Below are 54605 nucleotides of genomic sequence, written 5' to 3'. Positions count from 1 at the left end.
TCGTTCCTGATGCGCACTCCGGGCGAGTTGGTCTTCGTGTCGCTCTATCGCAAACGCAGCTGGCAGGACCGTACAGCCGCCGATCTGGATAGCGATCCTTTGTTTCGCCGGGTGAACGACCTAACCGGCAGCAATTTCAACTTTTCTGCCGAGGCTGAACGCACCGGACAGCCCGGGCGGGCGCAATTCGACTTTGAGCCCCTGCCGGAACTGGCCGAGCTCAAGGGGCGCCTGATAGTACGAGACCCCGGCTCTCGCGCCTATATGCGGCTCGCTGAAACGACGCCGCTTGAGATCCTCGAAATCGCCCGCACGCCAGACCTGTCGCCACCCATGCCCGATTGGCGCGAGCTGGTGTTGGACACGCCCACCCTGCGTACCCTGCCGATCCGCTGGGCCGAGCAATTGCGACACTGGCGCGGCATCTATCTGATCTTCGATTCCTACGACAAATCACGCTATGTCGGCGCGGCTTATGGCGAAGAGAACCTTCTCGGTCGGTGGCGTGCCCACGTGGCGGGGGAGATCGGTGTCACCCACGAACTGTCACGCCGCAGTACCACGAATTTTACGTTCTCGATCCTGGAGCTCCTGTCACCGGCCGCGCCGATCGAAGAGGTGACACGGGTCGAACAACAGTGGATGACGCGCCTGCACACGAGACAGTTTGGCCTGAACCGATGAACCCGAGGTTTGTCGGGGACGAGGCGGGAAGATCTGGCGGAAAGGGCCAGCCAACTGGGTAATGCCTGTGAAATGATTTACCCCTTCGAGTGCCCCGTGGCGCGACGCCCTCGTCCCTTGTCCCATCCAGCCTTTCGGAACACTCTCTCCCCATGAGCAATCCCGACCCCACCCTCCGCCCGGACCGTCAGCCCGAGGATACCGACCGCGCGCTCAGGCCGCAGATGCTGGACGAGTTCATCGGCCAGCACGAGGCGCGGGCCAATCTCAAGGTCTTCATCCAGTCGGCCAAGATGCGCGGCGAGGCGATGGACCATACGCTGTTCTACGGCCCGCCCGGTCTGGGCAAGACCACGCTGGCGCAGATCATGGCGCGGGAGCTTGGGGTCGGGTTCCGCATGACCTCGGGCCCGGTGCTGGCCAAGGCCGGCGATCTGGCGGCGATCCTGACCAATCTGGAGGCGCGCGACGTCCTCTTCATCGACGAGATCCACCGGCTGAACCCGGCGGTCGAGGAAGTGCTCTATCCGGCGATGGAGGATTTCCAGCTCGATCTGGTGATCGGCGAGGGGCCGGCGGCGCGGACCGTGCGGATCGAGTTGCAGCCCTTCACGCTGGTCGGCGCCACCACCCGGCTGGGGCTGCTGACCACGCCGCTGAGGGACCGGTTCGGCATCCCGACCCGGTTGCAGTTCTACACCGAGCCCGAGCTGTGCGAGATCGTCGCCCGGGGCGCGCGGCTGCTCGGCGTCGCCGCCGATGCCGAGGGCGTGCGTGAGATCGCGCGGCGGGCGCGGGGCACGCCGCGGATCGCCGGGCGGCTGCTGCGCCGGGTGGTCGATTTCGCGCTGGTCGAGGGCGATGGCACGCTGCACCGCGGGCTCGCCGACGATGCGCTGACCCGGCTGGGAGTGGATCATCTGGGTCTGGACGGCGCAGACCGCCGTTATCTGCGGCTGCTGGCGGACAGCTATGGCGGCGGGCCGGTGGGGGTGGAGACCATCGCCGCCGCGCTGAGCGAGAGCCGCGACGCCATCGAGGAGGTGATCGAGCCTTACCTTCTGCAGCAGGGGCTGATCGCCCGCACCCCGCGCGGCCGGATGCTGACGCAGGCGAGCTGGCGGCATCTGGGCCTGCCGCCGCCGCGTCCCGCGGGGCAGGCGGAGCTGTTCGATCCGGAGTGACCGGCGGTCACGTTTCCGTGAGGAAGGCCGCCGCGCAGGGCGCCCGGTTCGGGGCCCGGCGCGGTCGTGTCGCACCCTGTTGCGGATCGGATGGCGCAGAGCGCGGCCCCGGACAGCCGGACGGGCCTTGCGCGACGTCTTGCAGGGTGGTTGACGTAACGGGACCCCTGCCGGGCGCTCAGGGACGGCGCGGGAACGGCGGAAACCCCTGATCCGCATCGCACTTTTCGGCCATCAAACTCCGGTGTACGGTAGCCGAAAATTCGGGGCTCCGGGGGGCTCATGATTCTCGCAGATGCGCAGATTGCGCCCAGCACTCTGTCGGTCATCGTCGGCTATCTGGCCCAATACACCCGCGTCTGCGCGATGCTGGTCGATGCCGAGGGGCGCATCGCCGCGGTCAACCGCGCCGGTCTGGCGCTGATCGAGCAGGACGCGAGCGAGGTCTGCGGCAAGGACTGGCTGACGCTTTGCGAAGGCGGGGACCGCGCCCGCGCCGCCGCAGCGGTCGCCGCCTGTTTCGAAGGTCACGCCACCCGCTTCGCCGCCAGTCTGATCGCCACCGGCCGGCACGGCCCCTGGCAGGTCGAGGCGGTGCCCTGTGACTGGGTCGGCGGCAATGTCGCGCGCATCCTGTTGCTGTCGACGCCTGCGACCGGCCCCGCCGATGACGCCGAGGCGGCGCTGAAAAGCCGGGACGCCGCAGCGGCGCTGGCCCAGACACTGCACACGATCGCCAATCTCTCGACCGCGGCGATCTCGGCCGCGAACATCCTGCGGCGGGGCGTCACGCCCGAACGGGCCGAGGCCCTCGCCCAGTCGCTGGAAGAGAGCGGGCAGGCCGCGGCCCGGGCGATGGGCGACCTCAAGGCGCTGGTCGGGGCGGAGCCTCCGGCGGCCTGATCAGCCGCCTTCGCGCAGCCGGATCAGGGCCTTGGACAGCGTTTCGGCGGTATAGGGCTTTTGCACCACCGGCGCGGGCGGGAATTGGGCCAGCGCATCCGACTGGCTGCCATAGCCGCTGGCCAGCACGAAGGGGATCTCGCGCGCAGCCAGGTATTTGGCGACCGGCAGGCTGGTTTCCGACCCCAGGTTGATGTCCAGGATCGCCAGCGACAGGTTGCTGGCATCGGCGACGCGGAACGCCTCGGCCACGGACGAGGCGATATGCACCACCTCGGCCCCGAAATCGCTGAGGATGTCCGACGCATCCATGGCGATGATCAGATTGTCCTCGACCACCAGCGCCACGCCGGACAGCGCCAGTTTCTCGGCCGTCTCGATCTGGGCGGGCTTGCTGCTGGCGACCGGCCGCGCCGCGCCTTCGCGGACGAAGCGTTCGGGCAGCAGGAAGTCGGCGTGCAGGCCGGTCAGGCGGAAATCGACCTCGGCCGCGCCTTCCAGCTCGAAGGGGATCGACTTTTCGATGATCGTCGTGCCGAAGCCGCGGCGGCTGGGGGGCTGCACGGCCGGGCCGCCGCTTTCGGTCCAGGTGATCCGCACGAAGCCGTCGCCGAGGAAGGTGGTCTGCACCTCGACCCGGCCCGCCGCGGTCGAGAGGGCGCCGTACTTGACCGAATTGGTGACCAGTTCGTGAAAGACCAACGCCATGGTGGCGAAGGCCTCGGGCGAGAGGTCGATCTCGGGGCCGGACAGGATGAGGCGCCGTTCGTCGCCGCCCAGATAGGCCCGCAGCTCGGTCCTGAGCAGTTCGCGGAAGGCCACGGGCTTCCATTCCATCTCGGTCAGCTGGTCATGGGCCTGGGCGAGGGCGTGGATCCGTCCGTCGATGGCGGCGGTGAACTCCTCGATGGAGCCTGTGGTCTTGCGCGATTGCTTCACCAGCGAGCGGATCAGGCCAAGGATGTTGCGGACCCGGTGGTTCAGCTCGGCGATCAGCAATTCCTGCTGGTCTTGGGCGCGCTTGCGCTCGTTGTTGACCTCATCGGCCAGTTTCAGCACCACTTCCAGCAGGGTGATGCGGATCGCCTCGGCGGCGCGAAGCGCGGTGGGCGACCATTGCTCGGACCGGCTGCCGATCTCTTCCTTCCAGATCTCGAAGCTCTTGCGGGGCGTCAGCCGCGCGCCATAGGCGCCGACCTCGACGGGTTTGTGCGGATTGCCAGCCCAGGCGACCTGCCGCACGGCCTCGGTCCTGAAAAGGACGATGTAGTCGCGCGGCTTGCGGGAGATCGGAATGGCCAGGATCCCGGCGCAGCAGTCGATCACATGCTCCATCGAGGGCAGGCGGGCGACCAGGTGGTCGGTCGCATAGACCCGCGACACGGTCGAGGTGTTGAGGAACCGGGCGATGGTCTGGAAATCCTGGAAGCCCGGCGTCTTGCCATGGGTGACGTATTTGCCGTCGGAATAGAGCGCGATGCCGTCGAAGCGGATCACCTTGGCGATCTCGCGCACGATTCCCTGGAAGCCGTGCTCCAGATCCTCGTTCGAGCTGAGCTGCATCATCAGCCGGTCGTGCAGCTTCTGCGCCCGGCCCGCCGTTTCGCTGACCGCCCGGGCCTCGCGCCGTTCCAGCTCGTAGGCGTAGAATTGCGCCAGGAGTTCGATGGCGGTGCGACGCTCGTAATCGACATAGAGCGGTTCGCGGTGATGGCAGGCGAAGAGGCCCCAAAGCTCGCCCCGGATGACGATGGAGACCGACATCGAGGCCCGCACCCGCATGTTGCGCAGGTATTCCAGATGGATGGGCGAGACGGCGCGGGTCACGGCCAGCGACAGGTCCAAGGGCTGCCCCTCGGGGCTGTATTGCGGCACGATGGGCGAGACGGGATCGTCCACGTCCGAAATCAGCCGCAGCAGACTGCGCTTGTAGAGGTCGCGCGCCTGGCGGGGAATGTCCGAGGCCGGGAAATGCATGCCGAGATAGGTCTCGGCATCCTGGCTGTCCTTGGCCTCGGCAATGACGCTGCCGTCGCCTTCGGGGCCGAACTGATAGACCATCACCCGGTCGAACCCGGCAAGGCTACGCAATTGCTCGGCCGCGGTCTGCGACACGCCGAGGATGTCCTTCTCGACCGAGATGCGGCGCATCATCGGCGTGACGATGGCCAGTTCGTCGTGATCGGTGCCGCGCGACTTGGCCTCGAATTCGAAGACGAAGCTCAGGTTCGACTGATGGGCGCTGATGTCGAAAAGCCGCCCGTCGCCGAAGACGTCGAAACCGAAGAGCCGCGCCACCGAATTTTCATTGCTGGACCCGCCCAGCCGTTCGCGCAGCTTGGCGACGCTGGCGGCGGGCAGGAAGTCGCCCAAGGGGCAGCCGATCAGCGAATCGGCGGCGATCCCCAGCACATGCTCGCTGTTTTCCGAGGCGTGCTGCACGATCCAGTCGGCCGAAATGGCGATCAGCGCGCCGAAGCTCTGCACGTTGCCCAGAATGTGGATCGGCTCGCGGTCGCAATTCGTCAGATCGACGGGCGTGTCGGTCGAGATGAAAGGGTCGTTCATGGGGTCCGTTCCGCGGCGGGCGTGAGAAGGGTCGCGGCCTCTGCCTGAAAGATGCCGAAGATGCGGCAGGCATCGTCGACGATACGCTGGGCGGCCTCGGTCCCGGTGGCGCAGCGGGCGATGCGCTGGGAAAAGGCGGTCCAGGCGGCGGTATCGGGCGCCAGGGCCAGTGCGCCGGTGCGCTGCGCGGGCGCCAGACCCTGCCGGAGCAGCGAGAGGCCCATCTGCGAGCCGAGCATCACATAGGCGGCGGCATCGGCCTCGACCGGGACATCGTAGTGCGACGGATTGTCGTCGGGGAAGTCGGGGCCCAGCGCCTCGACCATCCGCGCCATGAGCGCCGTGGCCTCGGCCGCCTGCCACTGGCAGGCATGCCCGACCCGGAGCGTTCCACGGTACAGGATCCGGGAATAGACCGCGCGCGGGCCCGGTTCGCGCAGGTCGAGTTGCGAGATATGCGCGTCAAGGAGCGCATGGGCCTCGCTGGTCGCGGTTCGCAGCAGCACCCGCAAGGAAGTTCGCCCGGCGGTCGGGTCGTCAGTCGGTGGGTGCAACGATGGGGCCTATCTCTGTCGATTGCCCTCCCCCTTGGAGAACATCCTGCGACAACGCCGCAGGGTTCCGAAAGTTCCCGCAACTCTTAAAGATTTTGTTGCTTTCCGTGGCGCTGGCTGGCGATCCTGCGGCGGATGCGCCCGGTGGTTGCAGGCCCTCAGCCCGCCGCCCGCTTGAAGGTTCCGACGGCATGGGCGACCGGATTCCCCTCCCCGTCGCGGGCGGTGGCCTCGACAAAGACGGTCTTGTGCCCGCCGCCGGTGATGCGCCCGGTGGCGCTGACCCGGCCCCGGGGCGCGGGGGCCAGGAAGTTGACCGTCAGGCTGAGCGTCAGGAAGGGCACGCGCCCGCCATCGCCGCGCAGATGGCTGGCCGTCGCCCCCATCGCCGTGTCCAGGAGCGTGGCGATCAACCCGCCGTGCAGGTTGCCCTGCCGGTTGGTGTGATCTTCGGTCACGGCCATGCTGACCGTCGCCCCCTCAGGGGCGAGGTCGATGGTATAGCCCAACAGACGCGCGGTGCCGGTGACGCCATGGGCGCGGGCGTCATTCATGCCGAAAGCTTCATGAACCGGGCCAGGTGCCAATCCTCGTCGCCGAAACGGTGATCGACGGCGACCAGACGGCGCGCCACGTCCGAAAGCGCGTATTCCTCGGTCATGGCGATGCCGCCATGCATCTGGATCGCCTCTTCCGCCACCAGCTTGGCCACCCGGCCGATCAGGTTCTTCGCCGCGCTCACGTGCCGGTCGCGGGTCGGCGCCGGGGCGCCCAGGTGGCCCGCGAGGTTGATGAGCGCCGAGCGCGCCATCTCGATCTCGATCGCGACATCGGCCATGCGGTGCTGCAGTGCCTGGAACTTGCCGATCGGCACGCCGAATTGCTTGCGGGTGCGCAGGTAGTCGAGGGTCATCGCCTTCGCCGTCTCCATCGCCCCCAGCGCATCGGCGCAGACCGCGAGGGTGGCGGCGGCGACACGGGCCTCCAGCGTTCCGGCATCGCCCAGGCTTTCGGCCGGGGCGCGGTCGAAGGTGATCTCGCTGATCGTGCCGCCCATCAGCGCGGGCGTGGTGTGCAGCGTCACGCCCGGCGCTTTCGGATCGACGAGGAAGAGCGCGGTCTTGCCATGCGCGACGGCCGAAACGACCAGCAGGTCGGCGCCCTCGGCATTGGTGACGAAACTCTTGCGCCCGGACAGATGCCCGTCATGGACCGAGACCGAGACCGGCCCGAGGTCATAGCGCATCCCCGTCTCCCAATGGGCCAGTGCGACCTTCAGCTCCCCGCCGATGATCTGTTCCACCAGATCGGCGCGGCCTGCATCGGCCAGCAGACCGCCCGCCAGCCCTGCTTCCAGCACCGGGGCATCGGAACCTGCGCGGCCCAGTTCCTCGAACACCACGGCGATGTCGAAGCCCTGGCCGCCGAAGCCGCCCTCGTCCTCGGTGAAGAGCGCGCCCAGCACCCCCAGCTCGGCCAGCGCCGCCCAATCCGCGCCGCGCTCCAGCGAGCGGCGCAGGGAATCGGCCAGCATCCGGCGTTCTTCGGTATGGTTGAAATCCATGGTTCCGCCCCCCTCAGAGCCCCAGAATGGCTTTGGTGATGATCCCGCGCTGCACCTCGTTCGAGCCGCCATAGATCGAGATCTTGCGGTTGTTGAGATACACGTTCGACGCCTTGGCCGCGTATTCCGGCCCAGGGTGGTAGAGGTTGCCGGCCAGTTGCTCGGACACGAAAGGCATGGCCCAGGGCCCCACCGCGCGCCGGGCCAGATCGTTGATCTGCTGGCGCATGATCGAGCCCTTGATCTTCAGCATGGAGCTTTCGGCGCCGGGCGCCTTGCCCGCATCCGCCCCCGCCACGGTGCGCAGGTTGAAGGTGGCCATGGCCATCAGCTCGATCTCGAACCGGGCGAGACGCGCGGCGAAGAGCGGATCCTCGATCAGCGGGCGGCCGTGCTGCATCTCGCTATGCGCCAGCCGCTTCAGCGCCTGAAGCCCGGCATTGGTGCCGCCCACGCCAGCGATGCCGGTGCGTTCATGGGTCAGCAGGTATTTGGCATAGGTCCAGCCTTCGTTTTCCTTGCCGACCAGATTCTCGACCGGGACCTTCACATCGGTGAACCAGACCTCGTTCACCTCATGCTCGCCGTCGATCAGGATGATCGGCCGGACCTCGATCCCGGGCCTGTCCATGTCGATCAGCAGGAAGCTGATCCCCTCCTGCGGCTTGCCTTCGGTCGAGGTGCGGACCAGGCAGAAGATCTTGTTGGCGTATTGGCCGAGCGTGGTCCAGGTCTTCTGCCCGTTGACGATGTAATGATCGCCCTCCCGCACCGCGCGGGTCTTGAGCGAGGCCAGATCCGAGCCCGCGCCGGGTTCGGAATAGCCCTGGCACCACCAATCCTCGCCCGACAGGATGCGGGGCAGGTAATAGTCCTGCTGCTCCTTCGAGCCGAAGGCCTGCAGCACCGGGGCCAGCATCGCAACGCCGAAGGGGACGATGCGCGGGGCATGGGCCAGCGCGCATTCCTCCTCGAAGATGTGTTTCTGCACGGCCGACCATTCCTGCCCGCCGAATTTCTTCGGCCAGGGACCGGAGAGGTAGCCCTGCTCGGCAAGCGCCAGATGCCAGAGGTCGTAATCGGCCTTGCTCAGCTGCGTGGCCGAGGCGACCTTGGCGGCGATCTCGGGCGGGAGCTTGGCCTTGAGGAAGGCGCGGACTTCCTCGCGGAATTCCATTTCCTCGGCGGTGTAATTCAGGTCCATGTCTTTCTCCCTCAGAAGATCTCGAACAGGCCCGCGGCCCCGGCGCCACCGCCGATGCACATGGTGACGACGCCCCATTTCGCCTTGCGGCGGCGGCCTTCCAGCAGGATATGCCCCGCCATCCGCGCCCCCGACATGCCATAGGGGTGGCCGATGGCGATGGAGCCGCCGTTGACGTTGTACTTCTCGGGGTCGATGCCCAGATGGTCGCGGCAATAGAGGCACTGGCTGGCGAAGGCCTCGTTCAACTCCCACAGGTCGATGTCGTCGACCAGCAGGCCGGCGCGGTCCAGAAGGCGCGGCACGGCATAGATGGGCCCCACGCCCATCTCGTCGGGCTCGCAGCCCGCCACGGCGAAACCGCGGAAGGCGCCGAGGGGTTCAAGGCCCAGTTGCTCGGCCTCCTTGGCTTCCATCAGCACCAGCGAGGCGGCGCCGTCGGAGAGCTGGCTGGCGTTGCCCGCCGTGACGAAATTGCCGGGGCCGCGCACGGGGTCGAGCGAGGCGAGCCCTTCCAGCGTGGTCGAGGGGCGGTTGCATTCGTCCTGCGTCAGGGTGACGGCCTTTTCGCTGATTTCCTTGGTCACCTTGTCCTGAACGCCCATCATCACGTCCATCGGCACGATCTCGTCGGCGAAGATCCCGCCCGCCTGCGCCGCCGCGATCCGCTGCTGGCTGCGCAAGGCGTATTCGTCCTGCGCCTCGCGGCTGACGCCATAGCGCTGGGCGACGATATCGGCCGTGTCGATCATCGGCAGATAGAGTTCCGGCTTATGCTCCAGAATCCACGGCTCGGGCGCGTTGCGGGGGCTGGGCTGGTTGAGGCTGATGCTCTCCACCCCGCCCACCAGCATCGCCCGCGCGCTTTCCTGCGTAATCATGTGGGCGCCCATGGCGATGGCCTGCAAACCGCTGGCGCAGAAGCGGTTCACCGTGGTCCCCGCCACGCTGACCGGCAGACCCGCGCGGATCACCACCTGCCGGGCCATGTTGCCGCCGGTGACGTTCTCGGGCAGCGCGCAGCCCCAGATCGAATCCTCGATCAGTGCCGGGTCGATGCCCGCACGGTCCACGGCATGACGGGCGGCATGGGCGGCGATGGTCACGCCATGGGTCTTGTTGAAGGCCCCGCGATAGGCCTTGCCGATGGCGGTACGGGCGGTGGAAACGATGACGGCTTCACGCATGGGTTTGCTCCTCCCCGGGGGCAGGCGCGCCGCTTGGGGGCGCGCCCCGTTGGTCAGTTGAGGTCGGCGAAGGTCTTGCCCTCGGCCACCAGTTTCTTCAGCAGCGGCGCGGGTTCGAAGATCGCGTCCCCCGCCTGATAGGCCGCCTCGACGCTGGCCAGCACCTTCGCCAGCCCCAGGCTGTCGGCGTAATGCATCGGCCCGCCCCGGAAGCGCGGGAAGCCGTAGCCGAAGAGCTTGGTCACATCGACATCGAGCGGGCGCAGCGCGATCCCCTCGCCCACCACCTTGGCGCCTTCGTTGATCATCGCCGCCATGTAGCGTTCGACGATCTCGGCGTCGGTGAAGCTGCGCGGGGTGATCCCCTTGGCGTTGCGCTCGCGGGCGATGATCTCCTCGACCTCGGGGTCGGGGCGGCCTTTGGGGCTGGCTTCGTCGTAGATATAATGCCCGTGGCCAGTCTTGCGACCCAGGCGGCCCATTTCATAGAGCACATCGCCCCATTCGCCCCAGCGTTCGCCCGGCTTGCGGGTCGGCGCCAGACGCTTGCGGGTCAGATAGCCGATGTCGATCCCGGCAAGGTCGGCGACCGCATAGGGGCCCATGGCAAAGCCGAACTCCTCCAGCGCCTTGTCCACCTGGAAGGGCGAGGCGCCTTCCAGCACCATGATGTCGGCCGCGGTGCGATAGGTCTTGAGGATGCGGTTGCCGATGAAGCCGTCGCAGACGCCCGCCCGGACCGGCACCTTCTTCAGCGCCTTGGCCAGCGCAAAGCCCGTGGCGACCACATCCTTGGCGGTCTTGGCGGCGACGACGATCTCCAGCAGGCGCATGACATGCGCGGGGCTGAAGAAATGCAGGCCGATCACATCCTCGGGCCGCTTGGTCATGGCGGCGATCTCGTCCACGTCCAGATACGAGGTGTTCGAGGCCAGCACCGCGCCCGGCTTGCAGACGGCGTCGAGCTTGGTGAAGACGTCCTTCTTCACCTCCATCGATTCAAAGACCGCCTCGATGACCAGATCGGCATTCGACAGCTTGTTGTAATCGTCGGTGACCAGCAGCTTGTCGGCCAGCAGCATGTCGCGCGCATCGGCGCCCAGCTTGCCGCGCTTCACGCTGTCGGCCAGCGTGCGGGCGATGCCGTTATGGGCCTTCTCGACCGCCTCGGCGTCGCGCTCGATCAGCACCACCGACAGGCCGCTCAGCAGGCAGGACACCGCGATGCCGCCGCCCATCGTGCCGCCGCCGATCACACCGATCTGCGCCAGCTTGCGCGGCTCCACGCCCTTGAGTTCGGGCAGGCTGGCGACTTTGCGCTCGCTGAAGAAGGCGTGGATCATGGCGGCGCGCTGCGGGGTCTGCATCATGTCCCAGAAAGCCGCGCGTTCCAGCTTCATCCCCTCGGCGAAGGGCAGTTTGGTGCCCTCGACCGCGGTGTCGATGGCGCGCAGGTGACAGACATGGCCCGGATTGGCCTTCGCCACCTTCTTTTTCAGCGCGGCCAGCGCCTCGGCATCGGTCGGCGGCACCGCCATTTCGCTGACGCGGCGCACCGGCAGCCCCTCGGCCAGAACCTTGCGGGCAAAGGTCATCCCGGCCTCGAACGGATCGGCGGTCGAGAGTTCGTCGACGATCCCCAGCGCGAGGCAATCCTCGGCCTTGACCTGCGCGGCCGAGGTGAAGATCTCGGACGCGGGCACGATGCCGATTAGCCGGGGCAGGCGCTGCGTGCCGCCTGCGCCGGGCAGCAGGCCCAGATTGACCTCCGGCAGGCCGATCCGCGCGCCTTTCAGCATCACCCGGTAATGGCACCCCAGCGCCACTTCGAACCCGCCGCCCAGCGCGGTGCCGTGGATCACGCAGACCACGGGCTTTTCGCTGGCCTCGATCCGGTTGATCACATCGGGCAGATGCGGCTCGCGCGGGGCCTTGCCGAATTCGGTGATATCGGCCCCGGCGATGAAGGTGCGCCCCTCGGCCACCAGCACCGCGACCTTCTCGGGCGAGGCGGCGAATTGCGCGGCGGCAGCGACCAGCCCTTCACGCACCGCGTGGCTGGTGGCATTCACCGGCGGGTTGTCGATGCGGATCACGGCGATATCGCCGTGGGATTCATAGCGGACGGGACCTTCCATCACGGACTCCTCTCAGGTCGAAACGGGAAACGCGCCTTGGGGCGCGGCGAATAGCGCATGGCCGATGCGGCGGCAGGTCTGGACCAGATCCTCGCCGATGGCGCGGCGGGCGTCATCATCCATCTGCCCGGCCAACGAGATGCTGGACATACCATAGCGCGCCTGACCCGCGGCATCCACGATCAGCGCGCCGACCACATCGACGCCGACATAGAGCTGGCCCAGATCCTCGGCATAGCCGTCGCGGCCGGCGGCCTCGATGCTGGCGCGGTAGGCGGCGAAATCGGGGGGCGGGCTTTCCCAGCGCAGTGCGTCGTAATGGCGGCGGATCTCGGCCTCGGGCAGGTTCCGCTGGGCGGCCAGCACCCGGCCGACGCCGCCGGTATAGGCGGGCAGGCGCTTGCCCAGCGGCAGGTCCACGCGGGTGGCGGCGGGCTCGAAGGCACGTTCGATCAGCACGATCCGGTCGTCGCCGGTGATGTGCCACAGGCACATCAGCACGCGGTATTGCCGGGCCAGACGCTCCAGTTCCGGGCGGATCAGGTCGCCGGGGTTGGTGCCCAGCACGCCCACGGCCAGTTCCACCAGCCCCAGACCGGGGCGATAGGTCTTGTCCCCGGCGTCAAAGGTCACCAGCCCCTCGGCCGCCAGCGTCCGCAGGAGGTTGAAACAGGTGGAGGGGCTGACGCCCGTCGCCCGGGAAATGGCGTTGACCCCCGCGGGCCGACCCAGAGCCGAGAGGTGCCGCAGGATGCGCAGCGCATGCACCAGCGCCCCCACCGGACGCTGCAAGGCGGCCTCGTCGCTCAAGCGGCATTCCCCCCTTGGAATGGTATTCTCTATCCGGAATTTGGTAGCCGCCACTCCTGCCGCTGTCCAGCGGCAAATCCGCTGGACGTAACGTCGCCGGGCTCTAGCTGTGAGCCGGGCCATGCCCGGAACAGGGCGCCCGAGCCGAGGCCGCCAGAACGGAGGAAATGTGACGGTCGACCAGATCAGCCTTTTGCTGCAACGCGTCGCCGGGGGGGACCGTTCCGCCTTCGAGGCGCTTTATGCCGCCAGCGCCGCGAAACTATCCGGCGTGCTGACCCGTATCCTCGGCAACAGAGCCGAGGTGGATGACGCCATGCAGGAAGTTTTCATAAGGGTCTGGCAACGATCCGCCCAGTACCGCCCCGAACGGGGGGCGGGCATGAGCTGGCTCATTGCCGTGGCCCGCAATCATGCGCTGGACCGGCTGCGGGCCCGGCCCGAACGCGCCGGTTTCCGGCAGGAGGTCGCGCGCGACGAGGACGGGCAGGACCCGCTGGACCGCGTCGCCGACAAGGCCGCCGGGGCGGAGGCGGGGCTCATCGCCGAGGGCGAGGCGCGTCGCGTCGTCGATTGCTTCGACGAATTGGAGAATGACCGCGCCCTGGCGATCAAGGGGGCGTATCTGCAAGGCATCTCGTACCTCGACCTGGCCGAACGCCATGGCGTGCCGCTGAACACGATGCGGACATGGCTGCGCCGGGGCCTGCTGCGACTGAGGGAGTGCCTGGACAGATGAGCGATACCTTCCAATCCGACGCCTGGCCGCCCGAAGACCGCGACGACCTTCTGGCCGCGGAATACGTGCTGGGCGTGCTGCCCGCGCCCGAACGGCAGGCGGTGGCCAAGCGCGCCGAACTCGAAGGCGCATTGCAGGAGCGCATCGCCGCCTGGGAGAACCGGCTGGCGCTGCTGAATGCAGCCTACGAGGACGGCCCCGTCTCGCCCGAGGTCTTTCCCCGGGTCGAAGCCGCGCTCTTCGGTGGTGACGAGGCCCCGGCCCCGGCCGGACGCCGCCGCTTCGGCTGGCTGTGGCTGACCGGCACGCTGGTGGCGGCGGTGCTGGCGCTGGCCGTGGTGATCTGGCCGCAATTCCCGCCGCAACCGGCCGAGCTGGTCGCCCGGCTGGATGGCGGCGCGCTGGTCTTCGAGGCGCGCTTCGACGGCGCCCTGCTGCAGATCGACCGCAGCGGCCCGGGTGCGGCCGAAGGGCAGGACTATCAGCTCTGGGCGATCGGCGAGGACGGCGTGCCGCGCTCGCTGGGTCTGCTCAGGGGCGATCACGAGGCACTGGCCACCGATGCCATCGGTCCGGGCGTGACGCTGGCCGTGTCGCTGGAGCCCGAGGGCGGATCGCCCGGCGACCTGCCAACAGGCCCGGTTCTGGCCGCGGCACCGCTCACGAGCCTGTGACACAAAAAAGAGGCGCGACGGGAAACTGTCGCGCCTTTCGCTTCGTAACTGGGTCATGGGCAAGCAAGACGCCCCTGATCTGGTTCCAAGGGAGAAACCACATGAAAACCTTTATCGCTGCCGCCGTCTTCACCGCTGCCACCTCGACCTTCGCGCTGGCCAATCCGACCGTCGGCGGCGCGCCGATGATGGAATCGATGAACATCATCGAGAACGCCGTGAACTCGCCGATCCACACCACGCTGGTCGCCGCCGTTCAGGCCGCGGGTCTGGTCGACACGCTGCAGGGCGAAGGCCCCTTCACCGTGCTGGCGCCGACCGACGAGGCTTTCGCCATGCTGCCCGCGGGCACGGTCGAGGACCTGCTGAAGCCGGAAAACCTGCAGACCCTGCAAACCATCCTGACTTGCCACGTGATCCCGACCCGCGCGCTTTGGGGTGACATCAACGGCATGATCTCGGCCGATGGCGGCGCCCATACCTTCACCACCGTGGGCGGCTGCGAATTCACCGCCACCAACGTGAACGGCGTCATCACCATCGAGGACGGCCAGGGCAACATGGCCCATGTCACCACCGCCGACGTGATCCAGTCGAACGGCGTGATCCATGTGATCGACCACGTCCTGCTGCCGGCGATGTAAGTTCCGGCCCATCGGTTGCAGAAGGCCCCGGTCCCTTGTGGATCGGGGCTTTTTTCATGGCTGGTGATCGCGGGGATGGTGGGTGATGACGGACTCGAACCGCCGACATTCTCGGTGTAAACGAGACGCTCTACCAACTGAGCTAATCACCCGCGCCGCCCTGATAGCGCAAGCGAGCCCCCGGTCGCAAGGGTGGCTGGTATTAAGCCCGTGTTAACCACGGGGCGCGACACTCGCGGGATGCGCCCGCTCCTCGCCCTTCTGCTGCTTGCTGCCTGTGCCTCGCCCGACCGCGCCTTCTGGGGGGCCGAGGAGGGGCGCGTCACGCTCGACGGGCGGGACTATGCGGTCTACGTGGACCGCGACCGGGCGCAGCCCCGGGTGCAGGTGATTCGCCTGGGCTATGCCCGACGCAGCCAGCACGCGGCTATCCTTGCCGCCATGCCCCGCGCCGCCGAGGCGGTCAGCGGCTGTGCGCTGGTCGCGGGCAGCGTGCAGGGCGACAGCGGGGTGATGACTGCGCGGCTCGACTGCGGCGGTTGAGGTCGGCGGGCGCAGATGCCGCAGTGCGCCCCGGGCGGAACTTGAGCAAGATCAAGGACACAGCCGCCACCGCCGGTATGGTCGGCGAAAATAGTACGAGAGGGATGACCATGTTTCGCCTGATGAGCCTGCTTTACGCCATCGTCGGAACCACGCTGGCCGGGATCGGCGTTGTGGTTGCGGTGTCGCTGAACCTGTACGACTTCCAGTCGATCATCGTGGCGGCGGTCATCGGTGCGTTGCTGGCCCTGCCGGTCAGCTGGCTGGTGGCGCGCAAGCTGCAGTCGCTCTGACGGATCAGTCGAAGAACACCCGGAGCGTCGCCTCGAAATCGCGGGGCTTCTCGGCGTGCAGCCAATGGCCCGCGCCGGGCAGTTTGGCGAAACGCGCCTGCGGGAACAGCGCGCGGATCGCCGGGCGGGCCTCGGGCGTGACGTAATCGGACAGCGCGCCGGACAGGAACAGCGTGGGGCCGGTATAGGGCGCCAGGCCGCTCGTGTCGGGCCAGCCGGTGATCAGATCCATCTGCCGCTCGAGCGCGTCGAGGTTGAGCCGCCAGCAGGGCGGCTCGGCCTTCAGATCCAGCGATTGCAGCAGGAAGGCGCGCACGCCTGGGTCCTTGACCGTGGCCGCAAGCCGCGCATCGGCCTCGCGCCGGCTGTCAAGCCCGCTCAGGTCGAGCCCGCGCATGGCGGCGATCAGGTGGTTCTGGCTGTGGCCGTAACTGACCGGGGCGATATCGGCCACCACCAGCCGGTTGACCAGCTCGGGCCGGTTCAGGGCCAGCCACATCGCCGTCTTGCCGCCCATCGAATGCCCCATCACGTCCATGGGCTGACCCTCGGCCTCGATCACCGCGGCGAGGTCGGCGGCCATGGCGGGATAGGTATGCTCCTCATCCCAGAAACTGCCCGCGTGGTTGCGCATGTCCACCGCCACAACGGCGCGGCTGTCGGACATGCGCTTGGCGATGGCGCCCCAGTTGCGGGCCGAGCCGAAGAGCCCGTGCACGATCAGCAAGGGCGGCAGATCGGTCGGCGTGCCGTGGCGGAGGGTGGTCAGCAGGGGCATGTCAGACCTCAATCGTCGGCGCGTGCGCGCTGCGTGGCCTCCGGCAGGACCGCCCGTGCCACCATGAGTGCGACATAAAGGAACAGCCCCCTGTAGCCAAGGGCCGCAAGGCCGGGCCGTTCACGCGCCGACCAAGCGCGGCGCTCGGGCGGCGGCGAAGATCCTGTCCTTGCGGGGTTCCGGTTGGAAATGCGGAAATACCGCCAGGTTCAGGGCCGCAACGAGGAGGAGCGCGTCCTTGCCGGCCATCGGGCGGGCCGGATGCCGCCAAAGAGCTCCGCTCGGAGATCCGGGGAGATGAACGAGGCCGGCCCCTTGATCGGAGCCGGCAGGCGCGCGGGAACCCTGTCGCCCCGCGCGCGGTCGAGCCGCCGTGGCGGTCGTCAGAGTCCGGGGTAGAGCGGGAAGCGGTCGCAGAGCGCCTGGACCTTGGCGCGGACCGCGGCCTCGACCTCGGCATTGCCGTCCTCACCATGCGCGGCGAGCCCGTCCACCACCTCGACGATCCAGTCGGCGATCTGGCGGAACTCGGCTTCCCCGAAGCCGCGGGTGGTCCCGGCGGGGGTGCCGAGCCGGATGCCCGAGGTGACGAAGGGCTTCTCCGGGTCGAACGGGATACCGTTCTTGTTGCAGGTGATGTGGGCACGGCCCAGCGCCGCCTCGGCGGCCTTGCCGGTCACCTTCTTCGGCCGCAGGTCGGCCAGCATCAGGTGGTTGTCGGTCCCGCCCGAGACGATGTTGATCCCGCCCTTGAGCAGCTGATCGGCCATTGCCTGCGCGTTCTTCACGACTTGCGCCGCGTAATCCTTGAAGCCCGGCTCCAGCGCCTCGCCGAAGGCCACGGCCTTGGCGGCGATCACATGCATCAGCGGCCCGCCCTGCAGACCCGGGAACACGGCCGAGTTGATCTTCTTGGCGATATCCGGGTCGTTGCACAGGATCATGCCCCCGCGCGGCCCGCGCAGCGATTTGTGCGTCGTCGTCGTGCAGACATGCGCGTATTCCAGCGGCGAGGGATGCACGCCACCCGCCACCAGACCGGCGATATGCGCCATGTCGACGTGCAGATAGGCGCCGACCTCGTCGGCGATCTCGCGGAAGGCGGCCCAGTCCCAGACGCGGGAATAGGCGGTGCCGCCGGCGAGGATCAGCTTCGGCTTGTGCTCGCGCGCCTTGGCCCGGACCTCGTCCATGTCGAGGATCTGGTCCTGCGCCCGGACGCCGTAGGAAACGACGTTGAACCACTTGCCCGACATGTTGACCGGCGAGCCATGGGTCAGGTGCCCGCCCGAATTGAGGTCGAGGCCCATGAAGGTGTCGCCCGGCTGAAGCAGCGCCAGGAACACCGCCTGGTTCATCTGGCTGCCCGAGTTCGGCTGCACGTTGGCGAAGTTGCAACCGAAGAGCTTCTTGGCCCGCTCGATCGCCAGTTCCTCGGCGATGTCGACATATTGGCAGCCGCCATAATAGCGCTTGCCCGGATAGCCCTCGGCATATTTGTTGGTCATGACCGAGCCCTGGGCCTGCATCACCGCCTTGGACACGATGTTTTCCGAGGCGATCAGCTCGATCTCGTCGCGCTGACGGCCGAGTTCGAGGCCGATGGCCCGGGCGATCTCGGGGTCGCGGGTGGCGAGGTCTTCGGTGAAGAAGCCGGTCGAGGGGGTCATGCGCATCTCCGGGGCAAGGCAAGGGGGCTGTCGTGGCGCTGTTTATCGCAGCCCCGCCTGTGCGGAAAGCGCTGAAAACGCCGCAATGCGCGCCGGATGCGAATTGCCCTTTCCGATTGCGGGCCCGCGCCGCATTTGCGAAACCTGAAGGGCCGGGACGAGCGGGAGAGAAACGTGACCACAGGGCAGGGCGGCAGAGGCCCCATCGTCTTTCTGGCCAGCCATGCCGAGGCGGCACAGGCCGCGCGGGCCGAGCTGGTGGCGCTCTATGGCGACGCGCCGCTGGCCCAGGCCGGGGTGATCGTGGCGCTGGGCGGCGACGGCTTCATGCTGGAGACGCTGCACGCGACCCAGCATAGGGACGTGCCGGTCTACGGGATGAACCGCGGGACCGTGGGCTTCCTGATGAACAATTACACGGTCGAGGACCTGCCCGCCCGGCTGGAAGCGGCGCAGGAGACGGTGCTGAACCCGCTGGCGATGAAGGCCACCGACCGCAAGGGCGTGGTGCACGAGGCGCTGGCGATCAACGAGGTCTCGCTGCTACGGGCGGGGCCGCAGGCGGCGCGGCTCCGGATCTCGGTCGACGGGCTGGTGCGGATGGAGGAACTGGTCTGCGACGGGGCGCTGCTGGCCACGCCCGCCGGGTCCACGGCCTATAATTACTCGGCCCATGGCCCGATCCTGCCGATCGGCGCCGATGTGCTGGCCCTGACGGCGGTCGCCGCCTTCCGCCCCCGCCGCTGGCGCGGCGCGCTGCTGCCCAAGGCCGCCTGCGTGCGTTTCGACGTGCTGGACCCGGGCAAGCGCCCGGTGATGGCGGAAGGGGACGGACAATCGGTGCGGGATGTCGTGTCGGTCGAGGTCCGCTCGGACCCGAGCATCCGCCACCGGCTGCTGTTCGATCCGGGGCACGGGCTGGAAGAGCGGCTGATCCGCGAGCAGTTCTTCTGAGAGGGGGAGGGGTTTCGCCCTCGTCGGGAGCGGCTGCGCCGCGCCCTCCTCGGGCGACCAGCGGCGCCGCGTGCCGCGGCGCCGAAGAAAGGGGGCCTTCTGCCCCCTCTTGGCTTTCAGCCAATTCACCCCCGAGGATATTTGAGGCGCAAAGAAGGGCCTTAACCCTTCCTTAACCGCCATCTTCGTTCTGCAAATATCCCGGGGGGTGAGGCGGGCCCCGCGCGCCGAGGGGGGCTGGCCCCCCTCACTTTTTCCTTACCGGGTCGGCACGGGGACCTCGCCCCGGTAATCGTAGAACCCGCGCTGGGTCTTGCGGCCCAGCCAACCGGCCTCGACATACTTGGTCAGCAGCGGGCAGGGGCGGTATTTGGTATCCGCCAGCCCGTCATGCAGCACGTTCATGATGGCGAGGCAGGTGTCCAGACCGATGAAATCCGCCAGTTCCAGCGGGCCCATCGGGTGGTTCGCCCCCAGTTTCAGCGATTCGTCGATGGATTTGACCGAGCCCACGCCCTCGTAAAGCGTATAGACCGCCTCGTTGATCATCGGCATCAGGATCCGGTTGACGATGAAGGCGGGGAAATCCTCGGCCGAGGCGGCGGTCTTGCCCAGCTTCTCCACCACCGCATGCATGGTCTTGTAGGTTGCGTCATCCGTGGCGATGCCGCGGATCAGCTCCACCAGCTGCATCACGGGCACCGGGTTCATGAAATGGAAGCCCATGAAGCGCTCGGGCCGGTCGGTGCGGCTGGCCAGCCGGGTGATCGAGATGGACGAGGTGTTCGAGGTCAGGATGGTATGCGGCTTCAGGTGCGGCAGCAGATCCTCGAAGATCGCCTGCTTGACCATCTCGCGCTCGGTCGCGGCCTCGATCACCAGATCGGTCGGGCCGACATCGGCCAGCCGGGTCGTGGTGCGGATCCGGGCGAGGGCGGCGGCCTTGACCTCCGGCTCGATCTTGCCGCGCTGCACCTGGCGTTCGAGGTTCTTGTCGATCAGCGCCAGCGCCCGGCTCAGCGCGTCCTCCGAGATGTCGTTGAGCACCACATCGAAGCCGGCCATGGCGAAGACATGGGCGATCCCGTTGCCCATCTGCCCCGCGCCGACGATCCCCACGCTCTGAATGTCCATGACCTGTCCCCGGTTGATTGCGGCGACCTTATGCATCCGGCGCCGGGGGGCGCAAGTCTTACCCCGCGGCGAAACCGGGCGGGGTTAGGGGATTGTAAGCATTCGGGGATAGAATTCCTGGCGGGCGATGAAAGGGGACGGGCCATGCAACACTTTCCGCAACCGCTGGACCGCGGGCGCGCGGGCGTGCCGCCTCTGGGGCAGAGCCCGGCCTGCGCCGCGCTGCGCCACCGGGCGCTGATGCTGATCGGGCCGCGGGGGCCGGACCGGATGGCGGGGCCACTGGGGACGCGGGCGCTGGACCGGCTGCTGGTGCCCGCGGCGCAAGTGGAAGGCGTGGACCTGCATCTGGCCGATCCGGCGCTGGCGGGGCGGGCGCGCTGGGCGGTCGCCTTCGCGCTGGTGCTGCCGCCGCTGGGCAATCTGTCGAATGTTTTCTACCGCGTGCATCCGCGCCGCAACGACCGGTTTCTGGCCGCGCGGGCGCCGCTCAAGGCCCTGTTTCCGGAGGTGGATTTCGCGGCCTTCGCCTTCACCGGCCATGCGCTGGGCAGCCTCGCCGCCGTCTGTCCCGAGCGTTTCACGCTGGTGCGCCGGGGTCTGGTCGAGGCCTGGGTGCCCCGGATGCGGCTGCTGCTGGAGATCCTGCCGCCGCGGGGGGTGCTGATCGACCTGCCCGCGCCCGACTGGCTGCGCCGTCCGGTGACGGCGCGGGAAGGGCTGCGCCAGATCGCCCTTGATCCCGAGGATCGTGCGGAGGGCCTGGCACGGCTGCGCGCGGCACTGCTGCAGGGAGCGCTGTGAGGGGCGGCAAGGGCAAACGGCCCGCCATCTCTGGCGGGCCGCTGTCTCGGCTGCGTAGGGTGCGTGCTTGCACGCACCACCCCCTCACAGTTTCGAGGTCAGTTCCGGCACGATCGTGAACAGATCGCCGACCAAGCCGTAATCGGCGACCTGGAAGATCGGCGCCTCTTCGTCCTTGTTGATCGCCACGATCACCTTGGAATCCTTCATCCCGGCCAGGTGCTGGATCGCGCCCGAGATGCCGACCGCCACGTAAAGCTGCGGTGCCACCACCTTGCCGGTCTGGCCGACCTGCCAGTCGTTCGGCGCATAGCCCGAATCCACCGCCGCGCGCGAGGCGCCGACCGCGGCGCCCAGCTTGTCGGCCAGCGCCTCGATGATCTTGAAGTTCTCTTCCGAGCCGACGCCGCGCCCGCCCGAAACCACGATCCCGGCCGAGGTCAGCTCGGGACGGTCCGAGGCCGCCACTTTGTCCTCGATCCAGACCGACAGGCCCGGATTGGCCGCAGCCCCCACGGTCTCGACCGGGGCCGAGCCGCCGTCGCCGGCCGCCTCGAAGGTCGAGGTGCGGATCGTCGCGACGATCACGCTATCGGCCGATTTCACCGTCTGGATCGCGTTGCCGGCATAGATCGGGCGCTCGAAGGTCTGCGCGTCAACCACGCCCGAGACATCCGACAGCACCATCACGTCCAGGAGCGCGGCGACGCGCGGGAGCACGTTCTTGGCGTCCGTGGTCGCGGGCGCGAAGATGTGGCTGTAATCGCCCGCCAGCGACACGATCAGCGCCGCGGTCGGTTCGGCCAGACGGTGGCCCAGCGAGGCATCCTCGGCGACCAGCACCTTGGACACACCGGCAATCGTCGCGGCTTCGGCACCCGCAGCGGCGGCCGAGGCCCCGGCGCAGAGCACGACGACATCGCCGATTTTCTTGGCGGCCGTCACGGCCTTGGCGGTGGCGTCGCGGTTCAGCGCGCCATCGGTCACTTCACCCAGCAGCAGAACGGCCATCAGATCACCCCCGCTTCGTCTTTCAGTTTCGCGATCAGCTCGTCGACCGAGCCCACTTTCACCCCGGCCTTGCGCGCCGCCGGTTCCGAGGTCTTCACTACCGTCAGCCGCGGCGTGACATCGACGCCGTAATCGGCGGCGGTCTTCTCCTCGAGCGGCTTCTTCTTGGCCTTCATGATGTTCGGGAGTGACGCATAGCGCGGCTCGTTGAGGCGCAGGTCGACGGTGACGATGGCGGGCATAGTGACCTCGATGGTCTGCAGGCCGCCGTCCACCTCGCGGGTGATCTTCGCCTTGTCGCCGCTGATTTCCAGCTCCGACGCGAAGGTGCCCTGCGACCAGCCCAGCAGCGCCGAGAGCATCTGCCCGGTGGCGTTCATGTCGTTGTCGATGGCCTGCTTGCCGGCCAGCACCAGGCCCGGGGCCTCGTCCTTGACCACGGCGGCGAGCAGCTTCGCCACCGCCAGCGGCTCGATATCATTGTGCACGTCATCGGCGGCGACGATCAGGATCGCCCGGTCCGCCCCCATCGCCAGCGCCGTGCGCAGCGTCTCCTGCGCCTGCTTCACGCCGATCGACACCGCCACGACCTCGGTCGCGACGCCTTTTTCCTTCAGCCGGATCGCCTCTTCAACCGCGATCTCGTCGAAGGGGTTCATCGACATCTTCACGTTCGCAAGGTCAACGCCAGACCCGTCCGCCTTCACGCGAACCTTCACGTTGTAGTCGATAACCCGCTTCACGGGCACCAGGATTTTCATGGGCGTCCTCTCCCTTTCTCGTGGTCCGTCCGGCCGGAGCCGGCGGGCGCATGGCTGCTGCCCCGTTTCCTAGCCTCTCTGCGGCGCGGAAAACAGGGGAAAAACGACCCTCAACCGCCGCGGGACGCCGCGTCGGCCTGCTGTTAGCGGCATCGTGAGCGGGCGCGGTTGAACCGGGTGCGGGGCCCGGGCGACCCATGGCAACGCAAGCCGAAAGGGACTTCCGATGGCGACCCTGACCGAAAGCGACCTCGACCACGCCCTGAGGGCGCTGCATGGCTTCGCGCCCGACCGCCTCGGTCCGCTGGCGCTGATCTGCACCTGTGACCAATGCCTGCCGACCGAGGTTCTCATCTGCCTGGAGACACGGCCGCTTGCCGCCATTCCGCCCGAGGCGGTGAGCCATTGGTTCGCCGCGGCGGCCGCGCATCACGCCGACGGGCGGCCGATCGGTCCCCTGTCGACGGATCGCGCCGAGGATCACGCGGCCGAGGGATTTGCCATGCTGATCAAGGTGCTGGAGGCGCTGGCAGCCGAGATGCTGCAGGCGGGGCCGGGCCTGTCGGCACTGCGCCGCGACTGGTGGTTCGTCGAGCCCGCCGCCTGGACCCAGCGGCTGCTGGCCTGCGGCCTGCCCGGGGCGCTGCCGGAACCGGCGCGCCGGGCGCTCGACCGCGCCTTGATGGCGCTGGTGGACGAGGCGCTGGCGACGGGGTCGGCCCGGCTGCTCGATACGCTCGAATACCTCGGCACCTTCGGCCGGGGCCTGCCGGCGCTGATGGCCTGGGTCGAGGATCAGCCGCTCAGGGCGCAGCTGTCGTTCTGGGCGCAGGTTCTGGCCGGGCGCGCCTGCGCCCCCGACGCCCGCGCCGGTCGCAGCTGGGAGGATTTCCGCACCGCCACGCGGATCATGCCCCGGGCGATGGCCGAGCGGATGAACCTGGCGGTCATGAACCCGCGGCTGGGGGATCTGATGTTCCGCGCGGCGCTGCGGCTCAGGGATCCGATGAGCCGCGAGATGGCCGAATGCGGCTATGTGCTGTGGGAGAATTCGGTGGCGGCGATGCGCCTGCCCGCCGCCCCTCGCGCTTAGCGGTTCTTGCCCGGCACCCAGAGCACATCGCCCGCGCCGTTGCCGTTGGCCGCGCGCGAGGCGACGAAGAACCAGTCGGACAGCCGGTTGAGGTATTTGACCGCCGCCGGGTTGGTGTCGCCTTCGCGCGCCAGAGCCACGGCCAGCCGCTCGGCCCGGCGGCTCACGGTGCGGCACAGGTGCAGATGCGCGGCCAGCGCCGAGCCGCCCGGCAGGACGAAGCTGCGCAGCGGCGCAAGCGCCGCGTTCATCGCGTCGATCTCGGATTCCAGCCGGTCGACCTGCGCGTCGATGATCCGGAGCGGCGGGTATTCGGCCGTCGCATCCCCGGCAAGATCGGGACGGCAGAGGTCCGCGCCAAGGTCGAACAGGTCGTTCTGGATGCGCATCAGCGCCGCGTCCATCTCGCCCTCGGCATGCAGCCGGGCCATGCCGACGGTGGCGTTGGTCTCGTCCACGGTGCCGTAAGCCTCGACCCGCAGGTCATCCTTCGGCACGCGGGAGCCGTTACCCAGCGCGGTGTCGCCCTTGTCGCCGGTGCGGGTGTAGATCTTGTTCAGCACAACCATCCGTCAGCCCCTCGACCGCAGCCAGGCATAGGTGACGATCAGCACCACGGCGACGAATTGCGCGCCGAGCCGCCAGCGCATGATCTTGTTGGCATTGCGCTTGTTGAACTCGCCGCCCTTGGCGAAGCTCCCGATGCCGAACATCAGGATGGCCAGCACGATCAGCGAGGCGATCGCGGCGGTGATGAACAGGGGGTCGGTCAGCAGCATGGGGCCCTCCGGGGTCTGGGTGCCGTCTTTCCCTCCCTTAGCGCAGCTTGGCGCCAAAGGCAGCAGGCAAAGCGCCGCGCCCTATTGCCGCGCGAGGAAGCGAGCGACCCAGCGTTCGGGGAACAGGCGCATGACGACGCCCATCACCCGTGTGGGTGTCGTCACCTTGTAGCTGGGGCGGGGCGAGGGATGGTCAAGGGCGGTGATCAGCGCCTTGGCCACCGCCTCGGGGCCCAGTTCCCAGCGGTCCTTGGGGCCAGGCTGGTAGAGACGGCGCAGAAGGTCGCCCTCGTATTGCGCGCGGCGGGGGCTGGCGCGCCAGTCCACCCAGCGCTCGAAATGCGGGATCGAGTTGACGCGGATCTTCGAGGTGACGGGGCCGGGCTGGATCAGCACCACCTTGATCGGCGTATCGGCCATTTCCAGCGCCAGAATCCGCGTCAGCCCCTCCAGCGCGAATTTGCTGGCGCCATAGGCGCCGCGCCAGCGGTAGGGGACGAAGCCCAGCACGCTGGAACAATTGACGATCCGCCCGTGACCCTGCGCCCGCATCACCGGGATCACCCGGCGCGTCAGCTCATGCCAGCCGAAGACATTGACCTCGAAAATCTCGCGCAGCGCATCCGTTGGCAGATCCTCGACCGCGCCGGGGCAGGCATGGGCGCCGTTGTTGTAAAGCGCGTCGAGCGTGCCGCCGGTCGCGGCCAGAACCTCGGCCAGCCCGGCCTCGATGCTGGCGTGATCGGCGTAATCGAGGCGCGGGCTTTCGAACCCCTCGGCCCGGAGGCGCGCGCAATCTTCTTCGGCGCGGCACGAGGCAAAGACCCGCCAGCCCCGGTCACGCAGCACCTGCGCGCAATGATAGCCGATCCCCGACGAGGCGCCGGTGATCAGGATCGAACGGCTGGAGGCATTCATTTCTTGCGGTCGGCCTTTTCCCACGCTTCCCGCTTGCGATAGAGGGTCGAGGCCGAGACGTCCAGTTCACGCGCCGCCTTCGGCACCGAATCGCCGTGGCGGGCCAGCGCATCCTCGATGACGATCCGCTCGATCTGTGCCAGGGTGCGCCCGCTCAGATCCTGCATCGTCACCCGCGGTCGTTCCTCGGGCGCCGGCGCCAGGGTCGGGCGGTCGGCCAGCAGGTCGGGCGGCAGCATCTCGACCGTGACCTGGGGGCCTTCGTTCAGCACGACGACGTTGCGCAGGACGTTGATCAGCTGGCGCACGTTGCCGGGCCAGGGCAGCGAGCGGAACAACTCCTTCACCCGCGGCGCCAGCGAGGTGAAGACATGCCCCTCCTCGCGTGCCATCTGCACGATCAGCCGCTCGGAAATCTCGATCACGTCCTCGCCGCGTTCGCGCAGCGGCGGCAGATGGACCGGCACGACATGCAGGCGATAGTACAGATCCTCGCGGAAGCGGCCGCGGCGGACCTCTTCCAGCGGGTTGCGGTTGGTGGCGCAGATGATCCGCACATTGACCTTGCGGGGCTTCGTCGCGCCGACCGGCGTGATGGTCGAGGTCTGGAGGAACCGCAGGAGCTTGGTCTGCAGGTTCAGGTCCATCTCGCAGATTTCATCGAGGAACAGCGTCCCGCCATCCGCCGCCGCCGCCGCGCCGATCTTGTCGTTGATGGCGCCGGTGAAGCTGCCGCGCAGATGGCCGAAGACCTCGGATTCCAGCAGATCCACCGGGATCGCGCCGCAGTTCAGCGCGACGAAGGGACCGCCCGCGCGGGCCGAGGTCTGGTGAACCGCCTCGGCGCACAGCTCCTTGCCGGTGCCGCTTTCGCCGGTGATGAACACCGTCGCCATCGAGCGCGCGACCGAGCGGATCTTGTCGTACACTTCCAGCATGGTCGGCGAATGGCCGATGAAGGGCGCCAGCACCGGCACCGCCGAGACATCGCGCGGCGCCTGCGGCCGGTGGCGCAGCGCCTTGCGCGCGTTCTCGATCGCGGCCAGCAGGCGCTGGTCGTCGAAGGGTTTGACCAGGAATTCATGCGCGCCCGCGCGCATCATCTCGACCGCCTTGTTGATCGAGCCGTTGGCGGTGATGACGATGACGCAGGTCTGCGGCGCCTCGCGCAGGATGTCTTCCATGACCTCGAGCCCGGTGCGGTCGGGCAGCATGAGGTCCAGAAGCACGATCTGCGAATTCAGCCGGTGGAAGGCGGCCATGCCTTCGGCCGCGGTGCCGCAGCATTCGACGGCATAGCCCGCCCGCATGAGCGCTGCCCGGTAGATCATTTGCAGCGAGGGCGTATCCTCGACCAGGAGGATCGTTTCGGAATCTGGTTTCGAACTCATGGGCGGGGCGTGTCCGCGACGACCTCAGCCAGAGAGACGAGCACCGCCGAGATTTCGGCCTTGAGGGGCGCCGTCACCGCGGCCAGCGCGACGGCCGAAAGCCCCTGCGCCACCGCATCGACGCTGCGCGCCATATCCGCCAGGCGCGCGGCGCCGACGGTAGCGGCCAGGCCCTTGAGCTCATGCGCGGCACGGCCGACCTCGTAGGGCGTACCGTGATCGAAGACGGCCCGCAACCGCGCGAAATCCGCCTCGAGCTGCGCGCCGAGGGCGGCACGCAACGTTTCATCACCCATGGCGAAGAGGGCTTCTAACACGGCCCGGTCAAGGGCCGGCGGCATGGTGTCTGGCGAGCCCATGAGAAAGCGGTCTTCCATAGTCGTTTGTTATTACTCTTTTTACCGATACACACCTTAGATTGCGGCGGAACGGGGACACAATCAAGGGATGAAATCCACCAACCGATGCGCAACGCCCCGCCGGCGGGCCAGCGGGGCGTCTTGAACAGGTGAAATTTTGCTTTACCCGCGGGCATATCCCAGCGTTTTCAGGGCTGCGCGGATCTCGTCCAAAATCGCCGGATCGTCGATCGTCGCGGGGGTTTTGAAGGCCTCGCCATCGGCGATTTTGACCATCGTGGCGCGCAGAATCTTCCCCGAGCGAGTCTTGGGCAGCCGGTCCACGACGCAGGCCAGCTTGAAGGCTGCCACCGGACCGATCTGGTCGCGCACCAGCCCGACGCATTCCCTGATCACCTCGGCATGCGGGCGGTTGGTGCCCTTGTTGAGGCACAGGAAGCCCATGGGCAACTGGCCCTTCAGCTCGTCCGCGACGCCGATCACCGCGCATTCGCCGACATCGGGGTGCGAGGCCAGCACCTCTTCCATGGCGCCGGTCGACAGCCGGTGCCCGGCGACGTTGATCACGTCATCGGTGCGGGCCATGATGTAGACATAGCCGTTGTCGTCGATATAGCCTGCGTCGCCCGTCTCGTAATATCCCGGGAAGGTATTGAGATAGGATTTGCGGAACCGCTCTTCGGCGTTCCACAGCGTCGGCAGCGTGCCGGGGGGCAGGGGCAGCTTGATGGCGATGGCGCCCAGTTGCCCGGCGGGCAGCGGGTGGCCGCCCTCGTCCAGGACCTGCACGTCATATCCCGGCATGGCCACGGTTGGCGAGCCCACCTTGACCGGCAACAGCTCGATCCCCAGCGGGTTGCCGGCGATGGCCCAGCCGGTTTCGGTCTGCCACCAATGGTCGATCACCGGCACGCCCAGATGCTGCTGCGCCCATTCGATGGTGGCGGGATCGGCCCGCTCGCCCGCCAGGAACAGCGCCTGCAGGTTCTTCAGGTTGTAATCCTTGATGAAACTGCCCGAGGGATCCTCGCGCTTGATGGCGCGCAGCGCGGTGGGCGCGGTGAAGAAGCTCTTCACCTTGTGGTTCTGGATCACCCGCCAGAAAGTCCCGGCATCGGGGGTGCCGACCGGCTTGCCCTCGAAGACGATGGTCGTGGCCCCGGCGATCAGCGGCCCGTAGCAGATGTAGGAATGCCCGACGACCCAGCCCACGTCCGAGGCGGCCCAGAACACATCGCCCGCCTCGATCTTGTAGAGGTTGGTCATGGTCCAGTTCAGCGCCACCAGATGCCCGGCAGTCGGCCGGATCACGCCCTTGGGCTGGCCCGTGGTGCCCGAGGTATAGAGGATATAGGCCGGGTGATCGCCCGAGACCGGGACGCATTCGGCGGGCTCGACCCCATACTGGAAGGTGTGCCAGGCGAAATCCCGTCCCTCGATCAGCTTGGCCACTTCCTGCTCGCGCTGGAAGATGACCGTGAAGGCGGGCTTGTGCTTGGCCGCGTCGATGGCGGCATCGAGCAGCGGCTTGTAATGCACCACCCGGCCGGGTTCGAGGCCGCAGGAAGCGGCGATGATCGCCTTGGGCTTGGCGTCGTCGATGCGGACCGCCAGCTCATGCGCGGCAAAGCCGCCGAAGACGACCGAATGGATGGCGCCGAGGCGGGCGCAGGCCAGCATCGCTTCCAGCGCCTCGGGGATCATCGGCATGTAGATGATGACGCGGTCGCCCTTTTCCACGCCCTTGGCCCGGAGCGCCCCGGCCAGGCTCGCCACCCGGTCGCGCAGCTCGCGATAGGTGATGCCCTTGGTGGAATGGGTGATCGGGCTGTCGTGGATGATCGCCAGCTGCTCGCCGCGCCCGGCCTCGACATGGCGGTCGACGGCGTTCCAGCAGGTGTTGACCTGCGCGTCCTTGAACCATTCGTAGAGGGGAGCCTTGTCGGCGAAGAGCGCGCGCGACGGGGTTGAGACCCAGTCGATCGCCTGCGCCTGTTCCATCCAGAACCCTTCCGGGTCGGTGATCGAGCGGCGATACACGTCTGCGTAGCTCATGGAAACATCCTCCTCATCCTGCGCCTGAATTACGCCTCCCGCAGCGCGTCACGCAACTCTGTTACCGAATGTCAGCAAGGATGCAGGTGCAGAAATTTGCAGAACAGGACCGAATGTCGCAGCAAACCTTTGCAAACCCGGCTGGAATGGCGGGGGTTTGCGATTGATGCGCAAGGTTTTGCAAATAGTGCGCGGCGGTTGCCCGGGCGTGATTCCACCGCCCTGCCGCGCAGCAGAACGGGCGCAGGATGACCCTGCGCCCGTTTCGCCATTCCCGAGATCGTATCAGAAACGGTAGTTCAGCATGGCCCGGAACGTGTGGACCGACGTGTCGAAGCCCACGTCCAGCGTGTCCCCGCCGACCAGCGGGCCGTTGTAGAACGTGTAGCGCTGCATCGAGTTGTAGCGGTATTCCACACCCAGGCTGAGGTGGTCATTCAGCATGGTTTCCATGCCGACGCCGACAGCCATGCCGTTGAGGCTGAAGTCGTAGCTGCCCGCGGCGAGCGGAACGGCGTTGACCGCCAGGTTGTAGTCGCCGATGAAGTTGCCGCGCGTGACGCCGAGCAGGCCGTAGACCATCGTGTTGGGCGAGGTCAGGTAGCCGAGGCGCCCCGACACCGTGTACATCGACGACACCGTCAGATCGTAGTTGCCGGTGATCGAGTTCGGCGGAAGCGAGATATTCAGCGCGGTGTCGTTGGTGATGTTCGAGCCCATCGCATCGATCTGGCCGCCGATCACCCAGTTGCTGGACAGCTGGTGGTTATAGCCCGCCTGCAGGCCAAACAGGACGCCCTGGGCGCCGAGGTCGGGCAGGTTCAGCCCGGCAGACAGCGGCGGGTTGGTGTAGGTAGCGTCGATGTCGTAATTCGCCGAGCCGAAGCCCAGGCTGCCCCCGGCGTAAAACCCGGTCCAGCTGGTCGTCGCCGGAAGTTACGCCACCATAACCGCCGGCGGCGGTGCGATCGGGCCCGAAGCACTGGCCATGGATGCGGTGAAAATGAGCGCCGCAGCGCTTGTCAAAGTCGTTTTCATAGTCTTCCCCCGCGGAAGCGGCCAGCCAAAGCGGCCAACCTTTGCTACTCCAAATCAGGGTCAAATCACCCTGTGGAGCGCTCTGATTATCCCCGCGTCGGAGCGTATGGAATAATCACGAAGTGACGCCGGGTAAATGAACCGGGTCAACGTGACCATTTCGCCACATCGACCCGGTTCCTTGAGGGTGCGCCGTCAGCCGTAATGCGACACCGGCGTCCCGGCGATAGCCGCCACGTTCAAGAGGCCGCGGGCGGTGATCGAGGGGGTGACGATATGCGCCCGGTTGCCCATGCCCATCAGGATCGGCCCAACCTCCAGCCCCTGCGCGCGGGTCTTGAGGATGTTGCGCACGGCGCTGGCGGCATCGGTATTGGCGAAGACCAGGACGTTCGCCGCCCCCTCCATCCGCGATTGCGGCATGATCCGCTCGCGCACCGCCGGGTCCAACGCCGAATCCACATGCATCTCGCCCTCGTATTCGAAGTCGAGGCCCATCTGGTCGAGGATCTCCAGCGCGTCGCGCATCCGCCGCCCCGAGGCCGTGTCCATCGTCCCGAATTGCGAATGCGAGCATAGCGCCACCTTCGGCACCACGCCGAAGCGCCGCGCATGGCGGGCAGCGCCGATCACGTTGTCGGCGACCTGCTGCGGGGTCGGTTCGGGGTTCACCTGGGTGTCGGCGATGAAGAGCGGTCCGGCCTCGGGCAGGATCATCAGGCTCAGCGCGCCGACCGGGCGCAGCCCGTCGCGTGCCAGCACCTGCCGGACGTAGTTGAGGTGCCACGAGAATTGCCCGAAGGCGCCGCAGATCAGGCTGTCGGCCTCGCCCCGGTGCACCATGATCGCGCCGATGGCGGTGGTGTTGGTGCGCAGGATGGCGCGGGCCGTATCAGGGGTGACGCCGCGCCGGGCCATCAGGTTGTGATACGTCTCCCAGTAATCGCGGTAGCGGGGGTCGTTTTCGGGGTTCACCACCTCGAAATCGCGGCCCGGCTTGATCGGCAGCCCGTAGCGCTCCAGCCGCCGTTCGATCACCTCGGGACGGCCGATCAGGATCGGCACCTCGGTGGTTTCCTGCAGGACCGCCTGGGCCGCGCGCAGCACGCGCTCGTCCTCGCCCTCGGCAAAGACCAGCCGGCGCGAGGCGGCGCGGGCCGCCTGGAACACCGGCCGCATCAGCAGCGCCGAGCGGAACACCGAATGGTCGAGGCTGTTCTTGTAGGCCGCGAGGTCCTCGATCGGCCGCGTGGCAACGCCCGTCTCCATCGCCGCCTTCGCCACGGACGAGGCGACGACGCCGATGAGCCGAGGGTCAAAGGGCTTGGGGATCAGGTAGTCGCGCCCGAAGGTCAGCGTCTCGCCCTGATAGGCCGCGGCCGTCTCGGCCGAGGTCGTGGCGCGGGCCAGTTTCGCGATCCCCTCGACGCAGGCCACTTCCATCTCGTCGTTGATGGTCGTGGCCCCCACATCCAGCGCACCGCGGAAGATGAAGGGGAAGCACAGGACGTTGTTGACCTGATTGGGGAAATCCGACCGGCCGGTGGCCATGATCGCGCCCGGGGCCACGGCGTGCACCTCGTCCGGCATGATCTCGGGCGTGGGGTTGGCCAGCGCGAAGATGATCGGGTCGGCGGCCATCTGCGCCACCATCTCGGGCTTCAGCACGCCGGGGCCGCTGAGGCCCAGGAACAGGTCGGCGCCCTCGATCACCTCTGCCAGGGTCCGCTTGTCGCTGGCCTGGGCGAAGGCGGCCTTCTCCGGGTTCATGTCCTCGGTCCGGCCCTCGTAGACCAGCCCGTGAATGTCGCAGAGCCAGACATTCTCGCGCTTGACGCCCAGTTTCAGCAGCATGTTCAGGCAGGCGATCCCCGCCGCCCCGCCGCCGGTCGAGACCACCTTGATGTCGGCGAAGTCGCGGTTTGAGAGTTTCAGCGCGTTGACCGCCGCGGCGCCGACCACGATGGCGGTGCCGTGCTGGTCGTCGTGGAACACCGGGATCCCCATCCGCTCGCGGCAGATCCGTTCAACGATGAAACAATCGGGCGCCTTGATGTCTTCGAGGTTGATGGCGCCGAAGGTCGGCTCCAGCGCGCAGACGATCTCGGCCAGCTTGTAGGGGTCGGGCTCGTTCAGTTCGATGTCGAAGCAATCGATATTGGCGAATTTCTTGAAGAGCACGGCCTTGCCCTCCATCACCGGCTTCGAGGCCAGCGCGCCGATATTGCCCAAGCCCAGCACGGCGGTCCCGTTCGAGACCACGGCAACCAGATTGCCGCGGCTGGTATAGCGGGCGGCGGTCGAGGGGTCGGCCTTGATTTCGAGGCAGGCCTCGGCCACGCCCGGCGAATAGGCCAGGCTCAGGTCGCGGCCGTTGGCGAGCGGCTTCGTCGCCCGGATCTCCAGTTTCCCGGGCTTGGGGAATTCGTGGTAGAACAGCGCCGCGGCCCGCAGCGCCTGCCTCGCATCTTCCTTGTGAGACTCGCTCATCGGGACCTCCTCAAATTTGGTTCAGCCTTAAACCATTCCCGGAAAAACGCCAGTGCCCGCTTGCGGCTGGTGGCGTAAACACGCTCTGGACTTCGGCCCCGGCGCTGCGCAGACTGCCCGCGACAAGGGGGTGAGCCATGACCGAAACCCGGGCCGAGATCCGTCTGCCGACGCAGGAACTGCGCAACGACCTGCCGTTCTATACCCGCGAACTGGGCTTCCGGCTGGACATGATCTATCCGGCCGACGACCCCTCGGTTGCGGTGCTGTCGGGCCACGGGCTGCGGCTGCGCATCGAAAAGGGCGCGCCCGAGGCGCCCGGCACGCTGCGACTTCTGACCGACGATGCCGCCCGGCTGGCCGGACCGCGGCTGCTGACCGCGCCCAACGGCACGCGGGTCGAGATCGACGCGTTGAACCCGCCGCTCGTGCTGCCCGAGACCGATCATGCCTTCGTCGTCCGCCGCCTCGCCGATCAGGCGCCCTGGGTGGTGGGGCGGGCGGGCATGCAATACCGTGACCTGGTGCCCTCGCGGCTGGGCGGGGCGATGATCGCCAGCCATATCCGCATCCCCGATGGCGGGCCGGTGCCGGACATGGTGCATTTCCACCGCGTCGGCTTTCAGCTCATTTTCTGCGTCAAGGACTGGGTCGATGTCCTCTACGAGGATCAGGGCGGCATGCGCCGTCTCAATGCCGGCGATTGCTTCATCCAGCCGCCCGAGATCCGCCACCGGGTCTGCGAGGCCTCGGACGGGATCGAGGTGATCGAGATCGGCGTCCCGGCCGAGCATGTGACCGAGATCGACCATGCGATGACGCTGCCCACGCCGCACCTGCGCCCCGACCGCGAGTGGCAGGGTCAGCGTTTCGTCCATAATATCGGCGCCGAGGGCCGTTATCATCCCTTCCGCCTCCCCGGGTTTCAGGCTCGTGATACCACGATTGACCAAAATACGCGCGGGGTTGCATCGGTCATGGTTGCGCGCCCCGATGGGGCCCCGACCGCCTGGACCCGCCACCGCGGCGATATCCTCTTTACCTATGTCATGGCGGGCGGCCTGACGCTGGAGGGCGAGGGCAAGGAGCCCTTCCGTCTGGCCGAGGGCGACGCCTTCGTCATTCCCCCGGGCCTCGCCACCCGCTGTGCCGATCCGACACCCGACCTTCAGCTTCTGGAGGTCACGCTGCCCGGCAACCCGGAAACCGAAATCCTGCCGGACTGACTCTTCCCCGGCGCCCGCCCTTTCATTCTGCCCCAAATACGCCCTTGCGCGCGTGACACGGGCGCCTCGGCCAAGGGCGTGGACCACCTCTGCCGCCGCCTCTCCGCAGAGGCTGCGGCGGGGGCGCGAGCGAGGGGTTGCATCGCCCGGCGGGCTGGGCAAAGCTGGATCAAACGGTCAAACTTAGCCGGGAACCCCCATGAATCCTCCCCAGGACCTGCTCGAAGCCGCTCTCGCCGTCCGTGAGAGGGCCTATGTCCCCTATTCCCGCTTCAAGGTCGGCGCTGCGATCCGGGCCGGGTCGGGGGCGATCTATCCCGGCTGCAATGTCGAGAACGTGGCCTATCCCGAAGGCACCTGCGCCGAGGCCGGGGCCATCGCCGCGATGATCGCGGGCGGCGACACGCGCATCGCCGAGATCGTCGTTGTCGCCGATTCCGAGACGCCCACCACGCCCTGCGGCGGTTGCCGCCAGAAGATCCGCGAATTCGCCGGGCCCGAGGCGCGGATCACCATGGCCACGCTCGACGGGTCGGCCATGACCATGACCATGACCGACCTGCTGCCCGGCGCCTTCGGTCCCGAACACATGGACCGGGCCTGATGGATTCCCGCGCGGTCATCGAATCGGTACGCGACGGGCGGGCCTCGCCCGAGGGGATGGCCTGGTTCGCCCGCGGGCTGGCCAGCGGCAAGGTCACCGATGCCCAGGCCGGGGCCTTTGCCATGGCGGTCCTGCTCAAGGGCGTGCCCGAGGATTGCCGCGTCGCCCTGACCCGCGCCATGCGCGATTCGGGCGATGTGCTGACCTGGGATCTGCCCGGACCGGTGGTCGACAAGCACTCGACCGGCGGGGTGGGGGATTCGATCAGCCTGCTGCTGGCCCCGGCGCTGGCCTGCTGCGGCGCCTATGTGCCGATGGTCTCGGGCCGGGGGCTGGGGCATACCGGCGGCACGCTCGACAAGCTGGAAGCGATCCCGGGGTACAACGTCGACGTCTCCGAGCCCCGGCTGCGGGCCCTGATGCGCGAGACGCGCTGCGCCATCGTCAGCGCCTCCAGCCGCATCGCCCCCGCCGACAAGCGGCTTTACGCGATCCGCGATGTGACCGGCACGGTGGAAAGCCTCGACCTCATCACCGCCTCGATCCTGTCCAAGAAGCTGGCGGCGGGCTTGCAGGTGCTGGTCCTCGACGTGAAACAGGGGTCGGGCGCTTTCCTGCCCGGGGTCGATCAGGCCCGGGCGCTGGCCCGCTCGCTGGTCGATACGGCGAACGGGGCGGGCTGCCGGACTTCGGCGCTCATCACCGACATGGACCGCCCGCTGGCCCTGACCGCGGGCAATGCGCTGGAGGTGGCCGAGGTGATGGACACGCTGACCCTGCGGGCGCCTTCCGCCCGGCTGCTGGACCTGACCTGCGCGCTCTCGGGCGAGGTGCTGTTCCTCGCCAAACTCGCCCCCAGCGCCGAGGCGGGCGCGGCGAAGATCCGCGCCGCCATCGAGGACGGCAGCGCCGCCGAGCGGTTCGGCCAGATGGTCGCGGCGCAGGGCGGCCCCGCCGATTTCGTCGAGCGCTACGCGAGCCTCCTGCCCGAAGCGCCGGTGATCCGCGAGGTTCCGGCGCCCGGCCCCGGCATCGTCGCCGCCATCGACACCCGCGCCGTGGGGACGGCGGTGGTGCATCTGGGCGGCGGGCGGCTGGCGGGGGGCGACGCGGTCGATCCGCGCGTCGGCTTCTCGGCGCTGGCCGAGCCCGGCGCCTCGGTCGGCCCGGGCGCGCCGCTGGCCATGGTCCATGCGGCCAGCGAAGCGGCGGCCGAAGCGGCCATCGCCACGCTGCAACAGGCCTATCGTCTGGGCGAGGCCCCGGCGCCGGTCGCGCTGGTGCAGGAGCGGGTGGCATGACGCGCGCGTTCCTCGTGGTCCTCGATTCCGTTGGCTGTGGCGGGGCGCCGGATGCGGCGGCCTTCTTCAACAACGGCCATCCCGATACCGGCGCCAACACGCTGGGCCATATCGCCCAGGCCTGCGCCGCGGGCCGGGCCGAGGACGGTCGCAGCGGTCCGCTGCGCCTGCCGGTGCTGGACGGGCTGGGGCTGGGCCGGGCCATTGCCGCGGCCTCGGGCCTGCAGGCGCCGGGGCTGGGGGCGGAACCGACGGGCCGCTGGGGTGCCGCGACCGAGGTGTCGAAGGGCAAGGACACGCCGTCCGGGCATTGGGAGCTGGCGGGCGTGCCGGTGCCCTGGGACTGGACCTATTTCCCCAAGACCGAACCCGCCTTCGACGAGGCGCTGGTGGCCGAGGTCTGCAGGCTGGCCGGGACCGAGGGGATCCTGGGCAATTGCCACGCCGCAGGGCTGGCCATCATGGAGGAGCTCGGCGCCGAGCATCTCAGGACCGGCTGGCCGATCTGCTACACCTCGGCCGACAGCGTCTTCCAGATCGCCGCGCATGAAGAGGCCTTCGGCCTGGAGCGGCTGATCCGGCTCTGTCAGGACCTCGCGCCCGTCCTGCATGCGCGCCGCGTCGGCCGGGTCATCGCCCGGCCCTTCGTCGGCACGCCCGGCGCCTTCAAGCGCACCGGCAACCGTCGCGATTTCGCCATCGAGCCGCCCTCGCCGACGCTGATGGACTGGGCGCAGGCCGACGGCCGGGTGGTGCATGCGGTGGGCAAGATCGGCGATATCTTCAGCCACCGGGGCGTCACGCATCTGCACAAGGGCAAGTCGGACGCCGATCTGGTGACGCATATGCTGCGGCTGGCGGACGAGGCCGAGGAGGGCTCGCTCACCTTCGTCAACCTCGTGGAATTCGACAGCCTCTATGGCCATCCCCGCGACGTCTCGGGCTATGCCCGGGCACTGGAGAGCTTCGATACCAAGGCGGCGGAGTTCCTGGCCCGGCTGAAACCCGGCGACATCGCCCTTTTCACCGCCGATCACGGCAACGACCCGACCTGGACCGGCACAGACCACACCCGCGAACGGGTGCCGGTGCTGGTCCATGGTGCGGGCCCGGGCGAGATCGGGCTTTGCGCCTTTACTGATGTTGCGGCTTCGGTCGCCACCCACCTCGGACTCAGCGAAACGGGTCCCGGCCAATCCTTTCTGTGAGGACGTTTCCTGTGAGCGAAAAGATCGACCCCGCCCTGCCGAAAGTCGAACTGCACCTGCATTTCGAAGGCGCGGCGCCGCCCGCCTTCATCCGGGGGCTGGCCAAGGAGAAGAACCTCGACATCTCGAAGATCTTCACCGAGGACGGCGGCTATGCCTATCGCGACTTCTGGCATTTCCTGGAGGTGTATGAGGCCGCGACCTCGACCCTGCAAACGCCCGAGGATTTCCACCGCCTGTGCCTAGCGGTGCTGGAGGACCGCGCCCGGGATGGCGTGATCTATGCCGAAACCTTCCTGTCGCCCGATTTCTGCGGCGGCGGCGATGTGTCGGCCTGGCGCGAATACCTGCACGCGATCGAGGAAGCGGCAGCCATCGGCCAGCGCGACCATGGCGTGACGCTGAAAGGCATCGTCACCGCCATCCGCCATTTCGGGCCCGAGAAATCCCGCGCCACGGCCCTCTGCGCGGCCGAGACAAAGGGCGATTTCCTGACCGGCTTCGGCATCGCCGGGGACGAGAAGATGCACCATCCGAAGGACTTCACCTGGGCCTTCGACTGCGCGCGCGAAGCGGGGCTGCGCCTGACTGCCCATGCCGGCGAATGGGGCGGGGCGCAATCGGTCAGGGATGCGCTCGATTACCTGAAACCCGAACGCATCGGCCATGGCGTGCAGGCCATCGACGACCTGGCCCTCGTGGACCGGCTGGCCGAGGACCGCGTGGTGCTGGAGGTCTGCCCGGGCTCGAACGTCTTCCTCGGCGTCTATCCCAGCTTCCCGGCGCATCCCGTGGACAAGCTGCGCGAGCGGGAGGTGATCGTCACCCTTTCGACCGACGATCCGCCCTTCTTCCGCACCACGCTGGTTCAGGAATACGAGGCGCTGACCAAGGCCTTTAGCTGGACAGAGGCGGATTTCCGCGCCATCAACGCCGATGCCGCCCGTGCCGCTTTCTGCGATGCGGCGACCAAGGACCGCATTCTCCAGATCATCGAGGGCCGCGCATGACCGAAATGTTGACCGTCGTCACCCATCCGCTGGTGCAGCACAAGCTGAGCATCATGCGCGACAAGGACACGTCCACCTCCAAGTTCCGCCAGCTCTTGCGCGAAATCTCGATGCTGCTGGCCTATGAGGTGACGCGCGACCTGCCGATGACCACGGTCACCATCGACACGCCGCTCTGCCCGATGGACGCGCCGATGCTGGAGGGGCGCAAGCTGGCGCTGGTGTCGATCCTGCGGGCGGGCAACGGTCTTCTGGACGGGATCCTGGAGTTGATCCCGGCGGCGCGGGTCGGGTTCGTCGGCCTCTACCGCGACCCCGAGACGCTGCAACCCGTTGAATATTACTGCAAGCTGCCGCCGGATCTGGACCAGCGCTGGACCATCGTCGTGGACCCGATGCTGGCCACCGGCAATTCCTCGGCCGCGGCGGTCGATCTGCTGAAGAAGGCGGGGGCGAAGAACATCCTCTTCATGTGCCTGCTGGCCGCGCCCGAGGGCGTCAAGCGCATGCAGGAGGCGCATCCCGATGTCCGCATCGTCACCGCAGCGCTGGACAGCCATCTCAACGATCACGGCTATATCGTTCCCGGACTAGGGGATGCGGGCGACCGGATGTTCGGGACTAAATAAGGGGCGTTTACCCTTTACTCTGCCGAATCGGCGTAGCATCCTTCCGGCGGGCAACAGGGGGTTCGCCATGGGTATCAGGATGCTTTCGGCCGCGGCGCTGGCCGCCCTGGTCTGCGCCACCGCCGCCGGGGCGCAGAGCGCGCGGATTCCGGCCGAGGTTCCGCCTGCGGGCTATTCCGACTCGCAATATGTCGATTCGAACGGCTGCGTCTTCGTGCGCGCCGGGTTCAACGGCACCGTGACCTGGGTGCCGCGCTATGGCAACGACCGCCAGCCGATGTGCGGCTTCATGCCCACCGGCGGCGCCGGGGCCACGCAGGTCGCCGACAGCACTGTGCAGGCCCCCGCCGCGCCGCCGCCGGTGACCGTGTCCGCGCCGCCCGCGCAGGTTGGCAGCGGCATCCGCGTGCGGACCTCGGGCGGGGTCGAGGCCGAAGTGCTGGCGCCGCCTCGCAGCCGCTCCCGCGCCGCCACCACCGCCTATGCCGCGCCCCGGGCGCCGGTCCTGCCGGAGCCTGCTGCGCCGCAGGTCACCCTGTCGGACAGCCAGGGATACGCGACCGGGCGTCGTCGCGACGGGTTGGGCCGGGCCTTCTGCGGCCTCAACCCCTGCGTCACCGCGGGCATGCCGGGCTTCATGCACGGCGCCAATGCGACCGAGCCGCGGGCCCGCAGCCCGCAGCCGACCGTCTCGACCATGGGCACCACCGCCGCCATCGACAGCCGCCCGCAGAACGGCGGCGGGCTTCAGACCGGCGGCGGGCGGATGACCAACGGGCAATACGTGCAGGTCGGCGTCTATGGCTCGGCCTCGAACGCCAGCGCGGCGGCGGCCAATCTGCAGGCCAACGGCATGCCGGTGGCCATGGCCCGCGCGGTGGCGGGCGGCAGCGAATACCGCGTGATCCTGGCCGGGCCCTTCGCCGATGCCGGTCAGGTCAGCGCTGCCCTGCGCCATGCCCGGGCGCTGGGCTACACGGACGCCTTCATCCGCTAGACGATACCCGGATGAAGGTCAGATCCCCGGATCCGCAAGGGTCCGGGGTTTTTTCATGCGCGGGGCCGGTCAATGGGCGCAGATCGCCTGCACCGTCAGCCATTCGCCGTCGCTGAGCAGCCGTTCGGCCGCGCGGGGCTGCGCCGGGCGGTCGGCCAGCGCCTGGGACAGGGCCTGACGGCCCTCGGGCAGGGACATGGCATAGGGCAGCGGCGAGACGCCGATCTGGTCCAGCGCCTCGCCCAGGGCAGCGGCGCGGGGCAGGGCCGGGGGCCGCTGCAGCCGCTGGCGGGCGTAGCCGCGCAGCGAATCCTCGGGCAGCGTGCCGGTGGTCAGCAGGGTCAGCGTCGCCCGCGTGCCTGCCGCCGACAGCAGGTCCAGCAACGGATCGGTGGTATCGCGCGCCTGCGCCTCGGCCAGAAGATAGCCCGCCAGCGCCTCGGGGCTGTCCAGGCGCGAGACCAGCGCGTCGCCCAGCACGATCAGCCGCCCCGGCAGATGCGCCGCTTCCAGCCCGGTGATGCCGGTCATCACCACCACCCGCCAGTCGCTGCCCAGCACCCGGTTGCGCAGCGTGGCGAGCGATTGCCGGCCGTCGGGATCGGCGCAGATCCGTTCGCTGGCGGCGCTTTCGAAGATCATGTCCAGCGCCTCGCGCCCGATCTGCACGCGCGCCGCTTCCGGCACGATGGCGGCGGTGCGGGCGACCAGCACGCCGGGCAGCCAGAGGAACCCGGCCAGCGCCAGTGCCACCACGCCCGCGCCCAGCCCCAGCCTGAGCCAGCGCATCGGCGGCTTGGGGCTCAGCGCGGCGCGGATCGTTTCCAGCGCCTCGATCAGCAGGGCGTCGTCCAGTTCCAGCGTCTCGCTGTCGCCGTCGCTGAGGGGGGTATAGACCGCGGGCCGCGTGCCCTTGTTCATCCGCACCACGGCGGGGAGCGACCAATGGCTGAGCGCCTGGCCGGATTTGGTATCGGCGATGATCAGGCTGGAATCGCCCAGCGACACGACAACATCGCGCCGCTGTTCGTCAGGGCCCGCCCGCCAGACGCCCGAGCCTTCCAGCCGCGCGTATTTTTCAAGCGCCGTCATGCCTCAACTGCCGCCCGGTTTTTGTTCTTTGGCCTTGGTGCCCATGCTACCCGAGGAGGCCCCGCCGCGCCAGTGCCGGGCGCGATTTGCGCGCCCGGCGGGCCCGGATCATAGGGTTTTGGCCAGCGCGCGGAGTTCGAACTTCTGGATCTTCCCGGTCGAGGTCTTGGGAAGCTCGTGGAAGATCACCCGTTTCGGTGTCTTGAACCCGGCCAGCCGCTCGCGGCAGAAGGCGATCAGCTCGGCCTCGGTCGCCGCCATCCCCTCCTTCAGCTCGACAAAGGCGCAGGGCACCTCGCCCCATTTGTCGTCCGGTTTCGCCACCACGGCGCAGAGCGACACCGCGGGATGGTGGGCCAGCGCCCCCTCCACCTCGACCGAACTGACGTTTTCCCCGCCCGAGATGATGATGTCCTTCGAGCGGTCGGCGATCTTGATGTAGCCGTCCTCGTGCATGAAGGCGATGTCGCCCGAGTGGAAATAGCCGCCGCGGAACGCCTCCTGCGTGGCCTCGGGGTTGCGGAAATAGCCCTTCATCACGCCGTTGCCGCGGTGCATGATCTCGCCCAGCGCGGCGCCGTCGCGGGCCACCGGCTGCATCTGCGCGTCCAGCACGGTGATCTCTTCCATGAAGGGCATTTTCACCCCGGTCCGCGCTTTCACAGCCGCGCGTTCGTCGGCGGGCAGCGCTTCGAACCCCTCATGCCAGGTGCATTCGGTGGCCGGGCCGTAGGTCTCGGTCAACCCGTAGACCTGCGTCACGTTGAAGCCCAGCGGCTCGATGGCGGCCAGAGTCGCGGCGGGGGGCGGGGCGCCGGCGGTGAAGACCTCGACCACATGGTCGAAGGGCAGGCGGTCTTCCGGCTTGGCGGCGACGATGGTGTTCAGCACGATCGGCGCACCGCCGAAATGGGTGGCGCCCTCGATGGCGATGGCCTGATAGACCCCCTTGGCGGTGATGTCGCGCAGGCAGATGATGGCGCCGCCCAGCGCCGGGATCATCCAGGGATGGCACCAGGCGTTGCAATGGAACATCGGCACGATGGTCAGATAGCGCGGATACAGCGTCATGCGCCAGGAAATCGGCTGGCTCAGGGTGGCCAGATAGGCGCCGCGGTGGTGATAGACCACGCCCTTGGGCCGCCCGGTCGTGCCGCTGGTATAGTTCAGCGCCAGCGATTCCCATTCATCCTCGGGCATCACCCAGGCGAAGTCAGGATCGCCCGAGGCGACCAGATCCTCATAGACCATATGCCGCCCGCTGGGGGCGACGCCCGCCTGCGGGTCCGGGACTTCAACGATCTTCGGCCCGCCGCCGATGATGATGCAGGCCCGCTCCGCCAGTTCGACCAGCGAGCTGTCGACCAGCGCCACCTTGGCCCCGCCATGTTCGAAGATATAGGCGACGGTATCCAGATCGAGCCGCGTGTTGATCGCGTTCAGCACCGCCCCCGCTGCCGGGACCGCGAAATGCGCCTCGGCATGGCTGGGCACGTTGGGCAACAGCGTCGCCACCACATTGCCGGGCTTGACCCCCAGCTTGCTCAGCGCCGAGGCCAGCTTCGTGACCCGCGCGTGATATTCGGCATAGGTCCAGCGCTCGGTGCCATAGACCAGCGCCTCGCGCCCGGCGAAGAGGTCGGCGGCGCGCGCCAGATGCGAGAGGGGCGTGAGCGGGACGTAATTCGCCCGGCATTTCCCCAGCCCCGATTCGTCTGCCAGCCATCCCATGGAGTTCCCCCTTGCCAAGGTGTTGCGCTTCTGCTTCGCCATTGTGGCGGCAGTTCGCGCCGTCGGAAAGGGGCCACGGCATGTCTGCCACCACGCTCAATCGAACGCGCGCGGCGCTGCTGGCGGTGCTGGGCTATGCCCTGCTGATCGGCTTCACCGACAATTTCGTGCGCCTCGTGGCCGAGGAGACGGGCCTGTGGCAATTCCACGCCCTGCGCAGCGCCATGGGCGTCGTGCTGTTCGCGCTGGGCGCCCGGCTCTTCGGGCTGGATCTGGCGCCGAAGCGCTGGGGGCCGATGATCGCCCGCTCGGCGATCCACGCGGCCGCGATGCTGGTCTATTTCGGCTGTCTCGCCTTCCTGACCGTGGCCCAGACCGCGGCCGGGCTCTTCACCGCGCCGATCTTCGTGCTGCTCTTCTCGCGCTTCCTGTTTGGTCATGCTCTGGGGCCGGTGCGCATCGCCGCCGTGGCGCTGGGCTTTGTCGGTGTGGTGCTGGTGCTGCAACCCGGCTCGCAATCGCCGCTGGGCTGGGCCAGCCTGTTCCCGGTGGTGGCAGGCGCGCTCTATGCGCTGGGCAACCTCGCCACCCGCGAATGGTGCGAGGGCGAAAGCGCGGCCTCGCTGACGCTGGGGTTCTTCGTGGCGCTGGGGCTGGCGGGGCTGGTCGGCATGGGGATCCTGGCGCTCTGGCAGCCCGAGGTTCCGGCGGGCGCCGCGGGCTTCATCCTCAGGGGCTGGGTGATGCCCTCGGGCATGGTGCTGTTCTGGACCTTCGTGCAGGCGCTGGGCTCGACCCTGGCGGTGAGCCTGATGGTGCGGGCCTATCAGTTGGCCGATGCCAGCCGCGTCTCGGTCTTCGAATACGTGATTCTGCCGGTCTCGGCCCTGTGGAGCTGGATCCTCTGGGGGCAGACCATCACCGCGCTGGCGGTGCTGGGCATGGGGCTGATCGTCGCCGCCGGGACCATGATCGCGGTCCGCAACCGCTGACCCCGATTGTCACCCTCGCCTCCCAATTGTGGCAGGGAAGGTGGTTAACGAATAGTAATTACCTCAATTTTTCCCTTTTTGGTCCCCGTCTTCGCCACGGGTGCCCCGCCATATGGTCCCATCGAAACGCACAAAAGCGTCCGATGGAGGGACCGACAATGTTGCATTCTTGGATTGGTGGTTCGGTAGGTATCGGGAAGTATGTCCCGTTTTCATTCGCGGATCGCGGCAATCTGTGGCCGTCGACCCCGGTCGAGGGGTTCGGCCCGGCGCAGGCCCAGCACGATGCCGCCGGTATCGCCCAGGGGCTGATCGCGGGCACGCTGGTGGCCACCGAAACCGGCTGGCAGCCGGTCGAGGATCTGCAACCCGGCGACCGCATCGTGACCTTCGATCACGGGATGCGGCCCCTGCGCGCCGTGCGGATCAGCACGCTCTATACCGCCGCCGAGGCCGCGCCGCAGCGCCTCTGGCCACTGTCGATCCCGGCCGGGGCGCTGGGCAACCGCTCGGACCTGCGGGTGCTGCCCGACCAGCCGGTGCTGATCGAATCGGACGCGGCCGAGGCGCTTTATGGCGACGCGTTCCTCATGCTGCCGGTCGGCGTGCTCGACGGCTATCGCGGCATCACCCGGGTCCCCCCGGCGCGGGAAATGACCGTGGTGGCGCTGGAATTCGACAATGACGAAGTGGTCTATGTGAACGGCACGCTGCTGGCACAATGCCCCGCGCCCGAGGTGGCGACGACCGAGGGCCAGATCGAGCGCCTGCGCGGTGCCTCGCCGCTGCGCTATCAGCGGCTGACCGAACAGCAGGGCCGCCGCCTGGTCGAGGCGATGCATCTGGGCGCCTGAGTCGCGCCCTGCGTTTCCTCCCTCCATGAAACGCCAAACGCGCGGCATCCTGCGATGCCGCGCGTTTTTCGTAGGGTGGGATTCCACCCACCACCCGGCCCCGGTAGGGTGGGATTCCACCCACCACCCGGCCCCGGTAGGGTGGGATTTCATCCCACCCCGTGACCCAGCTCAGGCCGCGACCGTCACCGCTTTCGGCCCGTAGAAGGTTTCGCCCGTCTCGGCCATCTTGCGCAGCAGCGCCGGTGCCGCGAACCGTGCGCCGAACTTCGCTTCCAGCCCGTCGCAGATCGCCACGGCCTTCTTCGCGCCGATGATGTCCAGCCAGCCGAAGGGGCCGCCCGACCAGGGCGCGAAGCCCCAGCCGAGGATGGCGCCCACATCGCCCTCGCGGATGTCTTCCAGCACGCCCTCTTCCAGCGCCCGGACCGCTTCCAGCACCTGCGCCATCATCAGGCGGTTCTGGACTTCCTCCAGCGCCGCGCCTTCCAGCGCCGGATACTTGTCGTTGAAGCCCTTCCAGTAGCCCTGACGCTTGCCGGTCTCGTCGTAGTTGAAGAACCCGGCCTTCGACTTGCGGCCCAGGCGGCCCTCGTCGACCATCCAGAACACCACCTCGTCCACGGCCTCGTCCGGGTAATCGTTGCCCATCGCCGCCTTGGTCGCCTTGGCGATCTTGGCGCCGAGGTCGAGCGAGGTCTCGTCGACCAGCGTGATCGGCCCGACCGGGAAGCCCAGAAGCTGCGCGGCGCGGTCCACCATCGGCAGCGGCACCCCTTCCGAGGCCAGCCGCATCCCCTCGTTGATATAGGGGATGATGCAGCGGTTGGCGTAGAAGAAGCGCGCGTCGTTCACCACGATCGGCGTCTTGCGGATCTGGCGGACGTAATCCAGCGCCTTGGCCACGGCGCGCGGGCCGGTCTTGGCGCCCTTGATGATCTCGACCAGCAGCATCTTGTCGACGGGGCTGAAGAAGTGGATGCCGATGAACTGCTCGGGGCGGCTGGAGGCCGCGGCGAGCGAGGTGATCGGCAGGGTCGAGGTGTTCGAGGCATAGATCGCGGTTTCCGGGATCACCGCCTCGGCCTTGGCGGTGACTTCCGCCTTGACCTTCGGGTCCTCGAACACCGCTTCGACGATCAGGTCGCACCCGGCCAGATCGGCGTAATCGGTGGTGGTCCTGATCTGGCCCAGCACCTTGGCCTTCTTCTCCTCGGTGACCTTGCCGCGCTTCATCCCCTTGTCGAGGATGCCGGTGGAATAGGCCTTGCCCTTCTCCGCCGCCTCGATGGTGCTGTCCAGCAGCACCACCTCGATGCCCGCCAAAGCCGAGACATAGGCGATGCCCGCGCCCATCATGCCCGCGCCCAGCACGCCCACCTTCTTCACCTTCTCATCCGGCACGTCGGGCCGGTTCGCGCCCTTCTCCAGCGCGCCCTTGTTGACAAAGAGCGAGCGGATCATGGCGCTGGACGAGGGGTTCATCAGCACGCTGACGAAATGCCGTGCCTCGATCTTCAGGGCGGTGTCGAAGGGCACCTGCAGCCCTTCATAGACCGCGCTCAGCAGCGCCTTGGCCGCCGGATAGGCGCCCCAGGTCTGGGCATGGACCATGACCGAGGCGCCGACGAAGGTCGGGAAGCCCGGCGCCGAATAGGGCGTGCCGCCCGGCACCTTGTAGCCCTTGGTATCCCAGGGCTTCACCAGATCGGCGTCCTTGGCGCCCAGCACCCAGGCCTTGGCCGAGGCCAGCAGCTGATCGGCCGGGACCACCTCGTCGATGACGCCCGCGGCCTTGGCCTTTTTCGGATCGTTGGCCTTGCCCTCCAGCAGCAGGGGCGCTGCCATCATCGCGCCCAGCTTCCACGACAGCCGCGTGGTGCCCCCGGCGCCGGGGAAGATGCCGACCTTGATCTCGGGCAGGCCGATCTGCGCCTTGGGATTGTCGGCGGCAAAGATGCGGTGGGTGGACAGCGGCAGTTCCAGCCCGATCCCCATGGCGGTGCCGGGCAGGGCGGCGGCGGTGGGCTTGCCGCCTTTCTGCGTCTTGCGGTCCATGCCCGCCAGCTCGATCTTCCTGAGCAGCGCATGCATCGACATGATCCCGTCGAACAGCCCCTGCGCCGGGTTGTCGCCCGCGTTGTTGCGCATGTCGGCCAGCACGTTCAGGTCCATGCCGCCGGCGAAATCCGCCTTGCCCGAGGTGATGACAATGCCCTTCACCGCCGGATCGGCATGCGCCTTGTCGATGGCGGCCTCCAGCTCGCCCAGCCCCTCAAAGGACATGACGTTCATCGTCTTGCCCGGCACGTCCCAGGTGATGACGGCCACGCCGTCCGCGTCCACGTCGTAATGGAATTCGGTCATTTCTGGTCTCCCTTCGGCAGGTCGCGGGGCCCAGCCCAGGCGCTGCCGTCGTGATAGGTGAAGCGGGCGTCGCCGCCCTCCATGTGAATCTGCATGTCGACCTCGGTATAGGTCGCGATTTCGCGCTCGGCCTTCGAGCCGACGACGAGGAAAGACGCCTCGGCCTCCGAGCGGTTGACGAAATGGTGCCCCTCGGCCACGCCCGCCTTCCAGGCGGCGCAATCGCCGGGCCGCATCACCGTCTCGCCCGAGTCCTCGCGGAGGATCAACTCGCCCGTCAGCACGATGGCGAATTCGTCTTCCCGCAGGTGCCAGTGGCGCAGCGACGCCACCGCCCCCGGCTGCAGATAGACGATGTTCACCCCGAACTGCGTCAGCCCCGCCGCCTGCCCCAGCCGGTGCGACGAGCGTCCGGCCATCTGGCTGTTATAGGGCTCGGGATAGACCGAGCCGGTGCGATAGGGCGTCTGGGCGATGTCGATCTTCGGCATCACACGCGCTCGATGATCGTGGCGGCCCCCATGCCCGAGCCGATGCAGAGCGTGGCAAGGCCGGTGCCCTTGCCGGTGCGCTCCAGCTCATCGAGCAGCGCGCCGAGGATGATCGCCCCGGTCGCGCCCAGCGGGTGACCCATGGCGATCGAGCCGCCGTTGACGTTGACCTTGGCATGGTCCACGTCGAAAGCCTGCTCGAAACGCAGCACGACCGTGGCGAAAGCCTCGTTCACCTCGAAGAGGTCGAGGTCCTTGATCGACATGCCGCTCTCGCGCAGGATCTTCTCGGTCACGGGGACGGGGCCGGTCAGCATGATCGTCGGATCGGTGCCGATCTTGGCCGTGGCACGGATCCGGGCGCGGGGTTTCAGCCCGTATTTCTCGCCGAATTCCTTGTTGCCGATCAGGATCGCCGCGGCGCCATCGACGATGCCCGAGGAATTCCCGGCATGGTGGATATGGTTCACATATTCCAGCTCCGGGTATTTCATCAGGGCGATCTTGTCGAAGCCCGGCATCACCTCGCCCATGTCCTTGAAGCTGGGCTTCAACGCGCCGAGGCTCTGCATGTCCGTCTCGGGCCGCATGAATTCGTCCCGGTCCAAGATGGTGAGGCCGTTCATGTCCTTGACGGTGATGACGGATTTGTCGAACCGCCCCGCCGCCCAGGCCGCCGCCGCCCGCTTCTGGCTTTCCACCGCCATGGCATCGGCCATGTCGCGGGTGAAGCCGTATTTGGTGGCGATGATGTCGGCGCTGATCCCTTGGGGCACAAAGTAATTGTCGATGGCGATCTGCGGATCGACGGCGATGGCGCCACCATCCGTGCCCATCGGCACCCGGCTCATGCATTCGACCCCGCCCGCGACATAGGCCATGCCGGCCCCGCCGCGGATCTGGTTGGCGGCCATGTTCACGGCCTCCAGCCCCGAGGCGCAGAACCGGTTGATGGAAACGCCCGGCACCTGCTCGTCGAAATCCGACGCCAGCACGGCGGTCCGCGCGAGGCACGCGCCCTGTTCGCCGATCTGGGTCACGTTGCCCCAGATCACATCTTCGATGGCGCGGGTATCCAGATCGTTGCGCTCCTTCAGCGCGTTCAGCGCGATGGCGGACAGGCGGGCGGCGGTGACCTCGTGCAGGCTGCCGTCCTTGCGCCCCTTGCCGCGCACCGTGCGGGCGGCGTCGTAGATATAGGCGTCGGTCATGTCAGGGTCTCCTCAGGCCTTGGCCCGGTCGGCGGGCGAGCCGGGCATCATGTCATAGGGATGTTTCCAGCCGGGCAGCGCCGAGAGGCGGTCCAGCCAGCGGTCGATGTTCGGCCAGTCCGCGCGGGAAAAGCCGTAGGGTTCCGGGTAATAGAGATAGCCACAGCAGGCGGTGTCGGCGATGGTGACGTCACGGCCGACGATCCAATCACGTCCCGTCAGATGCGCGTCGAGCGTGGCATAGGCGGCCTTCAGACGCCCCTGCATGAAGCCGATGACCTCCTTCGGGCGCTTCTCCTCGGGCAGGAAGTTCATCAGGAAGCGGGTCATGCCCGCCTGGCTGGACAGCTTGTGGTTGTCCCACAGGATCCAGCGCATGACCTCCTCCTCCTCGCCCGGCGCGCCGCCCAGCTTGCCGGTCGCCTTGACGACATGCAGCTGGATCGCGCCCGACTGGCTGAGGACGGTATCCCCCTCGACCAGCAAAGGCGCCTCGCCCATGACGTTGAGCGCCCGGTACTCGGGCGTCCGCGTCTCGCCGCCGAAGAAATCGACATAGCGCGGCGCCCAGTCATAGCCCGAAAGCGCCATGGTCAGCGCCGCCTTGTAGGAATTCCCGGATTCGCCGAAGCAATAAAGCTGGGCCGTCATGCGCGCTTCCTTTCGGAGGGGGTGAGGGGGGAGAAGTCAAAAAGGGCGTATTTGAAGCAGAATGAAGGGGCGGGGTCAGGCTTTGTTAACCATGCGCCGGATAGACTTTGTCCACGGTACAGGCTGGCGAGCCGATGACCGTGCAGAGTGAAGCCACCCCGACCCGCTGGAGAGCTTATGGCACAGGCGGGGAGGGGTGTGCTGCTCCGCGCAGATTGGGTTTCATTCTGCTTGAAATACGCACGGGGTTTCCAAAGGGGGGCGTGCCCCCCTTTGGGCAGGGGGTGCGGGGGGCGGCAGCCCCCCGCCCTTTCCCTGACGGGCGCGCCGCTCACAGCGACCTCCCGATCAGTTCCTTCATGATCTCGTTGGTGCCGCCATAGATCCGCTGCACGCGGGCGTCGGTCCACATCTCGGCCACCGCATATTCCTGCATGAAGCCGTAGCCGCCGTGCAGCTGCACGCATTCGTCCAGCACCTGACATTGCAGGTCCGAGAGCCAGTATTTGCTCATCGCCGCCATCTCGACCCTCAGCTCGCCCTTCAGATGCGCCACCATGCAGGTGTCGAGGAAGCTGCGCGCCACCACGGCGTTGGTCTTGCATTCGGCCAGCTTGAAGCGGGTGTTCTGGAAATTGATGATCGGCTGGCCGAAGGCCTCGCGGTCCTTGCAATAGGCGATGGTGCGTTCGACCGCGCCCTCGATCGCCCCGACGGCGCCCAGACCGATGATCAGTCGTTCCTGCGGCAGCTGCTTCATCATCTGGTAAAAGCCCTGTCCCTCGGCGCCGCCCAGCAGGTTCTCGGGCGGCAGGGCGACCTCGTCGAAGAAGAGTTCCGAGGTATCGGCCGCCTTCAGCCCGACCTTCTCCAGATTGCGGCCGCGGCGGAAGCCCTCGGCGCCATCCGTCTCCACGACCATCAGCGACATGCCCTTGGCCTTGGCATTGGGGTCGGTCTTGGCGGCCACCAGGATCAGATTGGCGTGCTGGCCGTTGGTGATGAAGGTCTTGGACCCCGTCAGCCGGTAGCCGTTGCCGTCCTTCACCGCCCGCGTCTTCAGGTTCTGCACGTCCGAGCCGCCCGAGGGCTCGGTCATCGCCAGGGCGCCAACCAGCTCCCCGGTTGCCATTTTCGGCAGCCAGCGGCGTTTCTGCTCCTCGGTGCCATAGGCGTGGATGTAATGGGCGACGATCCCGGAATGGATGCCGTGGCCCCAGCTGGCCAGATTGCAGCGGGCGGCCTCCATCAGGATCACCGCCTCATGGCCGAAATCGCCGCCGGCGCCGCCGTATTCCTCGGGGATCGAGGCGCAAAGGAGCCCCATCTCGCCCGCCTGCCGCCAGGTGTCGCGGTCCATCTCGCCCTGCTGGCGCCAGCGGTCGAACTGCGGCGCCCATTCGCGGGTGATGAAGTCGCGCGTCATCTCGGCGAGCATCTGGTGCTCGTCCGTCATCCAGGGTGAGGGCAGCAGCGGAAATGTCATCGGCAAGGCCCCTCCCAAGGCCGGGCAACCGTTATTTCTTGCGCGCTTCCAGCTCGGCGTTGAACAGCCTGAGCCGGTGCGTGAGATTGTCGTGATGCGTCACGCTCTCGAAATTCTCGAACAGGAACGAGAGCGCCTCGCCCTCGTCCAGCCCCGCCTCGGCGGCGAAGCGCTTGAGCTTGCGATAGCCGTCCTCGCTCATGGCGACGGGGAAGCGGCGGGTCAGGCGCAGGCGTTTGGGCATCACCCCTCCGGGGCTTGCAGGGTGCGGACCTCGGCGAGGATCGCCGGATCGGTGGTTTTCGAGGGCGCATGGGTCAGCGCGTCGAGCCATCCCACCCGCGATTCGACGCTGGCGTTATAGGCGGGATTGAAGGGCGTGCCCTGCACCAGCGATCCCGCCATGAACTCGATCGTGTCGTCCGAGCGGAAATAGAGCGGCGTGCCGCAGGTCGGGCAGAAGCCCCGCCAGGCCACGTTCGAGGAGGCCCATTCGGCGGGCGTCCCCTGCCAACTCACGCGGTCGGCCTGGACCTCGACGAGGGGGGCGAAGGCATTGCCGGTGGCGCGCTGGCACATCCGGCAATGGCAGACGCAATCCTTGGCAGGGCCCGCCGTCACCCGGTAGCGGACGGCGCCGCATTGGCAGCCGCCGCTGAATGCCGGATGCTCGGTAAAGCCCCTGTCCATCGCTCCCCCTCCCCGGGTTTCCTGGCCGTGGGTTCTCAGAACGCCTCGGCTTCCAGCGCCATGACCGGCTCGTCACCCGACAGGATGCGGGCCAGATGCATGCCCGTGGCGGGCAGGCGCCGGGCCATATAGTAGCGGCCGGTCTTGATCTTCGTCTCGTGGAACGTGGCGTCAGCGGCGCCCGCTGCCAAGGCCTCGGACGAGGCTTTGGCCATCAGCGCCCACATGTAGCCCAGGCACACATGGCCGAAGAGATGCATGAAATCCGACGACCCGGCCAGCGCGGCGTTGGGGTTCTTCATGCCCTGCTGCATGAAGAACATCATCGCCGATTGCAGGTCCTTCGAGGCGGCTTTCAGCGGGTCGAGGAACGGAGCCTTCAGCGCCTCGTTGCCCTCGTTCTCCTTGATGAAGCTCTTCACCATCTCGAAGAAGGCCATGGCGGGTTTGCCGCCCTCGGCCGCCAGCTTCCGGCCGACCAGATCCAGCGCCTGCACGCCGTTCGCGCCCTCATAGATCATGGCGATGCGGGCGTCGCGGGCGAACTGGGACATGCCCTGTTCCTCGATATAGCCGTGCCCGCCATAGACCTGCTGCGCCTCGACCGTCATGGCGAAGCCCATGTCGGTCTGGAAGCCCTTGATGACCGGGGTCAGCAGCGAGATCAGGCCCTCGGCCTCCTTGTCGCCAAGGCGATGGCCGCGGTCGATCAGATGCGCACCCCAGAAGGTGAAGGCGCGGGCGCCTTCGATGAAGCTCTTCTGATCCATCAGCATGCGGCGGATATCGGGATGCACGATCAGCGGATCGGCATTGCCGCCCGGGTTCTCGGCCCCGGTCACGGCGCGGCCCTGCAGGCGGTCGCGGGCATAGTCGACGGCGTTCTGATAGGCGGCCTCGGCCTGGGCATAGCCCTGCAGGCCGACGCCCAGACGGGCCTCGTTCATCATGACGAACATGGCCTTCATGCCCTTGTGCAGCTCGCCGATCAGGTAGCCGGTCGCGCCGTCATAGTTCATGACGCAGGTGGCATTGCCGTGAATGCCCATCTTCTCTTCGATCTTGCCGACCGAGACGGCGTTGCGGGCGCCGATCCGGCCCTCATCGTCGACCATGAATTTCGGCACGATGAAGAGGCTGATGCCCTTGGTGCCCTCGCCGCCGCCCGGGGCCTTGGCCAGCACCAGATGGATGACGTTCTCGCTCATGTCGTGATCGCCGGCCGAGATGAAGATCTTCTGCCCGGTGATCTTGTAGGAGCCGTCATCCTGCGGCTCGGCCTTGGTGCGGATCAGACCCAGATCGGTGCCGCAATGCGGCTCGGTCAGGTTCATCGTGCCGGTCCAGTCGAGGCTGACCATCTTCGGCAGCCACTTGGCCTTCTGCTCCTCGGTGCCCGCCGCCAGGATCGCGTTGATCGCGCCATGGGTCAGGCCCTGGTACATGTTGAAGGCCATGTTCGAGGAGACGAAGACCTCGCCCACCGCGGTGCCGACGACATAGGGCAGGTTCTGGCCGCCGTATTCCTCGGGCAGGTCGAGGCCGTTCCAGCCGCCTTCCTTGATCTGCTCGAAAGCGTCCTTGAAGCCGGTGGGCGTGTAGACGATGCCGTTTTCCAGCCGGCAGCCCTCGGTATCGCCGACGGCGTTGAGGGGGGCCAGAACACCCTCGGCCAGCTTGCCGGCCTCGTCGAGGATGGCGGCGGTGAAGTCGCGCTCAAGCTCGGCATAGCCGGGAATGCCGGACTCGGTGGCCTTGAGCACGTCATGCAGCAGGAACTGCATGTCCTTCACGGGGGCTTTGTAGCTGGGCATGGGGTCTCTCCCTGAAACGGATAGGATGGGTTTATTCGGCGGCGGGCCGGAAGGCGGCGAGCATCTCGGCCCCGGCCTCGAGCTGGCTGCGCAGCTCGTCGATGGCCTCGTTCAATTCGTCGCGCTGCTGCTCCATCTGCGCCAGACGCTCACGCGCGGCGGCGACGGTGCGCTTCAACTGCTCGCCCTTCTGGTCGCCGCGGTCATAGAGGTTGAGAAGCTGCCGCATCTCTTCCAGCGCGAAACCGAAGCGCTTGCCGCGCAGGATCAGCGTCAGACGGCCGCGGTCACGGCGCGTGTAAAGGCGCTTCTGCCCGTCGCGGATCGGGCTGATCAGCTCTTTCGATTCGTAGAACCGCAGGGTGCGCGGGGTCACGTCAAAGGCCTCGCACATCTCGCGGATCGTCAGAAGTTCCTGGTCCATACCATACCTCGCTTACCGGGTTGACGTACCGGCAAGGCAACACATAGCGCGATTTGGCGCAGATTGAAGGAAGCTTTACGTTAACGTAAGTCGGGACGCTGCGTCACGAAGTGACCTTTACGTCAGGTCGTGGCGGCGCGGCGGAGGAAGGGGCCTGCGGGGGCCAGGCGCGAGGCCTCTTGACCCGGCTCACGACCGTGTCGACGCTGGCGGGATCGGGGTATGCGGGGGCGGGGGCAAGGGCACGATGACGACCTGGCGACTATTCCAAGGGGTGGTGATTTTCCTTGTTGTGACTGAAGTTTACCGGACGATGAACCCGGGGCCTTGTGCGCTGACGGGACCGGTGACGGCCTGGATGGGGATCGCCCTCACGCTGCCGTCCGGCATCGGCGTGGCGGGCACCGGGAGGCAACTGGCCGAAGGCCGCCGCCTGCTGGTCATGCCGTTCGTGACGGTAGCGCTGCTCGCCTGCGCGTCGCGGCTGCTCCACCGGAGGCTCTCGACGCCAGTCTTCTATCACGGTCACTTGATGAAGACCCCGGTGCCGCCCTGCTGAGAGGGGGGAGGGGTTTCGCCCTCGTTGCCCGCTGTCGCGGGCGCCGAGTCTCTAGAGACGAAACGGGGGCGACCAGCGGCGCGGCGTGCCGCCGCGCCGAAGAAGGGGGGCCGTCTGCCCCCCTCTGCCCTGCGGGCATTCACCCCCCGAGGATATTTTAAGAACGAAGATTGCGGGTTAGCGCCCTCTTAACCTTCATCTTTGTTCTCCAAATATCCTCGGGGGTTTCCAAAGGGGGCCCGAAGGTCCCCTTTGGCGGGGGGTGCGGGGGGCTGGCCCCCCGCATGGCCCCGGCACGCCGCAGAGGTGGGGCGCGTTGAAACCGGGTGCGGGCGGGTGCATAT

The 54605-nt window shown here is 67.7% G+C and carries 52 protein-coding genes, 1 tRNA gene and 1 pseudogene (1 of these 54 running past the window's edge); 21 read left to right on the top strand and 33 right to left on the bottom strand.

What is annotated here, in order from left to right; all coding sequences use genetic code 11:
- The 3 genes from VDQ18_RS07255 to VDQ18_RS07245 all read left to right on the top strand — a co-directional run.
- Positions 1-684, top strand: the 3' portion of a protein-coding gene (locus VDQ18_RS07255; protein ID WP_323020309.1) for a GIY-YIG nuclease family protein. 198 nt of this gene lie to the left of the window's left edge; only the last 684 of its 882 coding nucleotides appear in the window; its start codon lies beyond the left edge, outside the window; it ends in the stop codon at positions 682-684.
- A 152-nt stretch (positions 685-836) separates the two neighbouring features.
- Positions 837-1868: a Holliday junction branch migration DNA helicase RuvB gene (gene ruvB / locus VDQ18_RS07250; RefSeq protein WP_323020308.1), complete on the top strand. Its 1032-nt coding sequence runs from the start codon at positions 837-839 to the stop codon at positions 1866-1868.
- Positions 1869-2150: 282 nt separating this feature from the next.
- On the top strand, positions 2151-2771 hold the full coding sequence (locus VDQ18_RS07245) for a PAS domain-containing protein (RefSeq protein WP_323020307.1): 621 nt from the start codon (positions 2151-2153) through the stop codon (positions 2769-2771).
- Here VDQ18_RS07245 and VDQ18_RS07240 read toward each other — a convergent pair whose 3' ends face one another.
- The 8 genes from VDQ18_RS07240 to VDQ18_RS07205 all read right to left on the bottom strand — a co-directional run bounded on the left by VDQ18_RS07240 (position 2772) and on the right by VDQ18_RS07205 (position 12796).
- Complete coding sequence (locus tag VDQ18_RS07240; protein ID WP_323020306.1) at positions 2772-5339, bottom strand: HWE histidine kinase domain-containing protein; 2568 nt, start codon at positions 5337-5339, stop codon at positions 2772-2774.
- A complete protein-coding gene (locus tag VDQ18_RS07235; protein ID WP_323020305.1) occupies positions 5336-5851 on the bottom strand; it encodes a hypothetical protein in 516 nt (171 codons plus the stop codon). Before VDQ18_RS07235 ends, VDQ18_RS07240 begins: the two co-directional genes overlap by 4 nt.
- A 200-nt stretch (positions 5852-6051) precedes the next feature.
- Positions 6052-6447: a PaaI family thioesterase gene (locus tag VDQ18_RS07230; RefSeq protein WP_323020304.1), complete on the bottom strand. Its 396-nt coding sequence runs from the start codon at positions 6445-6447 to the stop codon at positions 6052-6054.
- Positions 6444-7457 carry an acyl-CoA dehydrogenase gene (locus tag VDQ18_RS07225; RefSeq protein WP_323020303.1) on the bottom strand — a complete coding sequence of 338 codons (1014 nt, stop codon included), beginning with the start codon at positions 7455-7457 and terminating at the stop codon, positions 6444-6446. The genes VDQ18_RS07230 and VDQ18_RS07225 overlap by 4 nt, the downstream gene beginning before the upstream one ends.
- 13 nt (positions 7458-7470) lie before the next feature.
- Positions 7471-8661: an acyl-CoA dehydrogenase family protein gene (locus tag VDQ18_RS07220; protein WP_323020302.1), complete on the bottom strand. Its 1191-nt coding sequence runs from the start codon at positions 8659-8661 to the stop codon at positions 7471-7473.
- Between the two features lie 11 nt (positions 8662-8672).
- Positions 8673-9848, bottom strand: coding sequence for an acetyl-CoA C-acyltransferase (locus tag VDQ18_RS07215; RefSeq protein ID WP_323020301.1), 1176 nt, complete (start codon positions 9846-9848; stop codon positions 8673-8675).
- A 53-nt stretch (positions 9849-9901) separates the two neighbouring features.
- Positions 9902-11986, bottom strand: a complete 2085-nt coding sequence (locus tag VDQ18_RS07210) for a 3-hydroxyacyl-CoA dehydrogenase NAD-binding domain-containing protein (protein ID WP_323020300.1) — start codon at positions 11984-11986, stop codon at positions 9902-9904.
- 12 nt (positions 11987-11998) lie between these two features.
- Positions 11999-12796, bottom strand: a complete 798-nt coding sequence (locus VDQ18_RS07205; protein WP_323020299.1) for an IclR family transcriptional regulator — start codon at positions 12794-12796, stop codon at positions 11999-12001.
- Between the two features lie 169 nt (positions 12797-12965).
- On the opposite strand from VDQ18_RS07205, the gene VDQ18_RS07200 reads away from it, so the two are divergent.
- From VDQ18_RS07200 to VDQ18_RS07190, 3 genes are all read left to right on the top strand, one after another.
- On the top strand, positions 12966-13535 hold the full coding sequence (locus VDQ18_RS07200; RefSeq protein ID WP_323020298.1) for a sigma-70 family RNA polymerase sigma factor: 570 nt from the start codon (positions 12966-12968) through the stop codon (positions 13533-13535).
- Positions 13532-14209: an anti-sigma factor domain-containing protein gene (locus VDQ18_RS07195; protein ID WP_323020297.1), complete on the top strand. Its 678-nt coding sequence runs from the start codon at positions 13532-13534 to the stop codon at positions 14207-14209. The genes VDQ18_RS07200 and VDQ18_RS07195 overlap by 4 nt, the downstream gene beginning before the upstream one ends.
- 101 nt (positions 14210-14310) lie before the next feature.
- Positions 14311-14853 (top strand): fasciclin domain-containing protein, encoded by a 543-nt coding sequence (locus VDQ18_RS07190; protein ID WP_323020296.1) that lies wholly within the window; start codon positions 14311-14313, stop codon positions 14851-14853.
- A gap of 76 nt (positions 14854-14929) precedes the next feature.
- Here the strand turns inward: VDQ18_RS07190 and VDQ18_RS07185 are convergent.
- A tRNA-Val gene (locus VDQ18_RS07185) sits at positions 14930-15005 on the bottom strand.
- Positions 15006-15093: 88 nt separating this feature from the next.
- On the opposite strand from VDQ18_RS07185, the gene VDQ18_RS07180 reads away from it, so the two are divergent.
- Both VDQ18_RS07180 and VDQ18_RS07175 read left to right on the top strand, forming a co-directional pair.
- On the top strand, positions 15094-15396 hold the full coding sequence (locus VDQ18_RS07180) for a hypothetical protein (RefSeq protein ID WP_323020295.1): 303 nt from the start codon (positions 15094-15096) through the stop codon (positions 15394-15396).
- Between the two features lie 110 nt (positions 15397-15506).
- A complete protein-coding gene (locus tag VDQ18_RS07175) occupies positions 15507-15689 on the top strand; it encodes a hypothetical protein (protein WP_323020294.1) in 183 nt (60 codons plus the stop codon).
- Between the two features lie 4 nt (positions 15690-15693).
- Here the strand turns inward: VDQ18_RS07175 and VDQ18_RS07170 are convergent, their stop codons facing one another.
- Together VDQ18_RS07170 and glyA are read right to left on the bottom strand one after the other, a co-directional pair.
- Positions 15694-16467 carry an alpha/beta fold hydrolase gene (locus VDQ18_RS07170; protein ID WP_323020293.1) on the bottom strand — a complete coding sequence of 258 codons (774 nt, stop codon included), beginning with the start codon at positions 16465-16467 and terminating at the stop codon, positions 15694-15696.
- 383 nt (positions 16468-16850) lie between these two features.
- On the bottom strand, positions 16851-18137 hold the full coding sequence (glyA, locus tag VDQ18_RS07165; RefSeq protein WP_323020292.1) for a serine hydroxymethyltransferase: 1287 nt from the start codon (positions 18135-18137) through the stop codon (positions 16851-16853).
- A 174-nt stretch (positions 18138-18311) separates the two neighbouring features.
- Between glyA and VDQ18_RS07160 the strand changes: the two genes are divergently transcribed.
- Positions 18312-19091, top strand: coding sequence for an NAD kinase (locus VDQ18_RS07160; RefSeq protein WP_323020291.1), 780 nt, complete (start codon positions 18312-18314; stop codon positions 19089-19091).
- 258 nt (positions 19092-19349) lie between these two features.
- Here VDQ18_RS07160 and VDQ18_RS07155 read toward each other — a convergent pair whose 3' ends face one another.
- Positions 19350-20225 (bottom strand): 3-hydroxybutyryl-CoA dehydrogenase, encoded by an 876-nt coding sequence (locus tag VDQ18_RS07155; RefSeq protein WP_107752285.1) that lies wholly within the window; start codon positions 20223-20225, stop codon positions 19350-19352.
- 144 nt (positions 20226-20369) lie between these two features.
- Here VDQ18_RS07155 and VDQ18_RS07150 point away from each other — a divergent pair, with 144 nt between their 5' ends.
- On the top strand, positions 20370-21029 hold the full coding sequence (locus VDQ18_RS07150; RefSeq protein WP_323020290.1) for a DUF6473 family protein: 660 nt from the start codon (positions 20370-20372) through the stop codon (positions 21027-21029).
- Positions 21030-21113: 84 nt separating this feature from the next.
- Here the strand turns inward: VDQ18_RS07150 and VDQ18_RS07145 are convergent, their stop codons facing one another.
- Entirely contained in the window at positions 21114-22040 is a 927-nt protein-coding gene (locus VDQ18_RS07145; protein WP_323020289.1) for an electron transfer flavoprotein subunit alpha/FixB family protein, read from the bottom strand.
- Positions 22040-22801, bottom strand: a complete 762-nt coding sequence (locus tag VDQ18_RS07140) for an electron transfer flavoprotein subunit beta/FixA family protein (RefSeq protein WP_323020288.1) — start codon at positions 22799-22801, stop codon at positions 22040-22042. Before VDQ18_RS07140 ends, VDQ18_RS07145 begins: the two co-directional genes overlap by 1 nt.
- Before the next feature lie 226 nt (positions 22802-23027).
- Between VDQ18_RS07140 and VDQ18_RS07135 the strand changes: the two genes are divergently transcribed.
- Positions 23028-23894: a hypothetical protein gene (locus tag VDQ18_RS07135; protein ID WP_323020287.1), complete on the top strand. Its 867-nt coding sequence runs from the start codon at positions 23028-23030 to the stop codon at positions 23892-23894.
- Here VDQ18_RS07135 and VDQ18_RS07130 read toward each other — a convergent pair.
- From VDQ18_RS07130 to VDQ18_RS07095, 8 genes and pseudogenes are all read right to left on the bottom strand, one after another.
- Entirely contained in the window at positions 23891-24463 is a 573-nt protein-coding gene (locus VDQ18_RS07130) for a cob(I)yrinic acid a,c-diamide adenosyltransferase (protein ID WP_323020286.1), read from the bottom strand. The genes VDQ18_RS07135 and VDQ18_RS07130 overlap by 4 nt on opposite strands.
- A 3-nt stretch (positions 24464-24466) precedes the next feature.
- On the bottom strand, positions 24467-24670 hold the full coding sequence (locus tag VDQ18_RS07125; RefSeq protein ID WP_107753500.1) for a twin transmembrane helix small protein: 204 nt from the start codon (positions 24668-24670) through the stop codon (positions 24467-24469).
- A gap of 84 nt (positions 24671-24754) precedes the next feature.
- Positions 24755-25591 carry an SDR family NAD(P)-dependent oxidoreductase gene (locus tag VDQ18_RS07120; RefSeq protein ID WP_323020285.1) on the bottom strand — a complete coding sequence of 279 codons (837 nt, stop codon included), beginning with the start codon at positions 25589-25591 and terminating at the stop codon, positions 24755-24757.
- Positions 25588-26982, bottom strand: a complete 1395-nt coding sequence (locus VDQ18_RS07115; RefSeq protein ID WP_323020284.1) for a sigma-54 dependent transcriptional regulator — start codon at positions 26980-26982, stop codon at positions 25588-25590. Before VDQ18_RS07115 ends, VDQ18_RS07120 begins: the two co-directional genes overlap by 4 nt.
- Positions 26979-27359, bottom strand: coding sequence for an Hpt domain-containing protein (locus VDQ18_RS07110; RefSeq protein WP_323020283.1), 381 nt, complete (start codon positions 27357-27359; stop codon positions 26979-26981). Before VDQ18_RS07110 ends, VDQ18_RS07115 begins: the two co-directional genes overlap by 4 nt.
- 144 nt (positions 27360-27503) lie before the next feature.
- The gene (gene prpE, locus VDQ18_RS07105) at positions 27504-29396 is read right to left on the bottom strand and encodes a propionate-CoA ligase PrpE (RefSeq protein ID WP_323020282.1); all 1893 of its coding nucleotides are present in this window, start codon (positions 29394-29396) and stop codon (positions 27504-27506) included.
- 285 nt (positions 29397-29681) lie between these two features.
- Positions 29682-30314 (bottom strand): annotated as a pseudogene (locus tag VDQ18_RS07100) (outer membrane protein); the annotation flags it as partial.
- Between the two features lie 315 nt (positions 30315-30629).
- Positions 30630-32924, bottom strand: coding sequence for an NADP-dependent malic enzyme (locus VDQ18_RS07095; RefSeq protein ID WP_323020281.1), 2295 nt, complete (start codon positions 32922-32924; stop codon positions 30630-30632).
- Between the two features lie 137 nt (positions 32925-33061).
- Here VDQ18_RS07095 and VDQ18_RS07090 point away from each other — a divergent pair, with 137 nt between their 5' ends.
- From VDQ18_RS07090 to VDQ18_RS07060, 7 genes are all read left to right on the top strand, one after another.
- Positions 33062-34150, top strand: a complete 1089-nt coding sequence (locus tag VDQ18_RS07090) for a cupin domain-containing protein (RefSeq protein WP_323020280.1) — start codon at positions 33062-33064, stop codon at positions 34148-34150.
- Between the two features lie 199 nt (positions 34151-34349).
- The gene (locus VDQ18_RS07085; protein ID WP_323020279.1) at positions 34350-34754 is read left to right on the top strand and encodes a cytidine deaminase; all 405 of its coding nucleotides are present in this window, start codon (positions 34350-34352) and stop codon (positions 34752-34754) included.
- Positions 34754-36055: a thymidine phosphorylase gene (locus VDQ18_RS07080; protein ID WP_323020278.1), complete on the top strand. Its 1302-nt coding sequence runs from the start codon at positions 34754-34756 to the stop codon at positions 36053-36055. The genes VDQ18_RS07085 and VDQ18_RS07080 overlap by 1 nt, the downstream gene beginning before the upstream one ends.
- Positions 36052-37263: a phosphopentomutase gene (locus tag VDQ18_RS07075; protein ID WP_323020277.1), complete on the top strand. Its 1212-nt coding sequence runs from the start codon at positions 36052-36054 to the stop codon at positions 37261-37263. Before VDQ18_RS07080 ends, VDQ18_RS07075 begins: the two co-directional genes overlap by 4 nt.
- 11 nt (positions 37264-37274) lie before the next feature.
- Entirely contained in the window at positions 37275-38273 is a 999-nt protein-coding gene (locus tag VDQ18_RS07070) for an adenosine deaminase (protein ID WP_323020276.1), read from the top strand.
- Positions 38270-38902, top strand: a complete 633-nt coding sequence (gene upp / locus VDQ18_RS07065; protein WP_323020275.1) for a uracil phosphoribosyltransferase — start codon at positions 38270-38272, stop codon at positions 38900-38902. Before VDQ18_RS07070 ends, upp begins: the two co-directional genes overlap by 4 nt.
- Before the next feature lie 67 nt (positions 38903-38969).
- Positions 38970-39899, top strand: a complete 930-nt coding sequence (locus tag VDQ18_RS07060; protein ID WP_323020274.1) for an SPOR domain-containing protein — start codon at positions 38970-38972, stop codon at positions 39897-39899.
- A 69-nt stretch (positions 39900-39968) separates the two neighbouring features.
- On the opposite strand, the gene VDQ18_RS07055 is transcribed toward VDQ18_RS07060, so the two are convergent.
- Entirely contained in the window at positions 39969-40991 is a 1023-nt protein-coding gene (locus tag VDQ18_RS07055) for a hypothetical protein (protein ID WP_323020273.1), read from the bottom strand.
- 108 nt (positions 40992-41099) lie between these two features.
- Positions 41100-42722: an AMP-binding protein gene (locus VDQ18_RS07050; protein WP_323020272.1), complete on the bottom strand. Its 1623-nt coding sequence runs from the start codon at positions 42720-42722 to the stop codon at positions 41100-41102.
- Between the two features lie 80 nt (positions 42723-42802).
- On the opposite strand from VDQ18_RS07050, the gene VDQ18_RS07045 reads away from it, so the two are divergent.
- Both VDQ18_RS07045 and VDQ18_RS07040 read left to right on the top strand, forming a co-directional pair.
- Positions 42803-43714 (top strand): DMT family transporter, encoded by a 912-nt coding sequence (locus VDQ18_RS07045; RefSeq protein ID WP_323020271.1) that lies wholly within the window; start codon positions 42803-42805, stop codon positions 43712-43714.
- A 158-nt stretch (positions 43715-43872) separates the two neighbouring features.
- Positions 43873-44568: a Hint domain-containing protein gene (locus tag VDQ18_RS07040; protein ID WP_323020270.1), complete on the top strand. Its 696-nt coding sequence runs from the start codon at positions 43873-43875 to the stop codon at positions 44566-44568.
- Positions 44569-44739: 171 nt separating this feature from the next.
- Here VDQ18_RS07040 and VDQ18_RS07035 read toward each other — a convergent pair whose 3' ends face one another.
- From VDQ18_RS07035 to VDQ18_RS06995, 9 genes are all read right to left on the bottom strand, one after another.
- A complete protein-coding gene (locus tag VDQ18_RS07035; RefSeq protein WP_323020269.1) occupies positions 44740-46935 on the bottom strand; it encodes a 3-hydroxyacyl-CoA dehydrogenase NAD-binding domain-containing protein in 2196 nt (731 codons plus the stop codon).
- Positions 46932-47426: a cupin domain-containing protein gene (locus VDQ18_RS07030; protein WP_323020268.1), complete on the bottom strand. Its 495-nt coding sequence runs from the start codon at positions 47424-47426 to the stop codon at positions 46932-46934. The genes VDQ18_RS07035 and VDQ18_RS07030 overlap by 4 nt, the downstream gene beginning before the upstream one ends.
- Positions 47426-48637 carry an acetyl-CoA C-acetyltransferase gene (locus VDQ18_RS07025; RefSeq protein ID WP_323020267.1) on the bottom strand — a complete coding sequence of 404 codons (1212 nt, stop codon included), beginning with the start codon at positions 48635-48637 and terminating at the stop codon, positions 47426-47428. Before VDQ18_RS07025 ends, VDQ18_RS07030 begins: the two co-directional genes overlap by 1 nt.
- Before the next feature lie 12 nt (positions 48638-48649).
- Positions 48650-49288, bottom strand: coding sequence for a glutathione S-transferase (locus VDQ18_RS07020; RefSeq protein WP_323020266.1), 639 nt, complete (start codon positions 49286-49288; stop codon positions 48650-48652).
- A 331-nt stretch (positions 49289-49619) separates the two neighbouring features.
- Positions 49620-50774, bottom strand: coding sequence for an acyl-CoA dehydrogenase family protein (locus tag VDQ18_RS07015; protein WP_323020265.1), 1155 nt, complete (start codon positions 50772-50774; stop codon positions 49620-49622).
- Between the two features lie 31 nt (positions 50775-50805).
- The gene (locus tag VDQ18_RS07010) at positions 50806-51018 is read right to left on the bottom strand and encodes a hypothetical protein (RefSeq protein ID WP_323020264.1); all 213 of its coding nucleotides are present in this window, start codon (positions 51016-51018) and stop codon (positions 50806-50808) included.
- On the bottom strand, positions 51018-51464 hold the full coding sequence (locus VDQ18_RS07005; protein WP_323020263.1) for a GFA family protein: 447 nt from the start codon (positions 51462-51464) through the stop codon (positions 51018-51020). The genes VDQ18_RS07010 and VDQ18_RS07005 overlap by 1 nt, the downstream gene beginning before the upstream one ends.
- A 35-nt stretch (positions 51465-51499) precedes the next feature.
- Positions 51500-53278, bottom strand: a complete 1779-nt coding sequence (locus tag VDQ18_RS07000) for an acyl-CoA dehydrogenase C-terminal domain-containing protein (RefSeq protein WP_323020262.1) — start codon at positions 53276-53278, stop codon at positions 51500-51502.
- Between the two features lie 31 nt (positions 53279-53309).
- Positions 53310-53702 carry a MerR family DNA-binding transcriptional regulator gene (locus VDQ18_RS06995; RefSeq protein ID WP_323020261.1) on the bottom strand — a complete coding sequence of 131 codons (393 nt, stop codon included), beginning with the start codon at positions 53700-53702 and terminating at the stop codon, positions 53310-53312.
- Between the two features lie 247 nt (positions 53703-53949).
- On the opposite strand from VDQ18_RS06995, the gene VDQ18_RS06990 reads away from it, so the two are divergent.
- Positions 53950-54261, top strand: coding sequence for a hypothetical protein (locus VDQ18_RS06990; RefSeq protein ID WP_323020260.1), 312 nt, complete (start codon positions 53950-53952; stop codon positions 54259-54261).
- Positions 54262-54605 lie beyond the last annotated feature (344 nt).

The organism is Pararhodobacter sp. (assembly GCF_034676075.1).
In the GTDB taxonomy this organism is placed as follows: Bacteria; Pseudomonadota; Alphaproteobacteria; order Rhodobacterales; family Rhodobacteraceae; genus Pararhodobacter.
The sequence above is the reverse complement of the archived record's forward strand: the minus strand, read 5'-3'. Positions and strand labels throughout refer to the sequence as shown.

What these genes read in the sequence shown, in the direction of transcription:
- VDQ18_RS07095 (WP_323020281.1), bottom strand. Translation starts at nt 32,924, where the DNA reads ATGAGCGAGTCTCACAAGGAAGATGCGAGGCAGGCGCTGCGGGCCGCG.
- VDQ18_RS07210 (WP_323020300.1), bottom strand. Translation starts at nt 11,986, where the DNA reads ATGGAAGGTCCCGTCCGCTATGAATCCCACGGCGATATCGCCGTGATC.
- VDQ18_RS07030 (WP_323020268.1), bottom strand. Translation starts at nt 47,426, where the DNA reads ATGCCGAAGATCGACATCGCCCAGACGCCCTATCGCACCGGCTCGGTC.
- VDQ18_RS06995 (WP_323020261.1), bottom strand. Translation starts at nt 53,702, where the DNA reads ATGGACCAGGAACTTCTGACGATCCGCGAGATGTGCGAGGCCTTTGAC.
- glyA (WP_323020292.1), bottom strand. Translation starts at nt 18,137, where the DNA reads ATGACCCCCTCGACCGGCTTCTTCACCGAAGACCTCGCCACCCGCGAC.
- VDQ18_RS07060 (WP_323020274.1), top strand. Translation starts at nt 38,970, where the DNA reads ATGGGTATCAGGATGCTTTCGGCCGCGGCGCTGGCCGCCCTGGTCTGC.
- prpE (WP_323020282.1), bottom strand. Translation starts at nt 29,396, where the DNA reads ATGAGCTACGCAGACGTGTATCGCCGCTCGATCACCGACCCGGAAGGG.
- VDQ18_RS07145 (WP_323020289.1), bottom strand. Translation starts at nt 22,040, where the DNA reads ATGGCCGTTCTGCTGCTGGGTGAAGTGACCGATGGCGCGCTGAACCGC.
- VDQ18_RS07120 (WP_323020285.1), bottom strand. Translation starts at nt 25,591, where the DNA reads ATGAATGCCTCCAGCCGTTCGATCCTGATCACCGGCGCCTCGTCGGGG.
- VDQ18_RS07115 (WP_323020284.1), bottom strand. Translation starts at nt 26,982, where the DNA reads ATGAGTTCGAAACCAGATTCCGAAACGATCCTCCTGGTCGAGGATACG.
- VDQ18_RS07040 (WP_323020270.1), top strand. Translation starts at nt 43,873, where the DNA reads ATGTTGCATTCTTGGATTGGTGGTTCGGTAGGTATCGGGAAGTATGTC.
- VDQ18_RS07045 (WP_323020271.1), top strand. Translation starts at nt 42,803, where the DNA reads ATGTCTGCCACCACGCTCAATCGAACGCGCGCGGCGCTGCTGGCGGTG.
- VDQ18_RS07090 (WP_323020280.1), top strand. Translation starts at nt 33,062, where the DNA reads ATGACCGAAACCCGGGCCGAGATCCGTCTGCCGACGCAGGAACTGCGC.
- VDQ18_RS07225 (WP_323020303.1), bottom strand. Translation starts at nt 7,457, where the DNA reads ATGGATTTCAACCATACCGAAGAACGCCGGATGCTGGCCGATTCCCTG.
- VDQ18_RS07075 (WP_323020277.1), top strand. Translation starts at nt 36,052, where the DNA reads ATGACGCGCGCGTTCCTCGTGGTCCTCGATTCCGTTGGCTGTGGCGGG.
- VDQ18_RS07240 (WP_323020306.1), bottom strand. Translation starts at nt 5,339, where the DNA reads ATGAACGACCCTTTCATCTCGACCGACACGCCCGTCGATCTGACGAAT.
- VDQ18_RS07010 (WP_323020264.1), bottom strand. Translation starts at nt 51,018, where the DNA reads ATGCCCAAACGCCTGCGCCTGACCCGCCGCTTCCCCGTCGCCATGAGC.
- VDQ18_RS07215 (WP_323020301.1), bottom strand. Translation starts at nt 9,848, where the DNA reads ATGCGTGAAGCCGTCATCGTTTCCACCGCCCGTACCGCCATCGGCAAG.
- VDQ18_RS07245 (WP_323020307.1), top strand. Translation starts at nt 2,151, where the DNA reads ATGATTCTCGCAGATGCGCAGATTGCGCCCAGCACTCTGTCGGTCATC.
- ruvB (WP_323020308.1), top strand. Translation starts at nt 837, where the DNA reads ATGAGCAATCCCGACCCCACCCTCCGCCCGGACCGTCAGCCCGAGGAT.
- VDQ18_RS07050 (WP_323020272.1), bottom strand. Translation starts at nt 42,722, where the DNA reads ATGGGATGGCTGGCAGACGAATCGGGGCTGGGGAAATGCCGGGCGAAT.
- VDQ18_RS07150 (WP_323020290.1), top strand. Translation starts at nt 20,370, where the DNA reads ATGCAACACTTTCCGCAACCGCTGGACCGCGGGCGCGCGGGCGTGCCG.
- upp (WP_323020275.1), top strand. Translation starts at nt 38,270, where the DNA reads ATGACCGAAATGTTGACCGTCGTCACCCATCCGCTGGTGCAGCACAAG.
- VDQ18_RS07175 (WP_323020294.1), top strand. Translation starts at nt 15,507, where the DNA reads ATGTTTCGCCTGATGAGCCTGCTTTACGCCATCGTCGGAACCACGCTG.
- VDQ18_RS07035 (WP_323020269.1), bottom strand. Translation starts at nt 46,935, where the DNA reads ATGACCGAATTCCATTACGACGTGGACGCGGACGGCGTGGCCGTCATC.
- VDQ18_RS07170 (WP_323020293.1), bottom strand. Translation starts at nt 16,467, where the DNA reads ATGCCCCTGCTGACCACCCTCCGCCACGGCACGCCGACCGATCTGCCG.
- VDQ18_RS06990 (WP_323020260.1), top strand. Translation starts at nt 53,950, where the DNA reads ATGACGACCTGGCGACTATTCCAAGGGGTGGTGATTTTCCTTGTTGTG.
- VDQ18_RS07015 (WP_323020265.1), bottom strand. Translation starts at nt 50,774, where the DNA reads ATGACATTTCCGCTGCTGCCCTCACCCTGGATGACGGACGAGCACCAG.
- VDQ18_RS07195 (WP_323020297.1), top strand. Translation starts at nt 13,532, where the DNA reads ATGAGCGATACCTTCCAATCCGACGCCTGGCCGCCCGAAGACCGCGAC.
- VDQ18_RS07220 (WP_323020302.1), bottom strand. Translation starts at nt 8,661, where the DNA reads ATGGACCTGAATTACACCGCCGAGGAAATGGAATTCCGCGAGGAAGTC.
- VDQ18_RS07025 (WP_323020267.1), bottom strand. Translation starts at nt 48,637, where the DNA reads ATGACCGACGCCTATATCTACGACGCCGCCCGCACGGTGCGCGGCAAG.
- VDQ18_RS07180 (WP_323020295.1), top strand. Translation starts at nt 15,094, where the DNA reads ATGCGCCCGCTCCTCGCCCTTCTGCTGCTTGCTGCCTGTGCCTCGCCC.
- VDQ18_RS07130 (WP_323020286.1), bottom strand. Translation starts at nt 24,463, where the DNA reads ATGGTTGTGCTGAACAAGATCTACACCCGCACCGGCGACAAGGGCGAC.
- VDQ18_RS07190 (WP_323020296.1), top strand. Translation starts at nt 14,311, where the DNA reads ATGAAAACCTTTATCGCTGCCGCCGTCTTCACCGCTGCCACCTCGACC.
- VDQ18_RS07230 (WP_323020304.1), bottom strand. Translation starts at nt 6,447, where the DNA reads ATGAATGACGCCCGCGCCCATGGCGTCACCGGCACCGCGCGTCTGTTG.
- VDQ18_RS07000 (WP_323020262.1), bottom strand. Translation starts at nt 53,278, where the DNA reads ATGCCCAGCTACAAAGCCCCCGTGAAGGACATGCAGTTCCTGCTGCAT.
- VDQ18_RS07110 (WP_323020283.1), bottom strand. Translation starts at nt 27,359, where the DNA reads ATGGAAGACCGCTTTCTCATGGGCTCGCCAGACACCATGCCGCCGGCC.
- VDQ18_RS07080 (WP_323020278.1), top strand. Translation starts at nt 34,754, where the DNA reads ATGGATTCCCGCGCGGTCATCGAATCGGTACGCGACGGGCGGGCCTCG.
- VDQ18_RS07155 (WP_107752285.1), bottom strand. Translation starts at nt 20,225, where the DNA reads ATGGACATTCAGAGCGTGGGGATCGTCGGCGCGGGGCAGATGGGCAAC.
- VDQ18_RS07135 (WP_323020287.1), top strand. Translation starts at nt 23,028, where the DNA reads ATGGCGACCCTGACCGAAAGCGACCTCGACCACGCCCTGAGGGCGCTG.
- VDQ18_RS07085 (WP_323020279.1), top strand. Translation starts at nt 34,350, where the DNA reads ATGAATCCTCCCCAGGACCTGCTCGAAGCCGCTCTCGCCGTCCGTGAG.
- VDQ18_RS07005 (WP_323020263.1), bottom strand. Translation starts at nt 51,464, where the DNA reads ATGGACAGGGGCTTTACCGAGCATCCGGCATTCAGCGGCGGCTGCCAA.
- VDQ18_RS07055 (WP_323020273.1), bottom strand. Translation starts at nt 40,991, where the DNA reads ATGACGGCGCTTGAAAAATACGCGCGGCTGGAAGGCTCGGGCGTCTGG.
- VDQ18_RS07020 (WP_323020266.1), bottom strand. Translation starts at nt 49,288, where the DNA reads ATGACGGCCCAGCTTTATTGCTTCGGCGAATCCGGGAATTCCTACAAG.
- VDQ18_RS07140 (WP_323020288.1), bottom strand. Translation starts at nt 22,801, where the DNA reads ATGAAAATCCTGGTGCCCGTGAAGCGGGTTATCGACTACAACGTGAAG.